This window comes from Streptomyces sp. x-80, from assembly GCF_046549095.1.
Lineage (GTDB): Bacteria > Actinomycetota > Actinomycetes > Streptomycetales > Streptomycetaceae > Streptomyces > Streptomyces celluloflavus.
Window position 1 is genome coordinate 112572 of record NZ_JAJPWM010000020.1, and the last position, 56131, is coordinate 168702.

A 56131-nucleotide genomic window follows, 5' to 3' on the forward strand; every position below is an offset into this window, starting at 1 on the left:
GGTGCGGACAGCTGCCCCTGTCGCGGCCTTCGCGACTGCCCTTGCCCGTCCGCCGCGGACCCCCGCACCGCGTTCCCGGCCGTGTTCCCGGCCGTGCTGTCGACCCGGTGCCCGGCCTCGCTCCCGGCCCGGTGTCCGGCCTCGCCCCCGGCCCGGTGTCCGGCCTGGCTTCCGGCCTCGTTCGGACCCATCCGTGGATTCAGACCCATCCGTGGACCTCCGACGGCGTCAAGGAGCGTTCCAGCTTCAGGTATTCGGTGCGGGCGGCGGCCAGCATGTGGCGCATCTGGAGGTGGTCGCCCTCTTCGGCGGCGAGGAAGGCCCCGGAGAGGGCGATATTGCGGATCGAGCCGCCGGCGACGGTGAGCTGGGCGAGCAGCGCCGGGTCGATGCCCTTCATGGGGGCCCGCGCGGGCAGCACCCGGCGCCAGATTTCCGACCGTTCCCGCTCGCCCGGGAAGGGGAAGTCGACGACGAAGCGGATCCGGCGCATGAAGGCGGAGTCCAGGGCCTTCTTCATGTTGGTGGTGAGGACGGCCAGGCCGCGATACGCCTCCATCCGCATCAGGAGGTAGCTGACCTCCAGGTTGGCGTAGCGGTCGTGGCTGTCCTTGACCTCGCTGCGCTTGCCGAAGAGGGCGTCCGCTTCGTCGAAGAGGAGTAGCGCGCCGCCCCGCTCGGCCGCGTCGAAGACCCTGCTGAGGTTCTTCTCGGTCTCGCCGATGTATTTGCTGACGACCTGCGAGAGATCGATGATGAAGAGATCCAGGCCCAGTTCCCTGGCCATGACTTCGGCGGCCAGCGTCTTGCCGGTGCCGGAACCACCGGCGAAGAGCGCGGTGACACCGAGGCCGCTGCGGAGGGTCTCGGCGAAGCCCCAGTCCTGGTAGACGGTGCTGCGCTGCCGTACGTGCGCGACGACCTCCTGGAGGATGCGCAGCTGGCGGTCGGCGAGTACGAGATCGTCCCAGCCCGCGCGCGGCTCGATCCGGCGGCCCAGCTCGTCCAGGCCCATCCGCGCCTCGGTGAGCCCCGCCTGCCAGGCGAGCCCGGCGGCGTCCGGGGCCCCGGCGGTCGGCAGGTCGCGGCGCACGGTGGCGGCGGCGGACCGTACGACATGCGGCGGGAGCTGGAACTGGGCCACCAGGGAGGAGAGTTGGCGGGTGGACAGGCCGGGGATACCGGCGAAGGCGGTCGTCCACAGCTCCAGCTGTTCCTCGTCGGAGAGTTTCGGCACGGTGACGCGCTCGCCGCGCGGCCGGCCCGTCCGGCGGGGTTCCGGGGCGGCGACGACCAGGGGGACGGCCGCGCCCGCGATGAAGGCGTCCGCGGCGGCGTGCTGCTCGCGGTCCAGCTCGCCGACCTCGATCAGCAGGGCGGCGGGGAGCAGGATCGCCTCGCGCTGCCAGAGGCGGGCGAGCCGGTCGCGGTCCGCGGCGTCGGCCGGTATGTCGTCGGCGGCCATGGAGTACAGGCCGAGCCCCGAACGGCGGGCGGCGGCCGCCGCGATATCGGCGCGGGAGCGGAGATCGCCGCCGACCAGCTCGACGCGTAACGGGGCGTCCGGACCGGCGCCCGCCCAGCCCGCCGCGACGCGGTGCGCGGCCACGTCGTACGACGGCGGGAGGGTCTCGGGGGCGGTGGTGCGGCGCAGCAGGCCGTGCAGCCTGGCGTCCAGGTACGGCGAGCCGACGAGGAAGTGCAGGATGCGCTCGTCGAGGCGTAGCCGGGTGGTGGTGAGCCGGGTCTCGTCCGCCAGCTCGATCAGCCGCCAACGGCGTAGCGGGGCGACCGGGGTGAGGGCGGTCCAGTGCGGTTCGCCGAGGGCGGCCAGGGCGAGGGAGAAGGTGGGGTACGCACGGGCGGGGTCCCCGGCGGCGGTGGCGCAGCGGGCGTCGGTGGTCGGGTCCAGCTCGGCGGCGGCGGTCAGCAGGATGATGTCGCGCTCGAAGGGGGTCAGGCCGAAGCAGGTGGTGAGGGTGTCGAGGGTGGGGGGTGTGCCGGGTGTGGCTGCCGGGGCCGGGGCCGGGGCCGGGGTCGTGGCGGTCGGGGGGCGGTCCGGCCGGTCCGCGCCCGTCGGCTCCTTCGCGCCCGTCGGCTCGTCCGTGCCCGTGGCCTCGTCGGTGCCCGTCGGCGCGTACCCATCGGCCGTCTCGCCCGCGCTCCCCGTCGGCTCGGCCGGGCCGGTCGGCGCCTTCCCGCGGGCGCGCGCGGCATGGGCGTCCAGGCGCGCCAGTACGGACCGTACGGCCGCCGCCAGCGCCGCGCCGTCCGGGTCGCCGCCCGCCCCGCCCGGCGGCCTGCCGTCGCCACTGTCCATGTCCTTCGCCGCCCCCGTTCCCCGCACCGGGCCTCAGCGCCCCTTGCCGTCGTCGGTACGGCCCGGGTCGGCCGAGCCGCCTGGACCGTCCGACCCCCGCGAACCCTCGTATCCGCCCGGCCCGCGCGAACCGCCCGCCCCGTCGGCACCGCCCGCGTCCCCGGCCGCTTTACGTGCCCGCGTACGGGGACGGGGGCGGGAACGGGCGCCGGAACCTTCGCCCGCAGGGCCGGACGCGGCGGGTTCACCGCCCGGGGCCACCTTCTTCACGGTCCGCTTCGCGACCCTCTTCGCGGCGCCCGCCGAAGCGTCCGTACCCGCCGGAGCCTCCGTAGCCACCGGAGCGTCCGCCGACGCCGCCGCCTCCGCGCCCACCGCGCCCCCCTCCGGCGGAGCCACGCGCGCCCCCACCGGCACCGGGGCAACCTCCGGCACCACCGGGACCTCTGGCACCTCCGGCACCACCGTCACCTCCGGCCGCTGCACCGGCCTGGCCGGCACCGGCTTCTGGTGGCCGTCGAGCAGCACCAGCGACGCCTGGTACACCACCGACAGCGCATACGGCGTGTTGTTGAGCATCCCCCAGAGCTTCGAGGTCTCGTCGACGTCCATCTGCGTCGGCGTGAAGCGCACCTTCTGGAGCGACTCGGCGAGATCGCTGCCCGCCAGATAGGGCCGCTGGGCCGCCTCCTCGATCAGGTCCTTCGGCAGCACCGGTATCTCGTGCAGCGTGCGGACCACGCTGCCGATCAGCCGCTGCCCGACCAGCTCCGTCTCCTCGCCGTACGCGCTGATCAGGAAGTTCAGGTCGACCGCCGCCGCGGCCCGCTTCAGCAGGGTGCCGTCCGAGGCCCGGGTGACCAGATCGTTGTTGCCCATCGAGGAGTTGTGCGTGACCTGGTAGAGGAAGACCGTGACCGTCGGGTCGGCCGGCGGGTCGGCCGGCGGTTTACGGGTCTCCACCGAGACGGCCATGTCGATCTCGGGGTGGAGGTTGTGCTCGATCAGCAGCGCAAGGGCCTGGGTGACCGTCGCGACGGCGAGTGCGTTGCTCATGACGTCAGTTCCTCATCTCGTCGCGGGACAGGTACTCCGCGAGGCTCAGCGACGGCCCCCGGCGTTCCGTACGCGTCGGCCGCCCGCCCGCCGCGGGCCGGTCCGGGCCCGCCGCGCTGACCTCCAGCCGCCCGATCTGGATGTGCACCACCCGCTCGGCCGGACGCTGCCCGCGCCGCCCGGCAGCCGTGGTCCGCGCGGCGCCGCGGGCTGCGCGCGCCTCGTCCGTGCGCGGCCGGAGCGCCGGGGTGACGACGCGTGGCCCCGCGTCCGGGCCGGGCCGGGCGGGCGCGGGTGCCGCCGTGGGCGCGGGCCCGTCCCCGTCGGCGGGCCGCGTCCGCCGTGGTGGACGGACGACGTCCCGCGCGGTGTGCGGCGGCCCGGCGGCAGGCGATACGGCGGGATGTAACAAGGGTTCGGCGGCCGGGAGTTGATGCGCGGCGGGTTCGGGTTCGCCGCGCCGTGATGCCTCGCCGCGCAGCACGGTCTCCCGTTCGCTCGTCCTGACCTCCCGCTCGTACCGCACCGGTGGACCGGCGGGCGGCGAGGTCCGCGCCGCCGCCCCCGGATACGGCGGCTCCGGTCCGTCCGGCTCCGCCGCCGCGCCCGGCAGCGTCGTCACCCGCTCGAACGGGCCCGGCAGCCGCGGCCGCACGAGCGTGCGCCGGCCCCCCGCGGCCCCCGGAAGTCCGTCCGGGGGCGCCGGGGCGTGCCGCGCCAGCAGGCGGCCGAAGTAGTCGTCGGGTTCGTCAGGCATCCGCGCACAGCTCCAGGTAGTAGCGGCGCCGCTGCGGGCTCAGGGCCAGGATCTGGGGCTCGCTCCAGCCGTAGGCCGAGGCGAGCAGATGGACGTCCAGGAGCACCTCGCGCGCCCATGCGTCCAGTTCGGTCCACAGGTACGCGGCGATGTCCAGCTCCGCCGAGGTGGCCGCGCCGCACTCCGGGCAGGCGATGGCCAGCGTCAGCTCGGCGCCGGGGTCGGCCGCTTCGGCCGCCTCGGCGAACCGCTTCAGCACCGGTTCCGGGAGCCGCCGGACCTCGGCCGCCGTCGCCGCCCGGCCGCCCCGCACCGCCGAGACCGCACACCGCGCCGCCAACAGCCGCCGGGTGTCCGTGGCATCCGTGGCATCCGTGACGTCCGTGACGGCTGTGGCTGCCGCGGCGACGGCCGCGAGATCCGCGGCGCCGGGCAGCCGGAACTCCACCACCCAGTCCCCTTCCGTCACCCGCAGCCCGCCCTCGGGCACCACCGGGCGTACGGCGCCCAGTTCCCCGGCGTCCAGGTCGAACTCCATCGCCGCCCCGCACTCCGCGTCCGCGCAGTCGAGCGTGACCTGCATCCGGTCGCCGAACAGCGTTCGGCGCAGCGCGAAGAGATCGGCCGCCCGCTCCCCGAGCGGCACCGACAGCAGCGCGTCGGTGTCCGCCCCGGGGCGGGCCGCCCGGTGCAGCAGCAGGGCCCGGCCGCCGCCCTGCCGGGCCAGCCCGGCCTCCCAGGTGGCCAGCAGTTCCGCGGGCCCGGTGACCGTCATTCCTCACCTCTAGTGCCGTGACTTCACCTGCCGTACGGACCGGCTCAGGCCGGATTGGTGAACGACGGTTCCTGCGGTTCCGGCACCTCGTAGTCCCGCTCCCAGCCCTCGCACTCCAGCTTCAGGCTCTGGATGGCGACCGCGTTGGCGTTGGCGTCCAGCTCGCCCAGGACCTGGTACTCGCTCGGCCAGGCCCGGTAGATCTTGTGCGAGACGGCGACCTGCCCGGCCTCGTTGAGGACCTGGATGACGAGGTCCTTGCGGAAGTCGGCGAGCGACACCTCGGAGCCGAGTCCGGCGCCGACCTGCCAGACCTTGTTGGCCCAGCGGTCGAACTCCGGGTCGTGGGTGACCCCGCGCTCCAGGGTGATGCCCTCGAACTCCGAACGGCCCGGTGATTTGCGCGGGGAACTGGGGTCGCCGCCGTTGCGGTGCTTGACGACCTCGGTGGTGCGCTTCAGCGGGCTGATCTTGCTGATGCCCGCGACCGTACGACCGTCCCACAGGACCAGGAACTTGAAGTTCTTGTACGGGTCGAAGCGATGGGCGTTGATCTGAAACTCAGCCATCGGATTCCTTCACGTCCTCTGCCGGCAGGTCCGCTGCCCGCCTGTCCGGCTGCCTGCACGTCCTCTGTCCGCACGTCCGGTCGGCCGTACGTCGTTCCGCCGCACGTCCGGTCCGCCGTCCGGACGTCCGGCCCGTGCCCTTGCCCGCCGCGCTTCCCTAGCCGTCGAACTGCCCGGCCAGCTGCTGGATCGTGACGACCACGAACTCCGCGGGCCGGACCGGCGCGATGCCGACCACGACGTTGACGACACCGCGCTCGATGTCCGCGGCGGTCGTGGTGTCCTTGTCGCATTTGACGAAGTACGCCTGGCGCGGGGTGCCGCCCTGGAACGCGCCCTTCTCGAACAGCGAGTGCAGATAGCCCGAGACGTTCAGCCGGATCTGCTGCCACAGCTGCTCGTCGTTGGGCTCGAAGACCACCCACCGCAGGCCGCGCAGCAGGCTCTCCTCTATATGCAGCGCGAGCCGCCGCACCGGTACGTACTTCCACTCGCTCTCCAGCGCGTCCGCGCCCGCCAGGGTGCGCGCGCCCCAGATCAGCGGGCCGGCCATCGGGAAGGTGCGCAGACAGTTCACGCCGAGCGGGTTGAGCAGCCCGTTGTCCCGGTCGGTGAGCTTGACGGTGAGCGAGTGCACCCCGGCCAGCCGCGCCGCGGTGCCGGCCGGCGCCTTCCACACCCCGCGCTCGCTGTCCGTACGGGCGATGACCCCCGCGACGGCGCCGGACGGAGGGAAGGAGCGCAGCCGCCCGGTGAGCGGGTCGGTGAGCTGGAGGTGCGGGAAGTACAGACCGGCGTGGTCGCTGCGGACCGGTGCGAACGCGGCGATCCCGGCACGGGCGGCGTCCACCCCGCCCCAGCCGGCGGGCGCGTCGACGAGCAGGAAGATCCGCCGTTCCTGGCAGAGCCGTTCGGCCGCCGAGAGCACGGTGAGCATGTCCTCGGTGGACTCGTACGACGCCAGCTCCGGCAGCGCGAGCAGGTTGACGTCGGGCACCTCGCGCAGCGCCTGGAGGCCGCTCTTGCGGGCCTCGCTGCCGATGAGGTCGCGCGGCCCCGGCGGCTCGCCGTCCGCGCCGCCGTGGAGCGGGAAGACCGGCGGGTTGACGGACGCCTCCAGGCCGAGGTCGTTGGCGCATTCGCCGAGGAAGCGCACCACGTCGCGGGGGTCGGTGGACCCGGCGACCACCTGGATACGGCGCCCGAAGGCGATGACCTCGGCGCCCGCGAAGGCGTGCTTGCCGGGGGCGTCGGGCAGCGCGCGCAGCTTGTGTTCGAGCAGCAGCGCCAGCTCGGCGACATCGCAGGGCGGCGCGCCGTCGCAGTCCGGGTCGTAGAGCGTGAACTCGCGCTCCACCTCCCCGATCTTCACGGTCAACTCGACGTTCAGGTCGGGGAGTTCGTGGTGGAACGCCTTCGAGACCGTACCGGAGGGGTCGGGCCGGTCCTCGCCGACGGCCTCGACGCGGATCAGCGCCGAGTCCGCGTTGATCACGGTCTCGGCGTACCGGCCGTGGCCGGGATCCATGGACAGGCCGGAGAAGGTCTCGTGGGTGGTGCCGTGCGCGTCCAGGATCCGGAGGTCGAAGGTCTCGTGGGGGTGCGGGGTGTCGTGGTCCACGGCCAGCCGGAGGCCCGAGCCCCAGCTGCCCGGCTCCTTGGCGTGCACCTCCAGCACCGGGCACCGGCTGTGGCCCTCGGTGGACTCCAGGGTGGCGCAGGCTTCCTTGCCGGTGCCGGCCTTGGTGACCCGGACGATCACCGCGACGGTGCCGCCGTTGCCGAAGAACTGGTGGACGGCGTAGCCGACCGGACTCCGTGCGGTCAGACCGCCGAAGCGGCGCTCGAATTCGGCGAAGCTGGTGACCCGCACCGGCCGGTTGAGCGGGCCGCGCCGGGTGTGGCCGATGAAGGCGGTCACGGATGTCGTGACGGTGGTGATGCTGTGGACGCTGCTGGGAAGCTCTTCGACATAGACGCCGGGATAGGTCGTTTGTGTCGGCTGTGTCGGCATTCCCTCTCCAATCCCTTCAGGCACCGAGTGTGCGGACACCAAGAAATCGGGAAAGGCCGAGAAAAGGGGAGAGCGGTGGGCGCGGACGAGTCCGCGGTCACCCCCTGCCGACCGCGCCGCCCCCGGCACCCATCAAGTTCCCCCGTCTGTATCCGGCGCGGATCGATCTGCCGACCGGTCTGCACGGGACCAAGCCCGAAGCTTGTGACTCTTGATGCGTAAGTGATGCGCAATTTCTCAACGCAGTCTGGGCTGTGGGGAGTTGGGCGGTCAAGGAGTCATTCGGACACCCTGTGCGGAGGTGTTGTGAGGGTGCGTCGCACGTTCTTCTCCAAGGGTTCGCCGCGCCACCCGAAGCGGAACCGCGGGTGTGCGGTACGGGAGCCGTACGGGACATGCCGCACCGGATGCGGCGTACGGCGTACGGCGCTCACCGGCGCGGGTGGCGCGGACGAGAGCGGACGGGAGCGGGGCGCGGCCGGGCCGCCATCGAAAGCCGGCCGGGGGCCCCTCCGCGACCGGCCCATGGCAGGTCCGGGGCGGGCCCGGCCAAAGGATCTGTGACTGTTATCACCGCTGGAGTGTGATCTGCGATTTAGGGACCTAGGTCCTGCGGCGATAACCTGCAAGACGGACATGCCGCGTATCCGGTCACCGTGTACGCCTCCCCTGTGACAGCGCCGTCACGTTGCCCTTCGCGGCACGCCCATGCAGACAACGAACCGCGATCACTACGGCGATTCAGAGTAGACAAGGGACGGACGCGCGTGGACCTGTTCGAGTACCAGGCGAGGGACCTCTTCGCCAAGCACGGTGTACCGGTGCTGGCCGGTGAAGTCATCGACACGCCTGAGGCGGCGCGCGAGGTGACCGAGCGGCTGGGCGGCAAGGCCGTCGTCAAGGCGCAGGTCAAGGTCGGCGGCCGCGGCAAGGCCGGCGGTGTGAAGCTGGCCACCGACGCGGCCGACGCGGTCGCCAAGGCGGACCAGATCCTGGGCATGGACATCAAGGGCCACACGGTCCACAAGGTGATGCTGGCCCAGACCGCGGACATCGCGGAGGAGTACTACGTCTCCTTCCTGCTGGACCGCACCAACCGCACCTTCCTCGCCATGGCGTCCGTCGAGGGCGGCGTGGAGATCGAGGTCGTCGCGGAGGAGAACCCCGAAGCGCTGGCCAAGATCCCGGTCGACGCCAACGAGGGCTGCACCCCGGAGAAGGCCGCCGAGATCGTCGCTGCCGCGAAGTTCCCGGCCGAGATCGCCGACCAGGTCGCCGAGGTCCTCCAGCAGCTGTGGACCGTCTTCATCAAGGAGGACGCCCTCCTTGTCGAGGTCAACCCGCTGATCAAGTCGGGCGACGGCAAGATCATCGCCCTGGACGGCAAGGTCTCCCTCGACGAGAACGCCGACTTCCGCCAGCCCGAGCACGACGCGCTGGAGGACAAGGCAGCGGCCAACCCGCTCGAAGCCGCGGCCAAGGCCAAGGGCCTGAACTACGTCAAGCTCGACGGCGAGGTCGGCATCATCGGCAACGGCGCCGGGCTCGTCATGAGCACCCTGGACGTCGTCGCGTACGCCGGTGAGAACCACGGCAACGTCAAGCCCGCCAACTTCCTCGACATCGGTGGCGGCGCCTCCGCCGAGGTCATGGCGAACGGCCTGGAGATCATCCTCGGCGACCCGGACGTCAAGTCCGTCTTCGTCAACGTCTTCGGTGGCATCACCGCCTGCGACGAGGTCGCCAACGGCATCGTCCAGGCCCTGGAGCTGCTCAAGTCCAAGGGTGAGGACGTCAGCAAGCCGCTGGTCGTGCGCCTCGACGGCAACAACGCGGAGCTGGGTCGCAAGATCCTGTCCGACGCCAACCACCCGCTCGTTCAGCGCGTGGACACCATGGACGGCGCGGCCGACAAGGCCGCCGAGCTCGCGGCTGCGAAGTAAGGGACCAGGACTCCACACCATGGCTATCTTCCTCACCAAGGACAGCAAGGTCATCGTCCAGGGGATGACCGGTGCCACCGGCATGAAGCACACCAAGCTGATGCTCGGTGACGGCACCAACATCGTCGGCGGCGTGAACCCGCGCAAGGCCGGCACCTCCGTCGACTTCGACGGCACCGAGGTACCCGTCTTCGGCAGCGTCAAGGAAGCGATGGAGAAGACGGGCGCCGATGTGTCCGTCCTCTTCGTGCCGCCGGCCTTCGCCAAGGCCGCCGTCGTCGAGGCCATCGACGCCGAGATCCCGCTGGCCGTCGTCATCACCGAGGGCATCGCGGTGCACGACTCCGCCGCCTTCTGGGCGTACGCCGGCGCCAAGGGCAACAAGACCCGGATCATCGGCCCGAACTGCCCCGGCCTGATCACCCCCGGCCAGTCCAACGCCGGCATCATCCCGGGCGACATCACCAAGCCCGGCCGCATCGGTCTCGTGTCCAAGTCCGGCACGCTGACCTACCAGATGATGTACGAGCTGCGTGACATCGGCTTCTCGTCCGCCGTCGGCATCGGTGGCGACCCGGTCATCGGCACCACGCACATCGACGCCCTCAAGGCGTTCGAGGCCGACCCCGACACCGACCTGATCGTGATGATCGGCGAGATCGGCGGCGACGCCGAGGAGCGTGCGGCCGACTTCATCAAGGCCAACGTCACCAAGCCGGTCGTCGGCTACGTCGCGGGCTTCACCGCGCCCGAGGGCAAGACCATGGGCCACGCCGGCGCCATCGTCTCCGGCTCCTCCGGCACCGCCCAGGCGAAGAAGGAGGCCCTGGAGGCCGCCGGCGTCAAGGTCGGCAAGACCCCGTCGGAGACCGCCCGCCTGGCGCGCGAGATCCTCGTCGGCTGACGCGCCCTCCCGGCGCTGCCGGACCTGTCCGGCGCTCACGGCCGCGGGCCCGTACCCCTCAGGGGTACGGGCCCGCGGCCGTTCCGCCTACCGGAACTCCGGGGTGAGGCGGGCGCCCGGCGGCAGGTTCTGGACCACCGCCTCCTCCGGGGAGCCCGGTCCGCCCGGCCGCGGCCCGCCGTCGTGCCCGGCCCACTCGCCGGGGGTGGCGTCCGCGTCCGGCACGGTGGTGGGCAGGGTCGCGACGGGCACCTCGGGCGGCGGGGTGTAACCGTCCGGCGCGATGATCAGCACCAGCCCGGTCACGGCGGCGAGCAGCCCGGTCACCCCGAACGCGCCACGGGTGACGCGCCGGGTGCCGCGCTCGCTGTCGGCCCGTACCGTCCGCGGGGCCGTCGGCGTCACCCGCTGCGCGACGGCCAGCTGGGTGAACCGGGTGTGCAGGATCTCGCCCTGCCGCACCGGCGGCAGCTCGTAGAGCTCCAGCTCCGGCCGCCGCAGCGCGACCCAGGTGCGCGCATGGGTCAGCCGCCCGGCCGCCGCGGGGGTACTCGCCTCGACCTCGGCGGCCATCTCGTACAGCCCGAGCCCCACGCCGTCGTGCAGCACCAGCGCGCGGCGGTACGGGGCGGGCAGGCGCAGCAGCGCGTTCAGCAGCGCGCGGTCGTCGGGCCGGTCGGGCGGCGTCTCGGGCGCCTCGCGTGCCGGCCTCTCGGGGACCCGGTGCCCGGGGCGCAGCCGGTGCCACGGCGACAGCGCGTAGTCGTACGCCGCCACCCGCACCCACCCCGCCGGGTCCGGGTCCACCGCCACCTCCGGCCATCGCTGCCACGCCAGCCGGAACGCCCACTCGACCGCCTCCCGCGCGAACCGGGGCCGCCCGGTGAGCAGATAGACCTGCCGTATCAGCGTGACGGCGTGCCGGGTGTAGAGGGCGTCGAACGCGGCACCGGCCCGGTCGGAGCCGGGGGGAGCGGAAGCGGCGACGGGAGACGGTGCCGCCGTCGGCTCCGGTCGCCGCCGCCGCTTCGCACGGGCCTCGGCGGCCGCGGCCGCCCTGCGCTCCCGGCCCCTCTCCCGCGTCTCCTTCCGCTCCCTCTTCTCTCTCTTTTCTCTCTTTTCTCTCTTTTCTTTCCTCTCCCACCGCTCGCTGTTCTCGGCCGGATGCTGCTCCGGGGCCGGGCACGCAGCGGCGCGCGGTGGCGACTGATGGGCCTGTTGGGCCTGTCGCGACCGCTGCTGGGTCCGCTGCTTGCGCTGAGTCATGCCTGTCTCTCCACACAGATGCCCGACAAAATGCGTATAAACATATATTGAGCGACACATCGGGCATTTGCTCATTGCGTGGATGAAACGGGTGTTCTTGGCAGCATGGCGCTGTGAGCGATGTGAGTCCGTTGACCGATCGTGGCCCGACGCTGTCCTCGCAGGGCCGAACCGCCGCGCAGCGCTCCTCCGCCATCGGCGCCGCCCTCATCGGCGGGGTGCTGGCGGCCGGCCTCGGGCTGGGCGCGCTCGCCGTCGCCGTACTGCTGGTCTGGATCGTGGCGCCCTACCCCGACGGCGACCCGTCCGCCGCGCTGCACATCGCCGCCGACCTGTGGCTGCTCGCCCACGGCGGCGATCTCGTGCGGCCCGGAACGCACGCGGGCACGGCCGTTCCGGTCGCGCTGACGCCGCTGCTGCTGACCGTGCTGCCGGTCTGGCTGCTGCACCGCGCGGCCCGCCACACCCTGGCGACGGCTGACGAGGACCGCACCGCCGCGGCCGCCGGGCGGACCGGTGCGCTCGCCCGGCTCGGCGGGCTGCTGGCCGGCTATCTGCTGGTCGCGGCCGGTGCGGTGCTGTACGCCTCGACCGGCCCGCTGCGCGTCGTACCGCTCAGCGCCCTGCTGTGCGTACCGGGCACCGCGCTCGTCACCTTCGCCGGCACCGCCTGGCGCGTCCTGGGGGGTGCCGGGGTCGGCCTGCGGCTCCTCGCGGTACGGCGTATCCCAGCCGGTCTGCGGGACGGTGTTCGGGCCGTCGTCGCGGCCCCCTGGCTCGCCACGGCGTGCCGGGCCGCCACCGCCGCCACCGTCGCGCTGCTGATCGCCGGTGCGCTGCTCACCCTCCTCTCCCTCGGCCTGCACGCGGGCGAGGTCCGCCACGGTCTGCTGCGGCTGGCGACGGACTGGGCGGGACGCTGCACGGTGCTGCTGCTCTGCCTCGCGCTGTTCCCGAACGCGGCCGTCTGGGGCGCCGCCTACGGACTGGGGCCGGGCTTCACGGTCGGCGCGGGCAGCCTGGTCGGGCCGCTGGGCACGGCCGGGTATCCGCGGCTGCCGTACTTCCCGCTGCTCGGCGCGCTGCCGGACGCGGGCGCGGGCCGCCCGCTGACCTGGGCGGTCGCCGTGGTGCCGGTGGCCGCCGGGGTGCTGCTCGCCCGGCGGGTGGCACATTCCGCATCGGGGCCCGGCACCGCGGCCGGGCCGGACGCCCGGACCGGGCGCGCTCCGGGGGACGGGTCCGGCGCGACGGGCGGTGCCGGGGCCGGGCCGGGTGGCACGTACCGGCCCTGGGCGTGGTGGACGACCGCGGCCGCGGCGGCGGTCGGGGCCGTCGGCTGCGGAGCGGCGATGGCGGTGCTCGCGGCGGTGTCCGGCGGGGCGCTAGGTACCAGGGCGCTCGCCGCTTTCGGCCCGGACTGGTGGTTCACGGGCCTCGCGGCGGCGGCCTGGACGGCGCTGATCGGCATCCCGGGCGCCCTGGTGCTCCGCGCGTCCGGCCTGCGCTCGGCCGGCCGGGCGGCCGGAGGGGCCGGGAAGGCCGAGCGGCCTGGGAAAGCCGAGCGGGCCGGGAAAGCCGAGCGCGACAGGGAGGCCGAAGAGGCCGAAGAGGCTGGGGAGAGCGGGGAGAACCGGAAGGCGGGGGAGACCGGGAAGGCGGGGAAGGCTGGGAAGGCTGGGAGGGCTGGGAAGGCCAACGGGAGCGCGGGGGCCAAGGGGGGCGTGAGGGCTCAGCGGGCCAAGGTGGTCGAGCGGGCCAAGGCGGTCGGGAAGGCCGGGGGCGCGGTGCGGGCCGCCGGAGCCCGGAAGGCGGCGGGCCGGTTCCGGCGCCTCTCCCGGTCCCTGGTCCCGTTCCGGCGGCGCCACCGGAAACCGGCCGCCGAGGCGGTGTCGGGCGCCGCGACCGCGCGGGCCGTGCCTGCCACCGGGACTGCGCGGGCCGTGCCTGCCACCGGGACTGCGCGGGCCGTGCCTGCCACCGGGACTGCGCGGGCCGTGCCTGCCACCGGGACTGCGCGGGCCGTGCCTGCCACCGGGACCGTGCGGGCCGTGCCTGCCACCGGGACCGTGCGGGCCGTGCCTGCCACCGGGACCGTGCGGGCCGTACCCGCCACCGCGACCGTGCGGGCCGTGCCTGCCACCGGGACTGCGCGGGCCGTACCTGCCACCGGGACTGCGCGGGCCGTGCCTGCCACCGGGACCGCGCGGGCCGTACCCGCCACCGGGACCGTGCGGGCCGTACCGCCCGTACCGCTCATCCCCGCCCCGCCCACCGGCCCCAAGAAGGACGAGGCCACGGAAGCCAAGCCCGCGGAAGCCAAGCCCGCGGAAGCCAAGCCCGCGGAAGCCAAGGCCACGGGAGCCGAGATCAAGAAGGGTGCGATCAAGAAGGGGGCGATCAAGAAGGCCACAGTGAAGGCGGCCGCGGCCGAGAAAGGCTCGGCCAAGAAGGCCGAGCCCGGGAAAAAGAAGCGCGAGAAGGACGGGACCGCTGGGGGACGGAAGCGGAAGAAGGCCGAGCCCGCGGGAGCGGAGCGCGAGACGAACGAGCCCCCGGCCGCGACCGGCACCCATCACCGGCCCCGCCGCCTCCGTGACCCCCGTACCTGGCGGCCGGTCCGCCCGGCCTTCCGTCGCCGCGCGGCCGCCGCCGCGGCACCGGCCGGCGCGACGCCCGCCGCGGTCCCGCCCGCATCCGTACCCGAGGCCACGCCCCAGGTCCCGGGCCGGCCCCCGGGCGCGACCGGCGAACGCCCGGCCGGCGCTTCCCGGAGCTGAAGCCGGAGCCGGAGCTGAAGCCGAAGCTGGAGTCGGAGTCGGAGTCGGAGTCGGGGCCGGAGCTGGAGCCGAAGCCGAAGCTGGAGTCGGAGTCGGGGCCGAAGCCGGAGCTGAAGCCGAAGCCGAAGCCGGAGCCGGAGCCGGAGCTGAAGCCGGAGCCGGAGCTGACCGGCCCCCGGCCTACTCCTGCGGGGTCAGCAGCGGGCGCAGCTCCTTGGGGAGGAGGTTCTCGCAGGACTTGCTCGCCGACTGGGTCAGGGAGTCGTGCACGCAGGTGAAGTAGTCGCGGTAGACCAGCTGCACGGTGAAGGTCGCGGCCACCATCACCAGCGCCACCGAGGCGACCACCACACCGGCGATGGCCGCGGTCCGCTGCGGCCGGGCGGTGGCCGGTGCGGACGGCGTACCGCCGGACTGCTCCGGGGTGGCCGTGGGCGCGGGGCGGCCCTCCATCGCGGCGGTGGTCGCCGCCGCGGCCGACTTCTCGGGGTTCGGCTTGGCGCGCAGGGAGCTGATGCCCCAGTAGATCGCCAGCGCGCCCAGCAGCAGGGACACCTCCGGCAGGCTGAAGAGCACGAAGAAGAACGCCCACATACCGGCGAGCAGGGCGTAGCGCGCGCGGCGCTGGGCCGGGTCGGTGGGATCCCAGCGCAGGCCGCCGCCGGGCCCGCCCTGTCCGGGGCCGCCCTGGCCGCCGCCCTGCGATCCGTTGCGGGAACCGGGCCGGGACCCGAATCCGCCGCCCTGCCGGCCCGGCTGCCGGCTGCTCCACTGGCTGCCCCAGGTCGGGGTCGGTTCGTCCGACGGCGGCTGCTCTTTGTCGCCGTCGCCGTCGCCGTCGCCGCCCTGGCCGTGCGAGGCGGCGCGGCGTGGCCGCCATTCCTGGTCGGGGGTGCCGGCCGGCGGCGCGGCGAAGGGGTTGTCCCGGTCGGGAGCGGAGGGGGCGGGACGCGTGGAGGAATCCGGGTCGCCCGGGGCGCCGGTGGTGTCCGGGGCGACCGGTGAGTCGGGGGCGGGCGAGTCCGGGGAGGACGACGACTTGCGCTCACGTGGCAGCAGAACCACCCCGGGCGCGATGGCGGGCTGGGGGTACCACCCGGCGGTAGCGGGGGGAGGGAGGAGGGCCGCGCGGCGGCGTCGGTCCGGCATCTGGAGTGTGTCTTCCCCTTGTCTTGGCCGACCGCCCGGCGGGTGGGCCGGGCGGACGATTACCACGAACTGCATGCGTTCTCACGCCCGACGCTACCTCCCGCGCCCGCCCCCGTCCCGTGGGGGCCGTCCGGAGTGCCGGTATCGTTGCTGACGGTCGGCGCCTTCGTAGGGTTCCCCGTATTTACGCGACCCATGGCTTCGTACGACCATACAAATCTCCCGGGCGGGCGCAGGTCATCCGCAGGGCAGCATCCGGCAGTGACCGTCCGCAAGAGCTCCATCCGCAACCGCAGTCATCCGCAAGGCAGCAGCACCGCGCGAGAAAGACCCCCATCGTGGCTCCCGCTTTCCCCCCGCCCCACCCGGACTCTCCCGCCTCCCCGGCCCGGCTCGTCGTGCTCGTCTCCGGTTCCGGGACGAACCTCCAGGCGCTGCTCGACGCCATCGCCGACGAGGGGGCGGCGGGCTACGGGGCCGAGATCGTGGCCGTGGGCGCCGACCGGGCCGGTATCGCGGGGCTGGAGCGCGCCGAGCGGGCCGGGCTGCCGACGTTCGTCTGCCGGGTCAAGGACTACGCCGACCGGGCAGCCTGGGACCGGGCGCTCGCCGAGGCGACCGCCCGGTACGCGCCCGACCTGGTGATCTCGGCCGGTTTCATGAAGATCGTGGGCGCGGAGTTCCTCGCCCGCTTCGGCGGTCGCACCGTCAACACCCACCCGGCGCTGCTGCCGAGTTTTCCCGGTGCCCACGGCGTGCGCGACGCGCTCGCGTACGGCGCGAAGGTCACCGGGTGCACCGTCCACTTCGTCGACGACGGCGTCGACACCGGCCCGATCATCGCCCAGGGGGTGGTCGAGATCCGGGACGAGGACGACGAATCCGCGCTGCATGAGCGCATCAAGGAAGTCGAGCGATCGCTGCTCGTCGAGGTCGTGGGGCGTCTGGCCCGGCACGGCTACCGCATTGAGGGACGAAAGGTACGTATCTCGTGACCGCCACCGAAGGTACGAAGCGGCCCATCCGCCGCGCGCTGGTCAGCGTCTATGACAAGTCCGGTCTGGAGGAGCTGGCACGGGGGCTGCACGCGGCGGGCGTCCAGCTCGTCTCGACGGGCTCGACGGCCGCGAAGATCGCCGCCGCCGGGGTGCCGGTCACCAGGGTCGAGGAGGTCACCGGCTTCCCGGAGTGCCTCGACGGCCGGGTCAAGACCCTGCACCCCAAGGTCCACGCCGGCATCCTCGCCGATCTGCGGCTGCCCGACCACCAGCGCCAGCTGGCCGACCTCGGTGTCGAGCCGTTCGACCTGGTGATCGTCAACCTCTACCCGTTCCGGGAGACCGTCGCCTCCGGCGCCACCCCCGACGAGTGTGTGGAGCAGATCGACATCGGCGGCCCCTCGATGGTCCGCGCCGCCGCCAAGAACCACCCGTCGGTCTCCGTCGTCGTCAACCCCGCCCGCTACGACGACGTCCTCAAGGCGCTCGCCGACGGCGGCTTCGACCTCGCCGCCCGTAAGCGGCTGGCCGCCGAGGCGTTCGCGCACACCGCCGCGTACGACGTCGCGGTCGCTTCCTGGTTCGCGGACGGCTACGCCGGCTCCGACGACTCGGGCTTCCCCGAGTTCCTCGGCGCCGCCTACGAGCGCAAGAACGTCCTGCGCTACGGCGAGAACCCGCACCAGGGCGCCGCGCTGTACGTCGACGGCACCGGCGGGCTCGCCGACGCCGAGCAGCTGCACGGCAAGGAGATGTCCTACAACAACTACACGGACACCGACGCCGCCCGCCGCGCCGCCTTCGACCACGCCGAACCCTGTGTCGCGATCATCAAGCACGCCAACCCCTGCGGTATCGCGGTCGCCGCGGACGTCGCCGAAGCGCACCGCAAGGCGCACGCCTGTGACCCGCTGTCCGCGTTCGGCGGCGTGATCGCCGTCAACCGCCCGGTCTCGCTGGCCATGGCCGAGCAGGTCGCGGAGATCTTCACCGAGGTCATCGTCGCGCCCGGCTACGAGGACGGCGCGGTCGAGGCGCTCGCCCGCAAGAAGAACATCCGGGTGCTGCGCTGCGCGGCCGCGCCGTCGGCCGCCGTCGAGGTCAAGGCCATCGACGGCGGGGCGCTCCTCCAGGTCGCCGACCGGCTCCAGGCGCCCGGTGACGACCCGTCGACCTGGACGCTGGCCGCCGGGCAGGCGCTGTCCGCCGAGGAACTGGCCGAGCTGTCCTTCGCCTGGCGGGCGGGCCGCGCGGTGAAGTCCAACGCGATCCTGCTGGCCAAGGACGGCGCCACGGTCGGCGTCGGCATGGGCCAGGTCAACCGCGTCGACTCGGCGAAGCTGGCCGTCCAGCGCGCCGGTGCGGACCGCGCGCGTGGCGCGTACGCCGCCTCCGACGCGTTCTTCCCCTTCCCCGACGGCTTCGAGGTCCTCGCCGAAGCCGGCGTCAAGGCCGTGGCCCAGCCCGGCGGTTCGGTCCGCGACGAGCTCGTCGTCGAGGCCGCGCGGAAGGCGGGCGTGACGATGTACTTCACGGGGACGCGGCACTTCTTCCACTGAGCGGGACCGGGCGGGGGAGGGACGGCACCGGCCGTCCCTCCCCCGCCCGCATGCCGTACCCCCGTCACCTTCCACCGGCACGGCGAAGGCCCCCGGTCCGCCGTGCGGTGGTGGGGGCCTTCCGCCGGACGGGCCGGCTGCTGTGGTGCGGCGGCGTCAGTGACGCGGCCGGCTGAACCAGGCGTTGCCGTCGTCCTTGGACACGAAGACGATGACCAGAATGCCGAGGGCGGTGTGGATCAGGCCGATGGGGAACAAGAGGAAGCTCGCCAGGGTGTTGGCGACGCCGAAGATGATGGCGGCGATGCGGACGCCGCTGCCCCCGTTGGCGAACTGGAGGCCGAGCGTGACCGCGGCCACCGAGAAGATCACGATGAGCACGATGGCCACGATCAGCAGGCCCTTGCCGAAGTTCAGCGCGTCCGCGGTATCGGTGCCGTACGACGAGACGTCGCGCGACGCCTTGCTGATGCCGCTCAGCCCGATGACGGCGACGACGAGGCCGATCAGGTTCAGGCCGGTGAGGACGAACAGCATCACGCGGGCGGCCTTCACCCCGCCCGGCATCTCGGTGGGGTACGGCATCTGAGGCATCCCGCCGCCCGGGTAGGCGCCGTACGGCGCGGGCTGCTGCTGCGGATAGCCGTAGCCGGGCTGCTGGCCCTGCGGCTGCTGGCCCTGCGGCGGACCGTAGGGGTTCTGGTTCGGGTAACTCACGAGCGGTGTCCTTCGGGCAACTTGAGTGGATGGCGCGGAGTGGCTTGCGCCGATATCAGCAAAGTAAGGGGACGGTAAGAACAAGTCCCGCCATGATCCGCGGGGCGCCTCCCGGCTGTCCACCCAAGATCCGTGGCGGGCCCGCGTTCGTGACCGGGTTCATACGGCGAAGGCCCCCGCTCGCCGGTGGACGGACGAGCGGGGGCCTCGGTGCGCGGGCGGGGCCGGCTCACTTGGAGCTGACGACCACCGAGCCGACGATCTTGTCCGCGAAGGTCTGCGACTTCTCGTCCCAGAGCGGCCACCAGAAGCCGAGACCGCAGAGCGGGCCGTCCAGGAAGTGGCACAGCTTGCGGAGGAACGCCATACCGAAGCCGAGCGGCTGACCGGTCGTCTCGCGCACCACCCGGATGTTCATGGCCTTCTTGCCCGGCGTCTGGCCGGTGGCGCCCTCCTTGACGATCAGGAAGATCCCGCCGGCCAGTGCGAGCAGCGCGCCGAGGGATATCAGCAGGAGCGCGCCGACCGGGGTACTCGTGCTGGCCGAGGCCGAGTTGTAGGCGTCCGTGACGCACTGCGTGTCCTGGCAGTGCGAGGTGTCCGGGAGCGAGGCCACGGCCGAGGCGCCCGTCATGAAGATCCCGACGATGTAGATGATCGTCGGCAGCAGACCCACGATCAGATAGTCGAGGAGCGTGGCGCCGACCCGCGCGCCCCAGCTCGCGTACCCCTGCGGCATGCCCATCCCCATGCCCATCCCCATGCCCGGCATGCCCTGCTGCGGGTAGCCCTGCTGCGGGTAACCGTAAGGCTGCGCGGGCTGCTGCTGCGGGTAGCCGTAAGGCTGGCCGGGCTGCTGCTGCGGAGCGCCGTACGGCTGCTGCTGCGGTGCCTGCTGCGGATAGCCGTAGCCCGGCTGCGGCTGCTGCTGCGGGGGCTGCTGGCCGTACGGGCCCGGCGGCACCTGCGGGGGCTGCTGGGGCTGCTGGCCGTACGGGTTGTTGGGGTCGCCGAAACTCATGTGGTGATTTCCTCCGTTGGGTCAGTGGGGGACGGCGCGGCGCGTCTCGGAGGAAAAACAGATTTCACTGGCCCGCCCCCGATTGATGCCTGCGGCACTGACCGGCAATCCTTCTAGTCGCGGATTAATGTTGTCCAGTCAAGAGGGTCACAAGAAGGTCAGCTGTTGTGTAAGTGCAATGATCAATTCCGCTTCCGTGCCCTGATTGGAACGGGACCGCCCTCATCCGGGAGGATGGGGGGATGAGCGCCCAGATTCTCGATGGCAAAGCCACCGCCGCAGCGATCAAGTCCGAACTCGTCGCCCGTGTGGAGGCGCTGAAGGCCAAGGGCGTGCAGCCCGGTCTCGGCACGGTCCTGGTCGGTGACGACCCCGGCAGCCGCTGGTACGTCAACGGCAAGCACCGCGACTGTGCCCAGGTCGGTATCGCCTCCCTCCAGCGCGAACTGCCGGACACGGCCACCCAGGAGGAGATCGAGGCGGTCGTCCGGGAACTCAACGAGAACCCCGAGTGCACCGGTTACATCGTCCAGCTGCCGCTCCCCAAGGGCATCGACACCCACCGCATCCTGGAGCTGATGGACCCGGCCAAGGATGCCGACGGTCTGCACCCGACGAACCTGGGCCGGCTGGTGCTGGGCACGCCGGGCCCGCTGCCCTGCACCCCGTACGGCATCGTCCAGCTGCTGCGGCGGCACGGCGTCGAGATCAACGGCGCGCATGTGGTCGTCGTCGGCCGCGGGATCACCATCGGCCGGCCGATGCCGCTGGTGCTCACCCGCAAGTCCGAGAACGCCACGGTGACCCAGTGCCACACCGGCACCCGCGATCTCTACCAGTACCTCCGGCAGGCCGACATCATCGTGGCCGCGGCCGGGGTGCCGCACATCATCAACCCGGAGGACGTCAAGCCGGGCGCGGCCGTCCTGGATGTCGGTGTCAGCCGCGACGAGCAGGGCAAGATCGTCGGCGATGTGCACCCGGGCGTCGCCGAGGTGGCCGGCTGGGTCGCGCCGAACCCGGGCGGCGTCGGCCCGATGACCCGCGCGCAGCTGCTGGTCAACGTCGTCGAGGCCGCCGAGCGTGCCGCCGGCTGAGCCGGGCGACGAACCCAGAGACGGACCAGGACACGGAGAGGGACTGCCAGCCATGGGTGCCGATGCGCATTCGGACGGAGCGTCCGAGCCACAGCGTTCCACGCGCCGTTTTCCGCAGCTGACGCGGGACACCGCGCGGCCGGAGGGCGGCGGGCGGGCCGCCCACGGCGGCTATCCCGCGCCCGCCCGGCAGTGGCCGCTGCTGACCGTCATGGGCGGGGTCGCGGTGGGACTGCTGATCGTGGCGTTCGACGCGTTCCGCGTCGGGACGATCCTGATCGGGCTGTCCCTGCTGGCCGGTGCGGTGCTGCGGTGGGCGCTGCCGTCGGTCGGGATGCTGGCCGTACGCTCCCGCTTCACCGATATGGCGACCTACGGCCTGCTCGGCTTCGCCATCGTCATGCTGGCGCTGATGGCGCAGCCGAAGCCGTGGGTGCACATCCCGTTCCTGGACGATCTGGTGCACTTCACCGTCCGGTAGCCGCGCCGTGTGGGAACTGTCCGGGAATCACGACGTCGAGTATCTTGATGGCGAGATAAATCGAGGCTGAAGAACACCACACCGGATGCCGCCGATCTCCCGCCGACGTCGTCCGGGGGGTGTCCCCACACGCGAGAGGGACGTGCCACCTCATGGCCAAGATCAAGGTAGCCAACCCCGTCGTCGAGCTCGACGGCGACGAGATGACCCGCATCATCTGGTCCGCCATCAAGAACAAGCTGATCCTCCCGTACCTCGACATCGACCTGAGGTACTTCGACCTCGGGATCGAGCACCGTGACGAGACCCGCGACCAGGTGACGGTCGACGCCGCCCACGCCATCAAGGAGCACGGCGTCGGCGTGAAGTGCGCCACCATCACGCCGGACGAGGCGCGGGTCGAGGAGTTCGGCCTCAAGGCGATGTACCGCTCGCCGAACGGCACCATCCGCAACATCCTCGGCGGCGTGATCTTCCGCGAGCCGATCATCATGGAGAACGTGCCGCGCCTGGTCCCGGGCTGGACCAAGCCGATCGTCGTCGGCCGGCACGCCTTCGGCGACCAGTACCGCGCCACCGACCTGACGATCCCCGGCGCGGGCACCCTCACTCTGACCTTCACGCCGAAGGACGGCACCGAGCCGATCGAGCTGGAGGTGCACGAGTTCCCGGACGCCGGTGTCGCCCTGGCCATGTACAACCACGACGAGTCGATCCGCGACTTCGCGCGCGCCTCGTTCCGGTACGGCCTGGCCCGCGAGTACCCGGTCTACCTCTCCACGAAGAACACGATCCTCAAGAAGTACGACGGCCGCTTCAAGGACCTCTTCCAGGAGGTCTTCGACGCCGAGTTCAAGGACGACTTCGACGCCAGGGGCCTGACCTACGAGCACCGCCTGATCGACGACATGGTCGCCTCGGCGCTCAAGTGGGACGGCGGCTACGTCTGGGCCTGCAAGAACTACGACGGTGACGTGCAGTCGGACACCGTCGCGCAGGGCTTCGGCTCGCTCGGCCTGATGACCTCGGTCCTCATGTCGCCCGACGGCCGGACCGTCGAGGCCGAGGCCGCACACGGCACGGTCACCCGCCACTACCGCCGGCACCAGCGGGGCGAGCAGACCTCGACCAACCCGCTCGCCTCGGTCTTCGCCTGGACCCGCGCCCTCGCGCACCGCGGCAAGCTGGACGGCACCCCCGAGGTCACCCGGTTCGCCCAGACCCTGGAGCGGGTCTGCGTCGAGACCGTCGAGAGCGGCCGGATGACCAAGGACCTGGCGCTGCTGATCTCCAAGCACGCCCCGTGGCTGACCACGGAGCAGTTCCTGGACGCGCTGGACGCCGGCCTGAGGAAGAAGATGGCCGCCTGATCCGCCGCCGGCCGACGGCGCGGTCCGCCCTCCGTCTGTGCGCGGTGCACGGGTGGGGGGCCGCTTCGCGAGCGGACGCCGGTCCGGGGTGTACGGCGGTCGTCGCGCCCCGGCGGGGGTGCCAGACTGCTGGGAACAGAGGTGCGCGGGCACCGGAGTGCGGGAGCGCGGGAGTGGCAAGGGTGGGCGGGCGACTGGTGTAGCGGCGAGGCAGGGCTGTTTCGGGCAGCGGAATCGAGCACGTCGGCGCAGGGCGCGGATGCATGGATACGGGGGGATTGGGGGAGGCAATGCCTCGCTGGAAGGAGCTACCGGAGGAACTCGACCCGCAGGTGCGGGAGTTCACCGGTCAGCTGCGCAGACTCGTGGAGCACAGTGGACTGAGCCCGGCCGCCGTGGCGGACCGTACGGGCTACAGCAAGACCTCGTGGGAGCGCTATCTCCACGGCCGCTTGCTGGCACCGCAGGGTGCCGTGCTCGCGCTGGCCGAGGTGACCGGCGCGGACGCCGGGCATCTGCTGACCCTGTGGGAGCTGGCCGAGCGCGCCTGGAGCCGGTCGGAGATGCGGCGCGACGCCACCATGGAGTCGATACAGGTGGCGCAGGCGCGGTTCGCGCTGGAGGAGTACGCCCCCGGCCCGGACCGGGCGCCCGCCGCCGACCCCGCCCCGTCCGAACCTTCGTCACCTCCTCCGTCCGTCTCGTCCGTCTCGCCCGTCCCGTCCGTCTCGCCCGCCGGCCGGACCGCGGACACGGGGGGCCGGCAGCTCCGCCGGCAGCTGCGGCGGGAGCGGATGACCGTATGGGTCGCCGGTGCGGCCGGGGTGCTGCTGGTCGCCGTCGGACTGCTGCTGCTGGCGCTGAACCCGAGCGGCGGCGGGGGCCGGAAGGCGGCGGCCGCGCCCGCGCCGGCGGCCTCGGCCCCCCAGTCGCCGCCGCCGAGCGTGCCGTCGGCGCCGCCCGCCGGAGTGCGGTGCACCGGCGCCGACTGCGCGGGCAAGGACCCGAACCAGATGGGGTGCAGCGGGCAGAACGCCGTCAGCCCGTCCCGGGGCGCGGTGGGCGGGATGCGGATCGAGGTCCGCTACAGCAAGGTCTGCGACGCGGCCTGGGCGCGGATCACCGGTGCGGCCCCGGGGGAGCGGATCACCGTCGGCGCGGACGGGCACAGCGCCACGGCCCGCACCGGGCAGGGCGGCGACGGCTACACCCCGATGGTCACGGTGTCGGGCGACCCGGCCAAGGTGACGGCCTGCCGCACGACGGCCGCGGGCCTGCGGCACTGTGCGCAGCCCGCCGCGGCGAAGGGCCCGGCGACCCCCTGAGAGTGGCTCGGTGTCCCCTCCGGGACGGCCGGTACGCCGGCGGCGCCCCGCCGGCGCGGGCCACGGCGGCCCCGCGGCGACGCGATCCGGCCGTCCGCCGCCCGTGAACCGGCCGCGCCATGGCCGGGATTCGCCGTACGGCGCGGGCCCGCGCAACCCGGGGGGATTGCCCGTGCGGATCCCGGGCATGCGCACGTTGACCCCCCACGGGTGCGACACAAGTCGGCGGCCGTCCGCGCTCCCCCCTCCATGAGCGGACGGCCGCCGCACATGTTTGTGTGGATTTGTCCGGGGCGTACGCCGGACCGTCGACGGGCCCCGGGCGGACCGCCGCCGGACCGCCGGTGAGGCGTGCCACACCGGCCCGTCGTCGGCGCCGGGCAGGGGTCCGATAGCCTGACGGCCGGGTCTCTCGATACCAAGAGACCTCGATAAATGGGCAGGGACACCCACCGCCACCCATGGTGGTCCGGGGGCTTGCCCCCAGAAAACGTCGCGCAGGAGATCGCCATGACCCGCACTCCCGTCAATGTCACCGTCACCGGCGCCGCCGGCCAGATCGGTTACGCACTCCTCTTCCGCATCGCTTCCGGTCATCTGCTCGGCGCGGACGTGCCGGTCAAGCTGCGCCTCCTGGAGATCCCGCAGGGCCTGAAGGCCGCCGAGGGCACCGCCATGGAGCTCGACGACTGCGCCTTCCCGCTGCTCCGGGGCATCGACATCTCGGACGACCCGAACGTGGCCTTCGACGGCGCGAACGTCGCCCTGCTCGTCGGCGCCCGCCCCCGTACGAAGGGCATGGAGCGCGGCGATCTGCTGGAGGCCAACGGCGGCATCTTCAAGCCGCAGGGCGCCGCCATCAACGCGCACGCCGCGGACGACATCAAGGTCCTGGTCGTCGGCAACCCCGCCAACACCAACGCGCTGATCGCGCAGGCCGCCGCGCCGGACGTACCGGCCGAGCGCTTCACCGCGATGACCCGCCTGGACCACAACCGCGCCGTCTCGCAGCTCGCGCAGAAGACCGGCACCCCGGTCTCCGAGATCCGCAAGCTGACGATCTGGGGCAACCACTCGGCGACGCAGTACCCCGACATCTTCCACGCCGAGGTCGCCGGCAAGAACGCCGCCGAGGCCGTGGGCGACCAGGCGTGGCTGGCCGACACCTTCATTCCGACCGTCGCCAAGCGCGGCGCGGCGATCATCGAGGCCCGCGGCGCGTCCTCGGCCGCCTCGGCCGCCAACGCCGCCATCGACCACGTCCACACCTGGGTCAACGGCACCGCCGCCGGCGACTGGACCTCGATGGGTATCCCCTCGGACGGCTCCTACGGCGTCCCGGAGGGCCTGATCTCCTCCTTCCCCGTCACCACCAAGGACGGCACGTACGAGATCGTCCAGGGCCTGGAGATCAACGACTTCTCGCGCGAGCGCATCGACGCGTCGGTGCGCGAGCTCTCCGAGGAGCGCGAGGCCGTCCGCGGTCTCGGCCTCCTCTGAGCCGTCCGAGCCATGTGAGCCGGCTACCGGATCTCTGACCGGGTCTCCGCCCGGCTCCAGCCACCGAGCCCGCGCGGTCCACCACCACGGACCGCGTGGGCTCGGCTGTGCCACCGTCCGTACCGGGGCGCCGGCATCGCTTTTCTTATGAAGCTGACATGTCACGGTGCTCTCCCCTATGCTGCGGCTTCGCACCGCGGCCGTCCGTCGGCGGCTCGCCCGCAACGGGACTGCCACGGTGGCCGGTTGGGGTCCTGGGGGAGACTGGTGACAGAGCAGAACGTGCCGTGGCGGCCCGACGGAGCCGGTGGCCCCGGCGGAACCGGTCTGCCGGACGGAGCCGGCGGGCCGCGGCGACCGCCCCACCAGCCGGCCGACCCGGCGCCCCCGCCCCCGCCCCCGCCTCCGCCCGGCCCGCCCCCGACTCCGGGGCAGCAGGCCATGACACCGCCCTCGGCCAGTGAGACCACCCGGCTGCTGTGCGCCGGCACCTACCTGGACGACGGGTTCCGCGATGCGGTCATCGACGAGCTGTATGTGCACGCCGAACGGTTCGCCGCGCCGTCCCTGGGCATCGACGCGGCCCGGGTGCTGGCGCACGCCCTGCGCGCCCGGCGGATCCAACTGGGCTGGGCGGCGGCCATGTTGGCGCTGTGCGCCGTGAGCGTCCCGCTGTCCTCGGGCTTCACGCTGGGCTACGTGCCCTCCGTCGTGCTGATCGGACTCGCCCGCGTCGTCCGCCGGGCGCCGATCCCGCTGTGGGCCGCCGGCACCCTCGCCTTCGTCCTGCGCTGGTACGGGCGGCTGATGCTGCTCGCGTTCGTGGTGCTGCTGATGGCCGGCACCGGCACCGGCAGCGGCCCGGGGCTGTTCACGCTGCTGCCGGGCGTCCCGTCGGTGGGCGGCCTGGGCGGCGGTGCGGACTTCGGGTACCTGGACGGCGTCGGCCGGGGCTCCGCCCTGGCGGCCGTCTGGGTCACCTTGCTGCTGTTGCCGGCGATGGCGGTGCTGGTCGGCCTGCAACGCGGCCAGTTCGCCCGGGTGTTGGCGGGTGAACTGGCCAAGAAGCGGTTCCCCGATATGGCGGCCGACCCCGCGGAGCGGGCCGAGGGGCTCCGCTTCCGGCGGCTGCGGGACCGGGTGCGGACCGAGCAGCACGGGCCGCTGGTGATGTACCGGGCCGCCGATCCGTTCTGCGGTGCCGGTACCCCGTACCGGACCTGGTCCCTGCCGGTGGAGCTGGTGCCCAGGGCCGGCCGGGAGGCCGAGCCGCTGGACAACGGCGCCATCCTCCGGCGCATCGTCCCGCTGGTGGCCGCGCTGCGTGAACCGGCACCGCACGGTTCACCGCAGGCCGCGGACGCGGTACGGGACCGGCTGCGCGGTCTGGAGATCGACGAATGCGTCTTCCTCCCGGCCGACGGGCTGCTGTCCCGCGAGGCGGCCCCGTACGCGCCGGCCGACTTCGAGGCGCACCGGGCCGCCGCGGTGGAGGAGGGCGGCGAGACCCGGCGGCACTTCCTGCGCATCCGGGTCGGCGGCTGGCAGGAGGGGATCGTGACCACGGTCTTCGTCCGGGTGCACACCCAGGGCGGGATGCTCATGCTGGAGGTCGCCCCGCATGTGCTGTGGCCGCTGCGGCAGCTCTTCCAGGACGCCGACCGGCTCGCCCACGAGTACCGGCACCACCATGTGTTCGGCAAGACCGTATGGGCGCTGGTCCGTACGCCCGGTGCCCTGGGGCGCGCGGTGGCCACCTTGGTGCGGGGCCTGCGGTCGGTGTGGCGGCTGGCCGACGGCGGGTACGGAACGGCACTGCCCGACGGCCCCGGCGGCTCCGTACGCGAACTGGGCTCCGCCGGGGCGGGCTCGCTCTTCCAGGAAATGGATGTCGCGCGCTACCTGCGGACCGTCCAGCATCGCGTGGCGGCAGGGGTGATGACGGCCCTCCAGGAGGCGGGCTACCGCACCGAGGAGTTCGAGCAGCGGATCGTCAACGTCGCCGACGGCGGGGTCTACGTCGAATCCGCACAGGGGGCCGTCGGCATCGGCGACCACAACACCATCACCCACAACGACCGGCGCGGCACCGGATCGCCGGGGCCGAAGGGGAGGACCAGCCGTGGCGACAGCTGACGGACGGGGCGACGGCATCCACATCGGCAGTGTGCACGGTGCCTTCGCCATCGGCGACCACAACACCGTGACGCACCACGAGGGCGGCGGCGCGCCCGTACCGGACCCGGCACAGGAGGAACTGCTCCGCGCGGTGCGCGAACTGCGCGACGATCTGGCCCGGGTGGTGCAGAGCCCGCAGGTCGCCGCGTTGAGCACCGAACTGGCCGGTACCGAGACGGAGATCGCCGACACCGGCGCGGCCGGCCCCGGCCGGCTGGCCCGGCTGCGCACGGCGCTGGCCGACGCCGGTTCCGTCGCGGGCCTGCTGGCGTCCGGCGCGGCGGTCGGCCAGGCGGTCGCCGCGCTGGTGGGAGGCTGACGATGACGGGCGGCGGGGCGCACTGGAACGACGAGACGCAGAGCTGGGAGGCCGGCCCGCCGCGGCCCGCCCGCCCCGGCGCACCGCCGCCCCGCCCCCCGTTCGCGCCCGGCGCGGCCGGTGGCGGGCGGACCGACGGCCCGCCACCGGCGGATACCGGCTTTCCGCCCGGGGCCGCCGGGCCGCCGGCCGCGGCCCGGCCGACGACACCCCGGCGGACGGCGGCGCTGGCCGCGGGAGGGGCGGTGGCCGTGCTCGCGGCGGGTTTCGGCGGCTGGCTGCTCTGGGGACACGGCGGTGCCGCGCCCGTCGTCGCCCGCCCGCCGGTCGCCTCCGCACCGGCCGCCCCGAGCGGCGACGGCACGTCCCCGGGCGTCAGCAGCCCTACCGGGTCCGCCGCCCCCTCGTACCCCGACGGCTCCGCGGACCCGTCCGCCACCGGGGTGCCGGACGGCTACCAACTCGTCCACGACGACAAGGGGTTCACCACGGCGGTGCCGACGGGCTGGCAGCGTAGCGTCCGCAAGGACGGCGTCTTCTACACCGCGCCGGACGACCACGGCCTGGTGCAGATCTTCGAGATCACCGAACCGGCCATCACCCCGCGGCAGGCCCTGTCCCAGGCGTCGGCATCGCTCTCCGGCAGCCCCGGCTACGCACAGATCAGCCTCGAACCGCTCGGCCATCCGGCCCCGGACGCCTACCAGTTGGTGTACGCGTACGACAGCGACCGGCTGGGCCGGCGCGTCCAGGTGGCCGACTGCGCCTTCACGGCCGCCGACGGCCGCCAGTTCGCCCTGCTCGTCCTCGGCCCGGCCACCGAATGGCCGCAGCAGGTGGAGACCCAGCGGATCGCCCTGAGGTCCTTCGCCCCGACGGGGTGAGACGGACAGGGCCGCGGAGCGGGCGGGCCGCTGCCGACGGCAGCCGCCCGCCCGGGTGTCCGCGCCGCTGCGGGAAAGGTCAGCTCAGGACCAGCGCGAAGTAGCTGACGGCGCCTCCGGCCAGGACCAGGAAGACCAGCGGGAAGGCGATGTTGTGGAGGACACCCGTCCGTATGTGGGCCACGACCGCGCCGAGGTAGAACGCGACCAGTCCCACGGCCGCCGCCAGCCCGAGGAGGGGCAGTCCGGCGAACCCGGCCACCAGACCCACCGCACCGGCGCCCTTGAGGGCCGCGAGGCAGGGCAGCGCGGCGGGCCGCAGGCCGACTTCGGCGGAGTTCGCCAGGACGAACCGCGCCCGTGACAGGTCGGCGACCACGATGAACACGTTGGCCACGACGCACACCACGGTGACGACGGCCAGGGCCCCCTGCACCATGCCGGTCATCCGGTGTACCGCCCGGTCACGTGCAGCGGCGCGGGCGGGACGGGCCCGCCGGCCCATCCGGCGGCGCGGGTGCGGAAGGCACCGGCCTCCGGGATGTCCAGGAGCGGGTTCGGGGCGCCCTCGGGGAGCTGGCGGGTGAGCAGGAACTCCGGGCTGTCCCCGACCCGGGCGGCGGTGTACTCGATGCCCGCGGGCGCCGCGTCCCGTACCGCCGCGAAGAGCCTGCCCACTGCCTCCTCGACTTCGGGAACGCGTTCCGGTTCGGTGCGGAATCGGACGATATGTACGCTCATGGCGGATGCTCCTCCGTGCACAACTGCGTCGTTCTGCTGTGGTTGACCGCCCCTCCTGACGTCCCGCGCACCCGGAAGGTGACCACCCACGTGGAACTGATCGAAGATTTTCAGGCCGCGCGACCGCGGCTGCTCTCCCTCGCCCACCGCCTCCTGGGATCCCTGCACGACGCGGAGGACGCGGTGCAGACGACCTGGCTCCGCGCCCGGACGGCCGACTGGGCAGCGGTCGGCAACCCCGAGGCATGGTTCACCACCGTGACCGCGCGGCTCTGCCTGGACCAGCTGCGCGCCCGGGACCGCCGCGGTGAGCTCCCGCTGCTCGCCGACAGCATCCCGGACGTACAGCTCGCCGCCGACGAGGAGTTCCTGCGCCGTGCGGACGTCTCGCGCGCGCTCCTGGTGCTGCTGGGCCGGCTCACACCGGCCCAGCGCGTGGCCTATGTGCTGCACGACCTGTTCGCCGTGCCGTTCGACCGGATCGCCACCGTGCTGGACACCGCACCGGCGAACGCGAAGAAACTGGCCAGCCGCGCGCGGCTGCGCCTCCGGGAGCCCGCCGCGGAGTCCCGCGAGACCGCCGGCCACGCGAGGATCGTGGACGCCTTCCTCGCGGCGGCCCGGGGCGGCGACATCGACCGCCTCATCGAGCTGATGGCACCGGAGGTGGTGCGGACGGTCGATCTCGGCCTGCTGCCCGAAGGGGCGGCCTCCGAGGTGCGGGGCGCGCGGCCGGTGGCCGAGGAGACCAGGTACTTCGCCGACCGGGTCCGGGCGAGCGTCCCGCTGCTCGTCAACGGCGGTCCCGGGGCGGTGATCGCGCCGGGCGGCCACCCCCTGGCCTGCCTCCGTTTCGAGATCGCGGACGGCCGGATCACCAGAATCGCGATCACCCGTTTCCGGCCGTCCGACAGCGTGCGGCGGGTTCCCGTCCGGCCCTGACCGGGCGCGGCGGATACGCGGGGGAGGGGCGGCGGGCCGCGGCTCTCCGCCCGCCGCGCTCTCAGGTGCTCTGCAGCTGCTCGTTCAGCGCCGAGATGTCGAGGGTGACGCCGGGCGCCGGGATCTTGACCGGGACCGGCCGGCCGAAGTCGCTCAGCAGGATGGTGCCGGTCTCGTGGTCGGAGGTGGCGGTGAGTTTACGGGGGTAGTGCGGGCCGTCGACGGCGACGTAGAGGGTCTGCGTGGCGCCGTCGTTCTTCCTGGTCAGGGGCAGGACCCGGGTGCCGTCCTGGACGGTCGGCGCGCCCTTGGTGAGGGCGGGGGCGGGGGTGGCGCCGGGGGCGGGCGAGTGCTGGGGGACCGCGGCCTGCTGCTGGAACCCGGCCAGATCGCAGGCGCGGGAGAGCTGCTGGAGGAACGGGTCGTCGGTGGTGCCGTGCAGATAGCGGCCCTTGAACGTGTCGGCGGCGGCGGTGCCCCGGCTGCCGGGCAGCTGGCTCTTCCAGAAGGCGGCGTCCGGCTTCATCCACACCTGGTCGCCGCGTTTGACGAGGTCGATCCGGCCGAGCGTTCCCCGGCTGATGGTGCCCGCGCAGTTGCCGGCCTGGTCGAGGGTGAGGTCGAGCTTGGTGGGGTCGGCGGTGTTCTCGGTGCGCAGCCGCAGGGAGTGCGCGTTCACCAGCTCGTGGAGCGCGTTGTCGGAGATCTGCTGGGCCGACTCGCCCGCGAGGTCACCCTCGCCGCCGGGGCCGGCCGCCGTGGCCAGGCCCGTGCAGGCGACCACCCCGAGAAGGGCTGCGCCGCAGGTCAGGGCGGTGACCGCGGTTGCGGAACGGTGTCTGCTGGTCATCTCGGCACCTCCGGCCCCGAGTGGACGTACAGCTCTCCACGGTACGGTCCAGCGGTTTTACGCGCATATTGGGTGTGTTTTGTGTGAGTCAGGTCACTTTCTATGAGTGGGTGGACATAGGTATGGGGCTTTCGGGGAGGGGCCCCGGTGCTGGTGGGAACCGGCGTGAGCACACAGGTAAGCGGAAGGCAGAACAGAAGTGTCGGCAACCGAGACCATTCACGTAGACGGGGTGTGGCTCCCCGCCGCATCCGGCGACACGCGGGAGGTCCTCGACCCCGCCGACGCGACGACCCTCCAGCTGGTGGCCGAGGGCGGTGCGCGGGACGCCGACGCGGCGGTCGCGGCCGCCCGCCGCGCCTTCGACGGCGGCGCCGGCGTCTGGCCCCGTACCCCCGTCGCCGAGCGCGCCGCCCTGCTGCGCCGGGTCGCCGACCTGCTCCAGCGCGACCGCGAGGAGATCGCCCTCATCGAGAGCCGGGACACCGGCAAGACCCTGGAGGAGGGCCGGGCCGACGTCGATGACGTCACCAACGCCTTCCGGTACTTCGCCGATGTGGTGACGAACGAGAGCGGCGGGCGGGTCGTCGACGCCGGGTCGGCGGATGTGCACAGCGTCGTCGTGCACGAGCCGGTCGGCGTCTGCGCACTCATCACGCCCTGGAACTACCCGCTGCTGCAAGCCAGTTGGAAGATCGCCCCGGCCCTCGCCGCGGGCAACACCTTTGTGATCAAGCCCAGCGAGGTCACCCCGCTGTCGACCGTGCACCTCATCAGGCTGCTGGTGGCGGCCGGGCTGCCGGCCGGGGTCGCGAACCTCGTCACGGGCGCGGGCGTACCGGTCGGCGCGCGGCTCGCCGAACACCCCGACGTCGACCTGTTCTCCTTCACCGGCGGCCTGGCCAGCGGCACCAAGGCCGGACAGGCCGCGGTGGCCGGCGCCAAGAAGATCGCGCTGGAGCTCGGCGGCAAGAACCCCAATGTGGTGTTCGCCGACGCCTGCGCGACCGAGGAGGGCTTCGACACCGCCGTCGACCAGGCGCTGAACGCGGCGTTCATCCACAGCGGGCAGGTCTGCTCGGCCGGCGCCCGGCTGATCATCGAGGAATCGGTGCGCGACCGCTTCGTCGCCGAACTCGCCCGCCGCGCCGAGCGGATCAAGCTCGGCCGCGGCACCGAGGACGGCGTCGAGTGCGGCCCGCTCGTCTCGCAGCAGCAGCTCGACAAGGTCGAGGCGTACGTCGCCACCGCGCTCGCCGAGGGCGCCCGGCTGCGCTGCGGCGGCGCCCGCCCCGAGCCCTCCGAAGTGCGGCCCGCCACCGGCTACTTCTACGCGCCGACCGTGCTGGACGGCTGCCACCGCGAGATGACCGTCGTCCGGGAGGAGACCTTCGGGCCGATCCTGACGGTGGAGACCTTCACCACCGAGGACGAGGCCGTCGCGCTCGCCAACGACACCGAATACGGCCTGGCCGGCGCCGTCTTCTCGGCCGACACCGCCCGCGCCCGGCGGATCGCCGCCCGGCTGCGGCACGGCACCATCTGGATCAACGACTACCACCCCTACCTCCCGCAGGCGGAGTGGGGCGGCTTCGGCAAGTCGGGCATCGGCCGGGAACTGGGCCCCACGGGTCTGGACGAGTACCGCGAGAGCAAGCACATCTACGAGAACCTCCGGCCCGCGCCCGTGCGGTGGTTCGCCGGCTGACCCAGCCGGTGGCGGCGGGCCGGACCGCCCGCCGCCGCACCACCGGACCCTCTCCGGCCCCGTCCGCCCCGACCGTGCGCGGCGACCGCCACCCCCCGGCCGTCGCGCCACCGCCGCCGTACCGCGGCGGCTCGTGGCAGCTCACGCAGCCCACGCACCGTGCAGAAGGAGTACCCCGCATGTCCCCCTCTTCGTCCGCACCCGCGCCCGCGCCCCGTCCGACCCGGCAGGTCCGGGCCGACTACGTCATCGTCGGCGGCGGCACCGCCGGTTCCGTCATCGCCTCCCGGCTCACCGAGGACCCCGCCGTCAGCGTCGTCGTCATCGAGGGCGGCCCCACCGACATCGACCGCGACGACGTGCTGACGCTGCGCCGCTGGCTCGGCCTGCTCGGCGGCGACCTCGACTACGGCTACACCACCACCGAGCAGCCGCGCGGCAACTCCCACATCCTGCACAGCCGCGCGAAGGTGCTCGGCGGCTGCTCCTCGCACAACACCCTGATCTCCTTCAAGCCGCTGCCCGGCGACTGGGACGAGTGGGCCGAGGCGGGCGCCGCCGGCTGGGACGCCAAGGCCATGGACCCGTACTTCGGCAAGCTGCGCAACCACATCGTCGCGGTGGACGAGAAGGACCGGAACGCCATCGCCCGCGACTTCGTCGAGGCCGCGCAGCACGCCCTGGACGTACCGCGCGTGGAGGGCTTCAACAAGAAGCCCTTCCACGAGGGCGTCGGCTTCTTCGACCTCGCCTACCACCCGGAGAACAACAAGCGCTCCTCCGCGTCGGTGGCCTACCTCCACCCCCACATCGAGGCCGGGGACCGGCCCAACCTCCGCCTGATGCTGGAGACCTGGGCGTACAAGCTGGAGCTGACGGGCGACCGGGCGACCGGTGTGCGGGTGCGTACCAAGGACGGCGAGGAGATCCTGGTCGAGGCCGGCCGTGAGGTGCTGGTCTGCGCGGGCGCGGTGGACACCCCGCGGCTGCTGCTGCACTCCGGCATCGGCCCCCGCAAGGACCTGGAAGCGCTCGGTATCCCCGTCGCACTCGACCTGCCGGGCGTCGGCGAGAACCTCCTCGACCACCCCGAGTCGGTCATCGTCTGGGAGACCGACGGGCCGATCCCCGACAACTCCGCGATGGACTCGGACGCCGGGCTGTTCGTGCGCCGCGACCCCGAGTCGCGCGGCCCGGACCTGATGTTCCACTTCTACCAGATCCCGTTCACCGACAACCCGGAGCGGCTCGGCTACGAAAAGCCCCCGCACGGTGTGTCGATGACGCCGAACATCCCCAAGCCCAAGAGCCGCGGCCGGGTCTACCTCACCAGCGCCGACCCCGAGGTCAAGCCGGCGCTGGACTTCCGCTACTTCACGGACGAGGCGGACTACGACGGCCGGACCCTGGTCGACGGCATCAAGATCGCCCGGGAGATCGCCAAGGCCGAGCCGCTGGCCGGCTGGCTCAAGCGCGAGGTCTGCCCCGGCCCCGAGGTCACCTCCGACGAGGACATCAGCGAGTACGCCCGCAAGGTCGCGCACACCGTCTACCACCCGGCCGGCACCTGCAAGATGGGCGCCGCCGACGACGAACTGGCCGTGGTCGACCCGGAGTTGAAGATCCGCGGACTGACGGGCATCCGCATCGCCGACGCCTCCGTCTTCCCGACCATGCCGGCCGTCAACCCGATGATCGGGGTGCTGATGGTGGGGGAGAAGTGCGCCGAACTGCTCCACCGGGCACCGGAGAAGGGCGGTGATGCGTGATGGCGAACCTCACCGCCGACGCCTCCGACGTACCCAAAACCCGTACGGAGCAGGGCAGTTCCGACCGGTCAAGCGCCGCGGACCCGGCCGGACAGGGCGACCGTGACGTCGTCTTCTCCGTCCGCCACCTGTGGAAGGTCTTCGGCCCCGGCGCCGACCGCATCCCCGACGACACCTCGGTCGCCGCCCTCTCCGCGCAGGAGCTGCGCGAGCGGACCGGCTGCACGGCCGCCGTCCGCGATGTCTCCTTCGACGTCCACAAGGGCGAGGTCTTCGTCGTCATGGGGCTCTCCGGCTCCGGCAAGTCCACCCTGGTGCGCTGTCTGACCCGGCTCATCGAGCCGACCAGCGGCGGCCTGGAGATGGACGGCGAGGACGTCCGCGCCATGGACCGCGGCACCCTGCGCGAACTGCGCCGCCGCCGCGCCTCGATGGTCTTCCAGCACTTCGGCCTGCTGCCGCACCGCACCGTCCTCGACAACGTCGGCTACGGCCTGGAGATCCAGGGCATGGGCCGGGCCGAACGCCGGGAGCGGGCCACCGAGATGGTGGCGAAGGTCGGCCTGGCCGGACTGGAGCGGCGCCGCCCCGGGCAGCTCTCCGGCGGTCAGCAGCAGCGTGTCGGGCTGGCCCGCGCGCTCGCCGTGGACCCCGAAGTCCTGCTGTTCGACGAGCCGTTCAGCGCCCTCGACCCGCTCATCCGGCGCGATATGCAGGAGGAGGTCGTCCGCCTGCACCGCGAGGAGGGGCGGACCATGGTCTTCATCACCCACGACCTCGCCGAGGCGCTGCGGGTCGGCGACCGGATCGCCCTGATGCGCGACGGCAAGATCGTCCAGCTCGGCACCCCCGAGGAGATCGTCGGCTCGCCGGCCGACGACTACGTCCGCGACTTCGTCCGGGACGTACCGCGCGAACAGGTGCTGACCGTGCGCCGCGCGATGCGCCCGGCCACGGACGGCGAGGCGGACGAGGGGCCGGCGCTGACCCCGGACACCCTCATCTGCGACGCCATCGAGGCGGTCGCCCGCTCCGGCGGCGCGGCCCGCGTCATGGACGGCGCCCGCTGCCTGGGCATCGTCGACCACGCCTGCCTGCTGAACGTGGTCGCCCGCATCGACCGCCCCGTCCGCGGCGAGGTGGCCGCCTGATGTACGCCGCAGCCCCCCGTCGCGGCGCCGTCCGCGCCACCGCGCCCCGCGCGCCCGCGGCCGGCGCCACGTCACACACCGCGGCCGGTGCCACCGCCCGGCTGCGCACCGCACTGCTGCGCCACTGGCGCGAGGCCCAGCGGGCCGCCGCGCGGAACGTACCGGCCGGCACCGTGAAGCGGGGTCGCGCATGAGCACCGCCGCGCCCCCCGCCACATCCGGCCCGCTGACCGCCGCCGACGGCGGCCCCCTCCGGACGGCACTGCGCCACCGCGGCCTCGGCAAGCTCCTGCTGCTCGCCGTCGCCGCGGCGGTCCTGGTCCCGCTCGTCCGCGCCGCCTGGCCCGGCGCCGCCTGGCCCACCGGCCTGACCGTCGACCTGTCCGGCCCGCTCGGCCGGACCAGCGACTGGATCATCGACAACCGCGACAGCCACCCGCTGTTCGTCTACGTCCTCGGCCACCTCAGCAACGCCGTCGTGCTCTCCGTACGCGCCGTCTACCTGCTGCTGCTCGCGCTCGGCTGGACCGGCGTGACGGCCGGCGTCACGCTGCTCGCCTGGCGCGTCGCGGGCCTGCGCATCGCCGCGACCGCACTGGTCTCCTTCGCGGTCAGCGGCCTGCTGGGCATGTGGGTGCCGACCATGCAGACGCTCGCCCTGATGGTCGTCGCGGTGCTCGTCTCGGTCGTCGTCGGCGCGCTGCTCGGCCTGGCCGCCGGGCTCTCGGACCGGGTGTTCCGCCTGCTGCGGCCCGTCCTGGACACCATGCAGGTGCTGCCCGCCTTCGCCTATCTGCTGCCCGTCGTGCTGGTCTTCGGCATCGGCGTACCGGCCGCGCTGCTGGCCACCGTCGTCTACGCGGCCCCGCCGATGGCGCGGCTGACCGCGCTCGGCCTGCGCGGCGCGGACGCCGGTGTCCTGGAGGCCGTCTCCTCGCTCGGCGCCACCGGCCGGCAGCGGCTGCTGACCGCCCGGCTCCCGCTGGCCCGCAAGGAGCTGCTGCTCGGCCTCAACCAGACGATCATGATGGCGCTCTCCATGGTCGTGATCGCCTCGATGATCGGCGCGGCCGGTCTCGGCGACCGCGTCTACCAGGCACTGGCCTCGGTGGACGTCGGCGCCGCGCTCGCCGCCGCGATCCCCATCGTGCTGCTCGCCATCGTCATGGACCGCACCACCGCGGCGGCCGGCGCACGGCTCGGCTCCCCGGCGGACGCCACCGGGCCGAAGCTGCTGCGCACCCCGCTCGCCTGGGCCGGTATCGCCGTCCTCACCGCCGTCTTCGCCGTCGCCGGCCGGCTCGCCGGCTCGCCGGTCTGGCCGGCCGGCTGGACGGTGGCCATCGCCCGCCCCGTCAACGACGTCAAGGAGTGGATGGTCGACCACCTCTACTCCGGCGTCCCCGTCGTCGGCGGCACCGCGGACTGGGCCGCGCACTTCACCGACTGGGTGCTCAACCCGCTCCGCGACGGCCTGACCGCGCTGCCCTGGTACGGCGTACTGCTCGTCGTCGCCGCGCTGGCCTGGCTCATCGGCACCTGGCGCACCGCCCTGACCGCCGTCCTCGCCATGGCCGGCATCGGCGTCCTCGGCGTCTGGAAGCCCGCCATGAACACCCTCTCCCAGGTGCTCGCCGCCCTCGCGGTGACCCTGGTGATCGGCTTCGCCGTGGGCATCGCGGCCGCCGGCAGCCGGCGCCTGGAGGCGGTGCTGCGGCCCGTCCTGGACGTCATGCAGACGATGCCGCAGTTCGTGTACCTGATCCCGGTCGTCGCGCTGTTCGCCGTGGGCCGCGCCCCGGCCGCCGCCGCGGCCGTCGTCTACGCGCTGCCCGCCGTCATCCGCATCACCACCCAGGGCCTGCGCCAGGTCGACCCCGGGGCCATGGAGTCGGCCCGCTCGCTCGGCGCCACCCGCTGGCAGCTGCTGCGCCAGGTCCAGCTCCCGCTGGCCCGGCCCGCGCTGCTGCTGGCCGTCAACCAGGGCGTGGTGCTCGTCCTCGCCGTCGTCATCATCGGCGGCCTGGTGGGCGGCGGCGCGCTCGGCTACGACGTCGTCACCGGCCTGGCCACCGGCGATCTGGCCCTCGGTCTGGTCGCGGGCGTCGCCATCGTCTGCCTGGGGCTGATGCTCGACCGGGTCACCCAGCCGACGGCCCGCCGCACGGCGAAGGGAGCCTGAACATGTCCACGACCCCCTCCGCGATATCCGCCGGGCCCGTCGCCCGGCGCGTCCGCCGGGGCCGCCGCCGCACCACCGCCGGCAGCGCACTGCTCGCCGGGGCGGTGCTGCTGTCGCTCGCCGGCTGCGGCAAGGCCGATATGACCAAGCAGGCATCGCCGTTCGCGGCCGCCCAGGGTGCCAAGTCCGTCACCCTCTCCGTACAGACCTGGATCGGCGCCCAGGCCAATGTCGCGGTGGCGAAGTACCTCCTCGAACACGAGCTGGACTACCACGTGGACACCGTCCAGGTGGACGAGATCCCCGCCTGGGACGCGCTCAGCCAGGGCCGGGTCGACGCGATCCTGGAGGACTGGGGCCACCCCGACCAGGAGCGGCGCTACGTCCAGGACAAGAAGACGATCACCGCGGGCGGCGGCAACGGCGTCACCGGCCACATCGGCTGGTTCGTCCCCAAGTACTGGGCCGACGCCCACCCCGAGGTCACCGACTGGAAGAACCTCAACAAGTTCGCCGCGCAGCTCCGCACGCCGGAGAGCGGCAACAAGGGCCAGCTGATGGACGGTTCACCGTCCTACGTCACCAATGACAAGGCGCTGGTGAAGAACCTCCACCTCGACTACGAGGTCGTCTTCGCGGGTTCCGAGGCGGCGCAGATCACCCAGATCCAGCAGTTCGCCAAGGAGAAGAAGCCCTTCCTGACGTACTGGTACCAGCCGCAGTGGCTCTTCAACCAGGTGCCGATGGTGGAGGTGAAACTCCCCGCGTACACCGACGCCTGCGCGGAAAAGGGCGCGAAGGACCCCACGACCGTCGACTGCGCCTATCCGACCACCCCGCTCCAGAAGTACTTCAACACCGACTTCGCCCGGAGCGGCGGCGCGGCCGCGGCCTTCCTGAAGTCCTTCACCTGGACCAAGGAGAACCAGAACGACGTCTCGGAGATGATCGCCTCGGACGGTCTCTCCGCGGACGAGGCGGCCAAGCGCTGGGTCGAGAAGAACCCGGACGTCTGGAAGCGCTGGCTCCCCGGGAAATAGCCGGGCGGGCCGTGTGACGGAGGGGGCCACAGGTGCTAGAGGTGGCCGCAGTGCTGTAGGGATTCCCACCGCGGCCTCCGTCTCCCGCAGGAACGCGCGGCCGACCACGGTGGGCACCGGTCCGGTCGGCGTGCGGGCGAACAGTCTCACGCCGAGTTCCCGCTCCAGGCCGCGGATCTGCCGGGACACCGACGGCTGAGCGACGTGCAGCAGCTCATCGCTGCGACGGGGGAGGCGGCGCCTACTCCGTGCCCGTCACCGGCCGTACGGAGGCGGCGTCGCCCGAGGCGGGTACGCGGGGGCGTGGCCGCACGGCGTACGGCATACGGCGTACCGCCACGCCTCCCGGGCGCGGGCCGTATTCCTTTGGTCATACGGCCCGCGCCCCGGCTCCTTCTCAGGGTGCACGGCGGGCGCCGTGCACGTGCCGATAATCGAGAGCATGTCCTTTCTGCCGCCGCCCGGTCCGCACCGCGCATCCCGGGAAACTCCCACGTGGCGACGCCGCTGGCTGCCGCTCACCGCGGAAGCGGGCGCGGCCGTGCTCTACCTCGTGGCCATCTCCAGTGGCGCCTTCGGATTCTTCGACGCGCTGCCGGCGCTGCTGAAGGCGTTCCTGGGCTGCGCCGCGGTCGCCCTGCTGCTGCTCCGCCGCAAGCTCCCCCTCATGGCGCTGCTCGGCCTCGGCGTCCTGGCCGGGGTGCTGCCGACCGTCGGACTGCTGACGGCCGCGGCCGCCTTCACCGCGGCGCGGCGCACCGACGACCCGCGCTACCGCGGCGGCGTCCTGCTCGCCGCGGCCGGCCTCCCGGTGGTCATCAGCACGGTCGGCACCCTCGTCCTCGGCCACGGCGGCTGGCCGGCCGGTTTCGCGCTCGGCGCGGTGGTCGGCGGCGCGGGCGTGCTCATCCCCGGTCTGGTCGGCAGCTCCGTCGGCCAGCAGGAACGCCTGCTGCTGGCGCTGCACGACCGCGCCGCGGCCGCCGAGGAGGCCCGCCGGCTCGCCGACAGCGCCTCCCGGGTCGAGGAGCGCTCCCGGATCGCCGCCGAGATGCACGATCTGGTCGGCCACCGGCTCAGCCTGATCTCGCTGCACACCGGCGGTCTGGAGCTGGCACTCGCGGCCAGGGCCCCCGAACTCACGGAGGACGCCGCGCAGATCCGGCTGGCGACCCGGGACGCGATGCGCGAACTACGGGAAGTGCTGGGCGTGCTCGGCCCGTTGGGGCGCGACACCGGAACCGAGGCGCTGACGGACGCCACCGGCACCCGCTCCGACATCGACGCGCTGGCCGAGGAGTCCCGGGCCGCCGGTATCCCCGTCACCTTCACCTGGCGCGGCGCCGACCTGGACACCCTGGAGCCGAGGGTCCGGCGTGCCGTGCACCGCGTGGTCCGTGAGTCGCTCACCAACGTCCACCGCTACGCGGCCGGCGCGGCCGTCGAACTGACCGTCACCCGCACCGACGACCGCGTCGGCGTACGGATCCGCAACGGCGCCCCGCCCGCCCCGCCCGAGGCCACCACCGGCCTGGGCACCGGCCGCGGTCTGACCGGTCTGCGCGAGCGGGTCCGGCTCCTCGGCGGCGAACTCCACACCGGGCCGACGCCGGTCGGCGGCTTCCTCATCGAGGCGGTGCTGCCCACCCGCCCGGACGCCGCCGCCCCGGCCGACGGCGACGGCACCGGCCCGCCGCCCGGCGGCGACCCGGCCGCCGAGGCGTCCCTGCCCGGCACGGCGCGCCAACTCCCGGGCGTACTACGCCAGGTGCCCGGACTCGTGCGTCATCTGCCGGGCCTGGCGGCCGGGGCACTGGGGCTCGCCGGGGTGGGGGCGATGCTGTTCTTCGGCCTGATGCTGGTGCAGAACTCCCGGCCGCTCCCGGAGAGAGTGCCCGACCGTACGGTGCGTACGGGCATGACCGTGGCCGAGGTCCGGGCGGTGACCGGCACGGACAACGACCTGGTCCGCGCGGCCGCGGCGGGCCGCGAACCGGCCCGTTCGCCCGGGACGAGCTGCCTGTTCCCGTACCGGACGGACGTGGGGCAGGACGGCCGGCTCCCGATCACCCGATACTGTTTCCGCGACGGCATTCTGGTGGAGATCACCAAATTCACCGTCCCGCTGGCCCCGGAAGGCCCCCCTGCCACCGGACGCCCCACCCCGGCACCCGACACCCGCCACGACGGCAGCGGACGGACCTGACGGCACCTGTCGCGGACACCTCGCGCGCCCGCCCTTCGCCGCCCGTCCCCCGCGCCCGCATCGCCCGACCACGCTGCCCACCCGCATCGCCCACCCGCATCGCCCACCCGCATCGTTCGACCGCCCCACCGCCGACGGAGAGCCCGATGAACACGACGCCGCCCGCGTACACCCCGGACCCCCACGACAAGGCCAGGATCCGCGTCCTCCTCGCCGACGACGAGGAGATGATCCGGCACGGCGTCCGGCTGATCCTCCGGCACGCCGAGGACATCGAGGTGGTCGCCGAGGCCGCCAACGGCGCGGAGGCGGTCGAGATGGCCGGGCGGCAACCGGTGGATGTCGCGCTGGTCGACATCCGGATGCCGGTGCTGGACGGGCTCGCGGCCATCGAGCGACTGGTGCTGCTCGACCCCGGACCGCAGGTCGTCATGCTCACCACCTTCGGCGACGAGGAGAACGTCACCCGCGCCCTGCACGCCGGCGCCAGCGGCTTCCTGCTCAAGGACGAGGGGCCGCAGGAACTGATCAACGCCGTACGGGCCGCGGCGGCCGGCGACGCGGTGCTCTCGCCCGGCGTCACCGGTCACGTCGTCAAGCGGATGCTCCAGGGCGGCGGCCGGATCGGCGCGGCCACCACCGGCACCCCCGACCAGCGGCTGGCCGCCCTCACCGACCGCGAACGCGAGGTGCTGACGCTGCTCGGCGCCGGGCTGCCGAACCTGGAGATCGGCCGCCGCCTCGACATCGGCCTCGGCACCGTCAAGACCCACGTCGGCCGCATCCTGGAGAAGACCGGCACCGGCAGCCGGGTACAGGCCGCCCTCCTCGCCCACCAGGCGGGGCTGACGGCGTAACGGGCCGGTACGGCGTTACGGGCCGCTACGGCGTTATGGGCGGGGCTCCGGAACGGGGGCGCGCCGGTGGCGTGGTCATGCGGCGTCATGCGGCTGCTCGGGGGCGGTCGCCACGCCGGATGCCGTCAGCACATGCCGAAGCCGGTCAGACGCTGAGCACCGGGCAGCGGCAGGGCGGGGAGCGGCGCGGACCCGCGTCGCCGGGGCCCGGGGCCGCGGCGGGTGTCGCGGCGCACCTGCCGGAAGCCCTGTCCTCGGCGGAGGTCATGGCGCTGCAACGCTCCGTGGGCAACGCCGTGGTCGCCCGCCAACTGGCAGTACAGCGGCCCGCCCACGGGTCCGTCCCGGGCACCGGGCACGGCGACGGGCTGCACGTCCCCGGCCCGTCCGCCCCGTACGCCGCGCTACCGGTCCAGCGGGCAGCCGCACCGCGCGCGACGGCGGCGGGGCGAGAGGTTCCCCCCCCGCCCCTCGCCCCGCCGCCGCAAGCCCCCGCGCGGCCGCCGCCGTCGGGCCTTCACCCCCGGTCTAAGGCCCCGTGTCCCGACCGGCCCGTCAGCCCGCGTCCGGCTGCCGGATCCCGTCCCGCAGCCGCTCCGCCAGGCCCGTCACGGCCGCCATCGCCTGGCGGTGCAGGCCGGGGCCGAAGGTGACCCGGGACGCGCCCAGGGCGCCGAGTTCGCCGGGGGTGGGGCCGCCCGGTGTCGCCAGGGCGTTGACGGGAAGGCCGATACCGGCGGCCAGTTCGGCCAGCAGCGGCGGCGGGGCGAGGATCGGATAGACGCAGTCGGCGCCCGCCTCGGCATAGAGCCGGCCGCGCCGTACCGCCTCCTCGGTGCCCTCGACCCCGCACACGAACGTGTCGATCCGGGCGTTGATCACCAGGGAGTCGCCCGCCTCGGCCCGTACCTGCGCCAGCCACTCCGCCTGCCGCTCCGGGTCCGTCAGGACGCGGGACGCGTGGTCGCTGTCCTCCAGGTTGCAGCCCACCGCGCCGGCGTCCGCGAGGCGGCCCACCAGTTCCTTCGCGGAGAGCCCGTAGCCGGCCTCCACGTCCGCCGTGACGGGGATGTCCACGGCCCGCACGATGCGGGCGATCGCGGCGAACATCTCGTCCGGCGGCGTCTGCCCGTCCTCGTGACCGAGGGTGGCCGCGATGCCCGCACTGGGCGTGGCGAGCGCCGGGAATCCGGCGTCGGCGAAGACCTTGGCGCTGGCCGCGTCCCACGGGCCCGGGAGGACCAGGGGCAGGTGGGGGGCGCGGTGCAGGTCGCGGAGTGCGGCAGCCGTCATGAAGGACCTCCTGGGGTCGTCCGGACCGCGGCGCTCCCGCGGTGCCGGGCGTGGGTGGGGGTGAGCGGAGAGATACGGGCGATACGGCCGGTGAGCTGCGCCGGTACGGCGTCCCCGAGGTGTCCGGCGACGCGCTGATACCCGGCGCCGGGGACGGAGCCGTCGGCGCGGCGGGCGCTGGTTTCGGCGCGGGTGGGGGTGGCTGTGGGGGCGTGGGGGAGGGCGGCCGGGGACGGGCCGAGGCCCCTCCCGTCAGCCGCGGTCGGCGTCGTTGTCGTCATCGACGCGGGGACCGTGCGGCGGGCCGGTAACGGGATCAGGTCGGACAGCACCTCACTCCTGTCCCGGGGCCCGCCGGGTGGTCACGCCGAAGCGGTTCCAGGCGTTGATGGTGGTGATGAGGGCGATGAGCTGGGCCAGTTCGGGGTCCTCGAAGTGCTCGGCGGCGCGCTGGTACACGGCGTCCGGGACGAAACCGTCGGTGAGCACGGTGACGGCTTCGGTGAGGGCGAGGGCGGCCTGTTCCTTGGGGGTGTAGTAGGCGCCGGCCTCCTCCCAGGCGTTGAGCAGGTAGATGCGCTCGTCGGTCTCACCGGCCTTGCGGGCGTCCTTGGTGTGCAGGTCGAGGCAGTACCCGCAGCGGTTGAGCTGCGAGGCGCGGATCTTGACCAGCTCGACCAGCACCGGGTCGAGACCCTTCCGCGCCGCCGCGTCCAGTGCGTACATGGCCTTGAAGACCTCGGGTGCGAGCTTCCCCCACTGCATCCGGGGGCCGTGCGCTCCGTGCGCCGCGCGTGTCGTCGATGCCGTCGATGAAGGGGAGTGTGCGTGTGCAGGTGCGTACGCAGGTGCTGATGAAGCTGATGCTGCCGGTGTGATCTGCGCCGCCGGCGCCGCCTGCCCTTCCTGCCTGGCGAGTGTCGTCATGGTCACCACGCTACGGTGCCAGTGGCGCAGCGATATGGTCCACTTCCATGGACAATTCGTGGGCCACTTTCGGACATGACCTGCACCTGGACCTCACCGGTCCCGGTGGGCCCCGGGCCGCCCTGATGCGCGCCCTGCGCGAGGCCGTCCGCACCGGGCGGCTCGCCCCCGGCGCCCGCCTGCCGTCCTCCCGTTCGCTCGCCGCCGACCTCGGCATCGCCCGCAACACCGTCGCGGACGCATACGCCGAGCTGGTCGCCGAGGGCTGGCTCAGCGCCCGGCAGGGCTCCGGTACCCGCGTCGCCGAGCGCACCGTGTCGCGCGGCGCGCCCCCGGCCCGGCGCGCCACCGGCCCGGCTCCGCGCCCCGGCCGGCCGCGCTGCGACCTCACCGTCGGCACCCCCGACGTCTCCTCCTTCCCGCGCACCGCCTGGCTGGCCGCCGCCCGCCGCGCCCTGACCGCCGCCCCCAACGAGGCGTTCGGCTACGGCTCCGGGCCCGGCCGCCCCGAACTGCGCACCGTCCTCGCCGACTACCTCGCCCGCGCCCGCGGCGTCCGCGCCGACCCGGACCGGATCGTCGTCTGCGCCGGATTCATGCAGGGGCTCGGACTGCTCAGCAGGGTGCTGCGCGCGGCGGGCGGCAGCGGCCACGGCCCGGCGCGGCGTACGGGCACGGGGCGGCGGAGCGCCGCGCGGCACCCCGGCACCGCGGACGAGAGCTGGCGGCCGGGCGACGGCCAACTGGCCGTCGAGTCGTACGGCCTCCACTTCCACCGCGATGTCATCACCCGCGCCGGCCTGCGTACTGTCCCCCTCCCGGTGGACGAACACGGCGCCAGGACAGGCGAGTTGGCGGCGCTGGACGATGTCCGGGCGGCACTGCTCACACCGGCTCACCAGTTCCCGACCGGCGCGTCACTCCACCCCGACCGGCGCGCCGCCGCCGTCAACTGGGCGCGCGCCACCGGGGGACTGATCCTGGAGGACGACTACGACGGCGAATTCCGCTATGACAGGCAGCCGGTTGGCGCCCTTCAGGGGCTCGACCCCGACCATGTCGTCTATATGGGCACCGCCAGCAAGAGCCTGTCGCCCGCGCTGCGGCTGTCCTGGATGGTGCTGCCGGACCGTCTGGTGGATCCGGTACTGGCGCTCAAGGACACCGGTGAATGGCCGGTCGGCCGGCTGGATCAGCTCACCCTCGCCGAGTTCCTCGCCGCGGGCGCGTACGACCGGCATCTGCGCGGGATGCGGCTGCGCTACCGGCGGCGGCGCGATCAGCTGGTGGCGGCACTGGCCGACCACGCGCCGCACATCGGGGTGACCGGTATCGCCGCCGGGCTCCATGTGGTGCTCCGCCTGCCGCCGGGCACCGAGCGGGACATCCTCCGGGCGGCGGAGCGGGAGGGGCTGGCACTGGAGGGGCTGAGCCAGTTCCGGTACGCCGGAGCGGAGGAGCGGAAACCGGAGTTCGACGGGCTGATCGTCGCCTACGGGAGGCCACCGGACCACGCGTTCACGGGAGCGCTGGGGGCGCTGCTGCGGGTGCTCTCCTGAATCCGGGGACGAGAGGGCCGCGGGCGCCCCGGCCCGGACCCGGCCGGCCGCCCACGTTCGGCAGGGCACGCCGCTTGCGGCCGTCGCGGGCTCGGCCGGAGCTCGTCGTGGCCGGTCCCCGCACAGCTCGCCCAGCCCGGCTGTGAGGTCCGCATCGCGCATACCGGGCAAGGCACAGCCCTCGTCCTCGTCCCAGGGGACATCGACGTCATCGAAGCGGTCTTCATGTGCTCCGGCAGGACGGGCAGTTCGAGGGCCATGCACAGGTCCCGGGCCCGCCTCGACCGTCGATGCCGGCGAAGCCTTGAGAGGTACCGGCAACGCACCGCAGCCGGCCCCCACCCCGGCCGGGCGTCGTGCCTGTGGCCGTCGCGGAACGCTGCTGACGCAGCGGGCGGCAGCGGTGAGAGAAAAGTTTCGCCGCCCGCACGACATCCTGACGCCTCACGTAGTCATGAGGGGTATGCACGGGGATCACCGAACAAGGGAACAGGCGGGAACCGAGTGAAATCAGCACAGGAGGATGAGTATCTGGAGTTCGTGGCCACGAGAGCGAAGGCGCTGTACCGCTCGGCATACGTCCTCGCGGCCGGCGACACGCATCTTGCCGAGGACCTGGTCCAGGAAACCCTCAGCCGGGTGTACGTGCACTGGAAGCGGGTGGCCGGTGCGGACAGCCCGGCGGCCTACGCCCAGACGGTTCTGGTCCGCACCTTCCTCAGCTTGCGGCGTCGGCGAAGCACCGGCGAGCGACCCATCGGGAACCTGCCCGACGGTGCGGCGTCCGGCCCGGACACCGCGCTGCGGCTCACCCTGCTGGACGCGCTCGGCCAACTTCCGCCCCGCGACCGGGCGGTGCTGCTGCTGCGCTACTGGGAGGACCGCAGCATCGAGGAGACCGCCCGGATGCTCAGGCTGAGCAGCAGCGCGGTCCGCTCCCAGGGCACCCGAGCGCTCGGCAGGGTGCGTGCGTTGCTCGGCGACAGCCTGTCCGACCTCGTTCCGCACTGAGTACTGAGCGCCGTGCACGCAGGTCAAAACCACCACAAAGCCCTCATCAGCGATAGAAAAGGTGACGCCAGCATGCCGTTCGAAGCAGACCTCGCACAGGCCCTGGACCGCACGACCGACTCCCTCGAACCCGATCTCACCACGCTCCTGAGCGGAGCCGTCGAGCGCGGGCGGAGCCGTCGGCGTCGGCGCAGCGCCGCTGTCATCGCCGGGGTCGGCGCCTGCGCCGCGATCGCGACAGCCGGCCTGGTGATCCCCGGCGCGCTCACCGCGACCCACTCCGCGGGATCCGGTATGGAGATGGTGGCGCTGGCGCTGCCCCGTTCCGCGATCACCGGCACCCAGATGATCAAGACCCTGGAGAAGACGTTCCCCGGGGGCCGGTTCAGCCAGGCGACCGGGCAGAGCAACAACCCCTCGGATCCGTCCGGCGGATACGTCGCCAACGGCGAACTGGTCGTCGACGACGGGCACGGCGCCGCCGCCGTCGGCGTCTCGGCCTTGCGGCTCAAACTGCCGCTCAGGGACGGAGGCGGGCTGAGCTGCGAGCAGACGCCCGCGCGTGCCGCAGGAGACACCTGCACCCTGCGCGAGCTGCCGAGCAGTGCCGCGCTTCCCGGCGGGGCCTGGGTGATGTCGGAGCAGAACGCGGCCAAGGAAGCGGCTCCTGCCGACGCCGCCCGCCGCTGGACGGTGACGGTGACGGTGAAGTCGACCGGCGCGCAGTTGCAGATGGTGCAGTGGAACAGCACCGGCGGCGGCACTGGCGCCGAGGTGCCCAAGGCGACCCGTGCCGCTCCGCCGCTCTCCGAGCAGCAGGCGGTGGCCGCACTCACCGGTGCCACCTGGGCGCCGGTCCTCGGTGCCGTCGGCTGACCTGTAGCTGCCGGCGCGGCAGGTCAGGGACGGTCCGGTCGGTACCGTCGTCCCGCCACAGGCCGAAGCGGCAGTGCACCGCGCCGCTGGGCGGCAGGTCGCCCGGCAGGCGGGCCCACTGACGGCCTGGCCGGGACTGATACGGGATCGCGTTGACGTTCTCACGTATCTCGTTCCTGCCCTCGTGGCCCGTGGCCGAGGGACGCCCGGCCCGCCGAGCGGTCGGCACGGGCTCGATCAACACCCACCGCTCATCGGACACGTCGCTCGGGTACGGCTCGCGCTCACTCACCGCGCCACCCCGGCATGGCCAGGCCCACCGGCCGGCGGAATCACTCCAGGCTCACTCCATCAGGCGGCCACAGACCGCATATCGAGCCTCGGCACGCCCTCTTGGAACCGAGCTCTACCGCAGGGGCTGGGGCTTGGCCTTCGAGCGCAATTCCGCCGGCCGTCCCGCGCGTTCCCCCCGCACGCCACGCCACGGGAATTCCGCGGACAAGCGAGATCGGACAGGTAGCCGACCGGGGACCCTCGTGCGAGAAGCTCATCTCTTTTCTTCTGCTGCGCGACGAGGGCTCCGGTTGGCCTAAGTTCCGTTCTCTATCGGGAGAGTTGTCGCGGCAGGTTGTTGAACGGCATCCCCGACGGCCCAAAACTGTCCGATGCCGGGGTGGCCCTTGACAGCGGAAGAGGCGCGATGATCAACGATCTGACGGAGACCTCGATCACCGAAGCGGTGCAGAGGACTTTCGACGGCGCGGACGATGAGCGCGTCAAGAAGCTGTTCGTCTTCCTCGTTCAGCATCTGCACGACTTCGCGCGGGAAGTCCGGCTGACCGGCGACGAGTGGTTCATGGCCATGGATTTCCTCAAGCGGGTGGGCGATATCAGCACTCCGACCCGGCAGGAGTTCGCCCTGCTGTCCGACATTCTGGGCCTGAGTGTTCTGGTGGACCTGATCAACAGCGAGGGCGGGACGTCGACGACGGAATCGACGCTGCTGGGCCCCTTCTACGTGGACGGCCGGCCGACGGCGAAGAACGGATCGGACATCTCCGGTGGGGTCGCGGGGGTTCCGCTGTTCTTCAACGGCACGGTGCTCGACGCGGACGGCAATCCGGTGGCCGGTGCCCGGGTGGACACCTGGCACAGCGACGGAGAAGGCTTCTACGACGTGCAGATGCCGGAGAAGCTGCACGGTCAGCTGGCCATGCGTGCCTTGCTGACCACCGACGACCAAGGGCGGTTCTGGTACCGCTCGGTGGCTCCGCGCTACTACCCGGTCCCCACCGACGGGCCGTGCGGAGAGATCCTGCGTGCCGCGAACCGTTCGCCGATGCGCCCTGAGCACCTGCACTTCTGGTTCCATGCCGAGGGCTTCGAACCGCTGATCACCATGCTGTTCCGCAGTGACGACCCCTACCTGGAACGTGACGCGGTCTTCGGGCTCAGACGGTCCCTCGTGGTGGATTTCGTCCCCCACGAAGCGGGCGAGAACGCTCCGGACGGCACGCGCATGACCGAACCGTTCCAGACGGTGGAGTGGACGTTCACGCTGGCCCGCAAGGAGAGCTGAGGGGTGTCCCGCATCCCGCTGACCCCCGTCGAATCCGTCACTCCCACCGCCCGCGACTTCATGCGCCGCCGCGGTGAACTGAACGTCTTCCGCCTCCTGGCGGGCGCCCCGAAGGTGTTCGACGGCTGGACCACGATGGTCGACGCGCAACTCGACAGCCGCACCTTCAGCCCTCGGCTCCGCGAACTGGTGATCTTGCGGATCGCCCATCTGCACCGCTGCGCCTACCAGATCGCCCAGCACACCGACGTGGGCCGCGCGGCGGGAATCAGCGATGCGGAGATCAGCGCGCTGAGCGCCGAGGGGCATGTGCCCGGCTTCACCGAGCCGGAGAACACCGTGCTGATCTTCGTCGGTGAGCTGTGCACGACCCGCACCGTGACCCAGGAGACCTTCGCCGCGGCCCGAGCCGTGCTCGACGAGGCCCGGCTGGCCGAACTGCTGCTGCTGACCGGCCTGTACTACGGACTCGCACTCGTGCTGAACGCGGCCCAGCCCGGCATCGATGACCAGGCCCGCCTGGAGACCTCCCCATGACCCGGATCGGGTACTGCGCCAACATGCCCGACCAGGTCCGCGAGTTGGTCGACGAGCGCGGGAACCTGAACGTCTACCGGGCGCTGGCCCACGCCGGCCCGCCCTTCGCCGGGTGGATGCTCGCCGGCCGCGCCGCCCTGACCAGCAACGTCGTCCCCGCACGGCTGCGTGAGCTGGTCATCTTGCGCACCGGACACCTGATGAAGTGCCCCTACGAGATCGCGCAGCACACCCCCATGGCCGAAGGCGCGGGCATCGGATCCCGGCAACTCCGCGCCCTCGCCGCCGACGGCCGCCTCGCCGACGGCGGGTTCACCCCGGCCGAGCTGACCGTGCTGGAGATGACCACCGAACTGCTCACCACCGCATCGCTGACGCCCGCCCTGCTGGACCGCGCGCGCGAGTCGCTCGGGGACGAGCGACTGCTGGAAGTGCTGATGATCATCAACCGGTGGAGCGGTCTGGCCTTGATGATCAACGCGCTCGATGTGGACATCGACACCGACACGCACTTCGCCATGCCCCACTGACCAACCCCACCGACCAACCCCACCGACCAACTCCACCGACCAACTCCACCGACCAACCCACTGACCAACCCACTGACCGTCCCCCCTGACGCGGTGAGCGAAAGGACGGCGAGCATGCGCGCGCTACGTTTCGAGCGGTTCGGCGGCCCCGAGGTGCTGTCCGTCACCGAGGTCGTGGATCCGGTCGCCGGTGACGGCCTCGCGGTCGTCGCCGTCAGGGCGGGCTCGGTCAACGCCTCGGACGTGAAGAACATCGCCGGCGCCATGGAGGGCACCGTCCTCCCCCGCGTTCCCGGCCGTGACTTCGCCGGCGTCGTCCTGGAAGGACCCGGCGAGTGGCTCGGTGCCGAGGTATGGGGCACCGGGGGCGACCTCGGATTCACCCTCGACGGCTCGCACGCGGAACGCCTCGCCCTGCCCGTCAGCGCCCTGGCCCGTAAACCCGAAACCCTCGACTTCGCCGAGGCGGCGACGGTCGGCGTGAACTTCGTGGTCGGCTGGCTCGGTGCGATCGAGGCCGCCGCACTCACCGCGGGCGAGACCGTCGCCGTCTTCGGCGTCTCGGGCGGCGTGGGCACGGCTGTCGCGCAGATCGCCCGCGCCGTCGGAGCCCATCGCGTACTGGGCGTCGACCGCCATGCTCCGGCCGACAGCACCTCCGCGGCCGAGATCATCGACGAGTTCGTGCCCTTCGACGCCGACACCGATGTCGCCGCCGAGATCCGGCGCATCACCGGCGGCCGGGGCGCCGATGTCGTCTACGACGCCGTCGGCGGCGTCACCACATCCTCCGCGGTGGCGTCCCTCGCCCACCGCGGGCGTCTGGTCGTCATCAGCGCCGTCGGCACCTCCACCGTCGAGATCGACCTCACCGACTTCTACCACCGCGAGGCGCGGATGCTGGGCGTGGACAGCCGCAAACTGGACGTCACCGCCTCTGCCGAGCGCCTCAAACGGATCAGCCCCCTCTTCGAGCGCGGCGAGTTCACACCACTGCCGATCGCGCGGACCTTCGACCTCGGCCACGGCCCGGACGCCTACGACGCCGTGGCGCAACGGAAGGTACGCGGCCGGGTCGTCATCCAGCCCTGAGCCCGAATCCACCGGTCGTCGTGGACCCCGGTCCGGCTGAACACCACGCTTCGCTCCGTGGCACAGCCCGAGCCCGGGAGACGATCCAGATCCAGATCCAGATCCGGACCCGGCCGATGCGCCGGTTACGGCATATCGCTGGCCGGGTCGACGATCAATTCCAGGGGATAGTGCCCGTTGTAAACCAGTCCGTGCTGGTTCCATACGACATCCTCGGGGCGCGGCTGGATATTGCCGGCAGTGTCCTTGGCGCGCGTCATGATCCGGTAATACCCCGGCTGTACGTTCCGCCAGGGCAGCTCGAAACGTACCCACATATGGGGCTCGGGCGTGGTGAGGAGCTTCGCCTCGTGCCACGGAATCACCGTGGTCCACTCCCCGGGTCTGACGAGTTTCTCCACGGTGACGTCGACGCGATCGATGGCCCCGGAGCCGGACCAGGCGCGGCCGTACAGCGTGTGATCGCCTGGCGTGAGAGTGCGTTCGGGGTCGTGCTCGACGGCGCTGCGCACGGGGCCGACGGTGGGGCGGACCGGGGTGGGATAGCCGGGTCCGGTCAGCACCTGGTTCCGCGCCGGCCCCGTTACCGGAATGCTCCGCTTCGACACCTGGATCTCACCCAGCCATTTGACCATGTGGTTGGCGGACCAGCCGGAGAACAGGACGCGCAGCGGATAACCGTGGTCGACGGGCAGAGTGGTCCCATTCATGCGATACACCAGCAGCGTGTCGTCCTTGAGCGCCTCCTCGGCGCGGACGACCTGTGAGTAGGGGGCCGTGCCGCCCGGATAGCCGGGACCGGAGATTCGGTCGAGGCCGATGAACTTCACCTCCACCGCACCGTGGACCCCGGCCGCGGCCAGCACATCCTTGGCCCGCACCCCCGCCCACTCAGCCGCGGTCACGGCGCCGAAGTGCCACTGGGTGAACCCTTCCGGCAGCCACCGACCGCCGCTCCCGGAGGGCGGGAGCTTGGGAAAGAAAGACGCGCAGTTGGCACCGCAGTCGAGGGTGCGGCGCAAGGCCACCCGCGGCATCGCCAACAAGTCGGCGTAGCTGAACGACCGGGGACGGGTGAGCGCGTCCCCGGTGAGTTTCAGCCGCCACGTATCGATGTCGATGGCGGGCGGCTTCGCCCGATTGTGGATATAGGACCGGTCATTCGGGATCGTATCCCCGTACGGCTGAGCCGGACCGCCGAAGACTGCGGCCCCGGCCGGACCCCACTTCATCTCATACGAGCCATTTTCGCGGCGGACGAAATATCGCGATGGCGTCGACTGGTTTACGAATTCATCTTTCTCGGACGAGGGTGGTGCGAGTTCCCTGGAAGGCTTCGATGCGCCGAGTTTGACGTAGGGCACCGCACTGACCGCGGCAGCTCCCGCCGCCCAGAACTCCAGGACCTTGCGGCGGGAATGCCGGAGCGCGGGCGGTAATTCCATCGCACCGTCGTCATTCCTGTCCGGCCGGTCATTCGCTGTCATAGGTCTGCCCTCACGCGCAGAATGGCTGCGGATTTCTTGCAGTGATTCCTATTGGCCTGGCGGTAGAACGGAGTGTATGTCGGCAACTGTGTACACGCATGTCGTGCGCCGCGTCCGGCCTGGCCGAGGTCCTGTGCGGAAAGTCCGCTGCCCCGGTGTGTCGCACCGGGGCAGCGGACTCTCCTGGCGCGGCGTCGGCGGGACGAGTCGGCGCCGGGGCGGTCAGCCGGACACGCCGCGGCGGACCGGCCGCGCCCGGCGGGCTTCAGTGACGGGTTGCGGTGTGTCAGGTGTGGCTGCGGGCCAGTTCCGGCCCGTGCTGTGGTGTGTGGTCGCGCCGGGGGAGCAGCAGCGGGGTCGCCAGCAGGAACACCCCGGCCAGGCCGATGGCCGTACGCGGGCCGAGCAGGCCGCCCAGCACGCCCCAGCCGGCCGTCAGCAGCGCGGTCGTGGCCTTGGTCGTCACCGCCCAGGCGGACAGGGTGCGGGTGACCCGGTCGGTCGCGGTGCGCTCCAGGCGGTAGGTGGTGTAGACGGGGTTGAAGACCCCGCAGCAGAAGATGAGCCCGAGTTCGACACCCATCACCAGCAGCAGCCCGCCGGTGCCCGGCCCCAGGAAGGCCAGGCCGACGGGCCAGATCGCGCGCAGCGTCCCGGACCCGACCAGGACCCGGTGCTGCCCGAACCGGGTGACGAGCGGTCGGGCCAGCCGCGAGCCGAGCAGCCCGCCGACCGAGGGGACGGCGAAGGCGAGGCCGTACTGCCACGGGGCGAATCCGAAGCGGTCGAGCATCAGGACGGCCAGCAGCGGCTGGGCGGCCATCACCAGGCCGTTGAACAAGGCGGTGTTGAAGAACAGCGGCCGCAGCGCCGCGTCGGCGAGGAGGTGGCGCCAGCCGTCGAGCAGGTCCCGGGCCCGCATGCGCGGGGCCTCCCGGGGCTCGGGCCGCGGCTCGGGCCCGCCCGTCGCGCGGATGCCCAGGGCCGAGAGCAGGTAGCTGACCGCGTCGGCCACCACCGTCGCCACCGGGCCGAGGAGCCCGATCGCGGCGCCGCCCAGCGGCGGTCCGATGATCGTGGTCGTCCAGGCGGTGGACTCGAACCGGGCGTTGGCGACGAGCAGGTCCCCGCCCGGCAGCAGCGTCTTCAGGTACGCGCCGGAAGCGGCGCGGAAGGTGATGTCGGCCGCCGCGACGACGACCGAGACCAGCAGGAGCTGAAGGAAGGTGAGCACGCCGAGCGCGAACGCGGCGGGGATCGTCAGCAGCGCCACGCACCGCACCAGGTCCATCGCGATCAGCACCGGCCGCTTGCGGCGGAACTCCACCCACGGGCCGAGCGGCACCGCCACGGCCGCGCCCACCGCGGCCCCCACCGAGGAGAGCGCGGCGACCTCGGCCGGTCCGGAGTGCAGCACCCGGATGGCGATCAGCGGGAGCGCGCCGAAGGCGAGCCAGGTGCCGAGCGCGCTGGTCCCGTACGCCCCCCACAGCCACCCGAACCGCCACCCCAGCCGCTGCCCGAGCAGCTGTCCCAGCCGGTGCCCGCTCTTCATGCCCGCCGCCCCCTCGCCACTCACCCGCACAACCGATCCGCGATCGGAAGCATCAAAGCGAGCGCCGCACCCGGGGATCAAACAACCGCGGGACCGCCTCGCCACAACCAATCGTTGTACGCGTAGGGTGCCGGCATGGACCTCGACACCGTCCGGACCTTCGTCGCCGCCGCCGACGCGGGACAGTTCCAGGAGGCCGCCGCCGAGCTGGCCGTCACCCAGCAGGCCGTCTCCAAGCGCATCGCCGCACTGGAGCGCAGCCTCGGGGTGCGGCTGTTCACCCGCACCCCGCGCGGCGCCGAGCTCACCATCGACGGGCAGGCACTGCTGCCCCACGCGCGCGAGCTGCTGCGCGTCGCCGAGCGCGCGGTCGCGTCCGTGCGCACCGGCCGCCGTCCGCTACGCGTCGACGTGATCGCCTCGCGCACCGCGCAGTCGGGCCTGATGCGCGGCTTCCACCGCGCACACCCCGACATCGACCTCGACGTGGTGATGCTGTTCGACGTCGAGACGGCCGTCGCCGCCATCCGCTCCGGTGAGATCGACGCGTCCTTCCGCGCCGTCGCCGCGCCCGGCCGGCCCCTTCCCGAGGACATCGAGTCCGTCCGGGTGCTCGACGAGCCGCTCCAGCTCCTCACCGGCCCCGCCCACGCGCTGGCGGGCGCCCGGTCGGTGCCCCTCGCCCAGCTCGCCGGGCACCGGATCTGGATGCCCGGCGTCGTCCCGGGCACCGAGTGGGCCGCCTACTACGACGACCTCGTCGCCGAGTTCGGCCTCACCATCGAGGCGACCGGCCCCAACTTCGGCTCCGACGCACTCCTCGACACCGTCGCCGACACCCCGGCCCTGGCCACCTTCATGGGCGAGCACTCCCGCCTCGTCTGGCCCGCCGGCCACGGTCTGCGCCGCATCCCGGTGACCGGTCCGACGCCCGTCTACCCGCACTCACTCCTCTGGCACCGCGACAACCCCCACCCGGCGCTGGCCACCCTCCGCGCCCACCTCGCCGCCACGGCGCCCGGCCACAACGCCCCCGGGACCTGGGTGCCGCGCTGGGTGATCCCGCGCTGAACGCCACCGCGTCCGCGAGCACCGTGGCCGGGCCGACGGACGGTGGCCCGGGGACCGACGTGGCCATCGGCCCACGTCGGCGAACTCCGGGGCGGGGTCACCGAGGAAACGCCGCCCGGAGATTCTCCGGCTCCGCGCCGTCCGGGCCCGCGCCTCGACCGTCGTGACCACGAGGTCTCCGACGCG

General features: G+C 72.9%; 50 protein-coding genes and 1 pseudogene (1 of these 51 running past the window's edge). 30 read left to right on the top strand and 21 right to left on the bottom strand.

Annotated features, from left to right (window positions below):
- The 7 genes from ACLJWH_RS32630 to ACLJWH_RS32660 form a co-directional block, all read right to left on the bottom strand.
- Positions 1-191: the start of a hypothetical protein gene (locus ACLJWH_RS32630; RefSeq protein WP_411145378.1), read on the bottom strand. Its footprint begins 271 nt before the window's first position; the window shows 191 of its 462 coding nt (coding positions 1-191); its start codon is at positions 189-191; its stop codon lies off the left edge, out of view.
- Positions 192-199: 8 nt separating this feature from the next.
- Positions 200-2320: an ATP-binding protein gene (locus ACLJWH_RS32635; RefSeq protein WP_411145379.1), complete on the bottom strand. Its 2121-nt coding sequence runs from the start codon at positions 2318-2320 to the stop codon at positions 200-202.
- A gap of 33 nt (positions 2321-2353) precedes the next feature.
- Entirely contained in the window at positions 2354-3376 is a 1023-nt protein-coding gene (locus ACLJWH_RS32640) for a DUF4255 domain-containing protein (protein WP_411145380.1), read from the bottom strand.
- A 4-nt stretch (positions 3377-3380) separates the two neighbouring features.
- Complete coding sequence (locus ACLJWH_RS32645; RefSeq protein WP_411145381.1) at positions 3381-4133, bottom strand: hypothetical protein; 753 nt, start codon at positions 4131-4133, stop codon at positions 3381-3383.
- Positions 4126-4908, bottom strand: a complete 783-nt coding sequence (locus ACLJWH_RS32650) for a hypothetical protein (protein WP_411145382.1) — start codon at positions 4906-4908, stop codon at positions 4126-4128. Before ACLJWH_RS32650 ends, ACLJWH_RS32645 begins: the two co-directional genes overlap by 8 nt.
- Before the next feature lie 44 nt (positions 4909-4952).
- Positions 4953-5477, bottom strand: coding sequence for a phage tail protein (locus ACLJWH_RS32655; RefSeq protein ID WP_411145383.1), 525 nt, complete (start codon positions 5475-5477; stop codon positions 4953-4955).
- A gap of 157 nt (positions 5478-5634) precedes the next feature.
- A complete protein-coding gene (locus tag ACLJWH_RS32660) occupies positions 5635-7491 on the bottom strand; it encodes a phage tail sheath family protein (RefSeq protein ID WP_411145384.1) in 1857 nt (618 codons plus the stop codon).
- A gap of 767 nt (positions 7492-8258) precedes the next feature.
- Here ACLJWH_RS32660 and sucC point away from each other — a divergent pair.
- Positions 8259-9434: an ADP-forming succinate--CoA ligase subunit beta gene (gene sucC / locus ACLJWH_RS32665; RefSeq protein ID WP_411145385.1), complete on the top strand. Its 1176-nt coding sequence runs from the start codon at positions 8259-8261 to the stop codon at positions 9432-9434.
- A 19-nt stretch (positions 9435-9453) separates the two neighbouring features.
- The gene (sucD, locus tag ACLJWH_RS32670; protein ID WP_052859554.1) at positions 9454-10338 is read left to right on the top strand and encodes a succinate--CoA ligase subunit alpha; all 885 of its coding nucleotides are present in this window, start codon (positions 9454-9456) and stop codon (positions 10336-10338) included.
- Positions 10339-10425: 87 nt separating this feature from the next.
- On the opposite strand, the gene ACLJWH_RS32675 is transcribed toward sucD, so the two are convergent.
- The gene (locus ACLJWH_RS32675; RefSeq protein WP_411145386.1) at positions 10426-11604 is read right to left on the bottom strand and encodes a hypothetical protein; all 1179 of its coding nucleotides are present in this window, start codon (positions 11602-11604) and stop codon (positions 10426-10428) included.
- Positions 11605-11717: 113 nt separating this feature from the next.
- On the opposite strand from ACLJWH_RS32675, the gene ACLJWH_RS32680 reads away from it, so the two are divergent.
- Positions 11718-14384 (top strand): DUF6350 family protein, encoded by a 2667-nt coding sequence (locus ACLJWH_RS32680; RefSeq protein WP_411145387.1) that lies wholly within the window; start codon positions 11718-11720, stop codon positions 14382-14384.
- 180 nt (positions 14385-14564) lie between these two features.
- On the opposite strand, the gene ACLJWH_RS32685 is transcribed toward ACLJWH_RS32680, so the two are convergent.
- Positions 14565-15533: a hypothetical protein gene (locus ACLJWH_RS32685; protein ID WP_411145388.1), complete on the bottom strand. Its 969-nt coding sequence runs from the start codon at positions 15531-15533 to the stop codon at positions 14565-14567.
- 338 nt (positions 15534-15871) lie between these two features.
- On the opposite strand from ACLJWH_RS32685, the gene purN reads away from it, so the two are divergent.
- On the top strand, positions 15872-16528 hold the full coding sequence (purN, locus tag ACLJWH_RS32690; RefSeq protein ID WP_411145389.1) for a phosphoribosylglycinamide formyltransferase: 657 nt from the start codon (positions 15872-15874) through the stop codon (positions 16526-16528).
- Positions 16525-18090, top strand: coding sequence for a bifunctional phosphoribosylaminoimidazolecarboxamide formyltransferase/IMP cyclohydrolase (purH, locus tag ACLJWH_RS32695; protein ID WP_411145390.1), 1566 nt, complete (start codon positions 16525-16527; stop codon positions 18088-18090). The genes purN and purH overlap by 4 nt, the downstream gene beginning before the upstream one ends.
- A gap of 156 nt (positions 18091-18246) precedes the next feature.
- Here purH and ACLJWH_RS32700 read toward each other — a convergent pair whose 3' ends face one another.
- Positions 18247-18807, bottom strand: a complete 561-nt coding sequence (locus ACLJWH_RS32700) for a hypothetical protein (protein WP_411145391.1) — start codon at positions 18805-18807, stop codon at positions 18247-18249.
- A 229-nt stretch (positions 18808-19036) separates the two neighbouring features.
- On the bottom strand, positions 19037-19828 hold the full coding sequence (locus tag ACLJWH_RS32705; RefSeq protein WP_411145392.1) for an RDD family protein: 792 nt from the start codon (positions 19826-19828) through the stop codon (positions 19037-19039).
- A gap of 242 nt (positions 19829-20070) precedes the next feature.
- Here ACLJWH_RS32705 and ACLJWH_RS32710 point away from each other — a divergent pair, with 242 nt between their 5' ends.
- The 8 genes from ACLJWH_RS32710 (at position 20071) to ACLJWH_RS32745 (ending at position 28982) form a co-directional block, all read left to right on the top strand.
- Entirely contained in the window at positions 20071-20925 is an 855-nt protein-coding gene (locus ACLJWH_RS32710; RefSeq protein WP_411145393.1) for a bifunctional methylenetetrahydrofolate dehydrogenase/methenyltetrahydrofolate cyclohydrolase, read from the top strand.
- Between the two features lie 52 nt (positions 20926-20977).
- On the top strand, positions 20978-21406 hold the full coding sequence (locus ACLJWH_RS32715) for a DUF3017 domain-containing protein (protein ID WP_411145394.1): 429 nt from the start codon (positions 20978-20980) through the stop codon (positions 21404-21406).
- A gap of 152 nt (positions 21407-21558) precedes the next feature.
- Positions 21559-22776, top strand: a complete 1218-nt coding sequence (locus ACLJWH_RS32720; protein WP_411145395.1) for an NADP-dependent isocitrate dehydrogenase — start codon at positions 21559-21561, stop codon at positions 22774-22776.
- A 290-nt stretch (positions 22777-23066) separates the two neighbouring features.
- Positions 23067-24101, top strand: coding sequence for a helix-turn-helix domain-containing protein (locus tag ACLJWH_RS32725; RefSeq protein ID WP_411145396.1), 1035 nt, complete (start codon positions 23067-23069; stop codon positions 24099-24101).
- 510 nt (positions 24102-24611) lie between these two features.
- Positions 24612-25601 (top strand): malate dehydrogenase, encoded by a 990-nt coding sequence (locus tag ACLJWH_RS32730; RefSeq protein WP_411145397.1) that lies wholly within the window; start codon positions 24612-24614, stop codon positions 25599-25601.
- Positions 25602-26042: 441 nt separating this feature from the next.
- Positions 26043-27737, top strand: coding sequence for a hypothetical protein (locus ACLJWH_RS32735; protein ID WP_411145398.1), 1695 nt, complete (start codon positions 26043-26045; stop codon positions 27735-27737).
- A complete protein-coding gene (locus ACLJWH_RS32740; protein WP_052859540.1) occupies positions 27724-28098 on the top strand; it encodes a hypothetical protein in 375 nt (124 codons plus the stop codon). The genes ACLJWH_RS32735 and ACLJWH_RS32740 overlap by 14 nt, the downstream gene beginning before the upstream one ends.
- Before the next feature lie 2 nt (positions 28099-28100).
- Positions 28101-28982: a hypothetical protein gene (locus tag ACLJWH_RS32745; protein WP_411145399.1), complete on the top strand. Its 882-nt coding sequence runs from the start codon at positions 28101-28103 to the stop codon at positions 28980-28982.
- 79 nt (positions 28983-29061) lie between these two features.
- Here the strand turns inward: ACLJWH_RS32745 and ACLJWH_RS32750 are convergent, their stop codons facing one another.
- Together ACLJWH_RS32750 and ACLJWH_RS32755 are read right to left on the bottom strand one after the other, a co-directional pair.
- Positions 29062-29430 carry a DoxX family protein gene (locus ACLJWH_RS32750; RefSeq protein WP_411145400.1) on the bottom strand — a complete coding sequence of 123 codons (369 nt, stop codon included), beginning with the start codon at positions 29428-29430 and terminating at the stop codon, positions 29062-29064.
- On the bottom strand, positions 29427-29723 hold the full coding sequence (locus tag ACLJWH_RS32755) for a hypothetical protein (RefSeq protein ID WP_411145401.1): 297 nt from the start codon (positions 29721-29723) through the stop codon (positions 29427-29429). The genes ACLJWH_RS32750 and ACLJWH_RS32755 overlap by 4 nt, the downstream gene beginning before the upstream one ends.
- Positions 29724-29813: 90 nt before the next feature.
- Here ACLJWH_RS32755 and ACLJWH_RS32760 point away from each other — a divergent pair, with 90 nt between their 5' ends.
- Positions 29814-30665: a sigma-70 family RNA polymerase sigma factor gene (locus ACLJWH_RS32760; RefSeq protein ID WP_411145402.1), complete on the top strand. Its 852-nt coding sequence runs from the start codon at positions 29814-29816 to the stop codon at positions 30663-30665.
- A gap of 61 nt (positions 30666-30726) precedes the next feature.
- Here ACLJWH_RS32760 and ACLJWH_RS32765 read toward each other — a convergent pair whose 3' ends face one another.
- Entirely contained in the window at positions 30727-31515 is a 789-nt protein-coding gene (locus tag ACLJWH_RS32765; RefSeq protein ID WP_411145403.1) for a hypothetical protein, read from the bottom strand.
- A gap of 199 nt (positions 31516-31714) precedes the next feature.
- Here ACLJWH_RS32765 and ACLJWH_RS32770 point away from each other — a divergent pair, with 199 nt between their 5' ends.
- The 6 genes from ACLJWH_RS32770 to ACLJWH_RS32795 all read left to right on the top strand — a co-directional run bounded on the left by ACLJWH_RS32770 (position 31715) and on the right by ACLJWH_RS32795 (position 39365).
- Complete coding sequence (locus ACLJWH_RS32770; protein WP_411145404.1) at positions 31715-33223, top strand: aldehyde dehydrogenase family protein; 1509 nt, start codon at positions 31715-31717, stop codon at positions 33221-33223.
- Positions 33224-33402: 179 nt separating this feature from the next.
- Positions 33403-34992 (top strand): GMC family oxidoreductase, encoded by a 1590-nt coding sequence (locus ACLJWH_RS32775; protein WP_411145405.1) that lies wholly within the window; start codon positions 33403-33405, stop codon positions 34990-34992.
- Positions 34992-36143, top strand: coding sequence for a quaternary amine ABC transporter ATP-binding protein (locus tag ACLJWH_RS32780; protein ID WP_411145406.1), 1152 nt, complete (start codon positions 34992-34994; stop codon positions 36141-36143). The genes ACLJWH_RS32775 and ACLJWH_RS32780 overlap by 1 nt, the downstream gene beginning before the upstream one ends.
- A complete protein-coding gene (locus ACLJWH_RS32785; RefSeq protein WP_411145407.1) occupies positions 36143-36337 on the top strand; it encodes a hypothetical protein in 195 nt (64 codons plus the stop codon). The genes ACLJWH_RS32780 and ACLJWH_RS32785 overlap by 1 nt, the downstream gene beginning before the upstream one ends.
- A complete protein-coding gene (locus tag ACLJWH_RS32790; protein WP_411145408.1) occupies positions 36334-38325 on the top strand; it encodes an ABC transporter permease in 1992 nt (663 codons plus the stop codon). The genes ACLJWH_RS32785 and ACLJWH_RS32790 overlap by 4 nt, the downstream gene beginning before the upstream one ends.
- Positions 38326-38327: 2 nt before the next feature.
- Positions 38328-39365 (top strand): ABC transporter substrate-binding protein, encoded by a 1038-nt coding sequence (locus ACLJWH_RS32795; RefSeq protein WP_411145409.1) that lies wholly within the window; start codon positions 38328-38330, stop codon positions 39363-39365.
- 66 nt (positions 39366-39431) lie between these two features.
- On the opposite strand, the pseudogene ACLJWH_RS32800 reads toward ACLJWH_RS32795, so the two are convergent.
- A pseudogene (locus tag ACLJWH_RS32800) lies at positions 39432-39581 on the bottom strand (LysR family transcriptional regulator); the annotation flags it as partial.
- Positions 39582-39807: 226 nt separating this feature from the next.
- On the opposite strand from ACLJWH_RS32800, the gene ACLJWH_RS32805 reads away from it, so the two are divergent.
- Together ACLJWH_RS32805 and ACLJWH_RS32810 are read left to right on the top strand one after the other, a co-directional pair.
- A complete protein-coding gene (locus tag ACLJWH_RS32805; protein WP_411145410.1) occupies positions 39808-41571 on the top strand; it encodes a sensor histidine kinase in 1764 nt (587 codons plus the stop codon).
- A 146-nt stretch (positions 41572-41717) separates the two neighbouring features.
- Positions 41718-42428, top strand: a complete 711-nt coding sequence (locus ACLJWH_RS32810) for a response regulator (RefSeq protein WP_411145411.1) — start codon at positions 41718-41720, stop codon at positions 42426-42428.
- A 555-nt stretch (positions 42429-42983) separates the two neighbouring features.
- Here ACLJWH_RS32810 and ACLJWH_RS32815 read toward each other — a convergent pair.
- From ACLJWH_RS32815 to ACLJWH_RS32825, 3 genes are read right to left on the bottom strand one after another with little or no spacing between them, the layout of a single operon-like run.
- Entirely contained in the window at positions 42984-43721 is a 738-nt protein-coding gene (locus ACLJWH_RS32815) for an isocitrate lyase/phosphoenolpyruvate mutase family protein (RefSeq protein WP_411145412.1), read from the bottom strand.
- Positions 43718-44053: a hypothetical protein gene (locus tag ACLJWH_RS32820; protein ID WP_411145413.1), complete on the bottom strand. Its 336-nt coding sequence runs from the start codon at positions 44051-44053 to the stop codon at positions 43718-43720. The genes ACLJWH_RS32815 and ACLJWH_RS32820 overlap by 4 nt, the downstream gene beginning before the upstream one ends.
- Before the next feature lies 1 nt (position 44054).
- Positions 44055-44486 (bottom strand): carboxymuconolactone decarboxylase family protein, encoded by a 432-nt coding sequence (locus ACLJWH_RS32825; protein WP_411145414.1) that lies wholly within the window; start codon positions 44484-44486, stop codon positions 44055-44057.
- A 209-nt stretch (positions 44487-44695) separates the two neighbouring features.
- On the opposite strand from ACLJWH_RS32825, the gene ACLJWH_RS32830 reads away from it, so the two are divergent.
- From ACLJWH_RS32830 to ACLJWH_RS32840, 3 genes are all read left to right on the top strand, one after another.
- On the top strand, positions 44696-46207 hold the full coding sequence (locus tag ACLJWH_RS32830) for a PLP-dependent aminotransferase family protein (protein ID WP_411145415.1): 1512 nt from the start codon (positions 44696-44698) through the stop codon (positions 46205-46207).
- Between the two features lie 504 nt (positions 46208-46711).
- Positions 46712-47218, top strand: a complete 507-nt coding sequence (locus ACLJWH_RS32835; protein WP_411145416.1) for a SigE family RNA polymerase sigma factor — start codon at positions 46712-46714, stop codon at positions 47216-47218.
- A gap of 72 nt (positions 47219-47290) precedes the next feature.
- On the top strand, positions 47291-48094 hold the full coding sequence (locus tag ACLJWH_RS32840) for a hypothetical protein (protein WP_411145417.1): 804 nt from the start codon (positions 47291-47293) through the stop codon (positions 48092-48094).
- Here the strand turns inward: ACLJWH_RS32840 and ACLJWH_RS32845 are convergent.
- Positions 48051-48386, bottom strand: a complete 336-nt coding sequence (locus tag ACLJWH_RS32845; RefSeq protein ID WP_411145418.1) for a transposase — start codon at positions 48384-48386, stop codon at positions 48051-48053. The genes ACLJWH_RS32840 and ACLJWH_RS32845 overlap by 44 nt on opposite strands.
- A gap of 408 nt (positions 48387-48794) precedes the next feature.
- Between ACLJWH_RS32845 and ACLJWH_RS32850 the strand changes: the two genes are divergently transcribed.
- The 4 genes from ACLJWH_RS32850 to ACLJWH_RS32865 all read left to right on the top strand — a co-directional run bounded on the left by ACLJWH_RS32850 (position 48795) and on the right by ACLJWH_RS32865 (position 51832).
- Positions 48795-49673, top strand: a complete 879-nt coding sequence (locus ACLJWH_RS32850) for a dioxygenase (protein ID WP_411145419.1) — start codon at positions 48795-48797, stop codon at positions 49671-49673.
- A 3-nt stretch (positions 49674-49676) separates the two neighbouring features.
- Positions 49677-50210 (top strand): carboxymuconolactone decarboxylase family protein, encoded by a 534-nt coding sequence (locus ACLJWH_RS32855; RefSeq protein ID WP_411145420.1) that lies wholly within the window; start codon positions 49677-49679, stop codon positions 50208-50210.
- Positions 50207-50740, top strand: coding sequence for a carboxymuconolactone decarboxylase family protein (locus ACLJWH_RS32860; protein WP_411145421.1), 534 nt, complete (start codon positions 50207-50209; stop codon positions 50738-50740). The genes ACLJWH_RS32855 and ACLJWH_RS32860 overlap by 4 nt, the downstream gene beginning before the upstream one ends.
- Positions 50741-50854: 114 nt before the next feature.
- On the top strand, positions 50855-51832 hold the full coding sequence (locus tag ACLJWH_RS32865; RefSeq protein WP_411145422.1) for a quinone oxidoreductase family protein: 978 nt from the start codon (positions 50855-50857) through the stop codon (positions 51830-51832).
- Positions 51833-51957: 125 nt separating this feature from the next.
- On the opposite strand, the gene ACLJWH_RS32870 is transcribed toward ACLJWH_RS32865, so the two are convergent.
- Together ACLJWH_RS32870 and ACLJWH_RS32875 are read right to left on the bottom strand one after the other, a co-directional pair.
- Positions 51958-53319, bottom strand: coding sequence for a molybdopterin-dependent oxidoreductase (locus ACLJWH_RS32870; protein WP_411145423.1), 1362 nt, complete (start codon positions 53317-53319; stop codon positions 51958-51960).
- Between the two features lie 286 nt (positions 53320-53605).
- Positions 53606-54874: an MFS transporter gene (locus ACLJWH_RS32875; protein ID WP_411145424.1), complete on the bottom strand. Its 1269-nt coding sequence runs from the start codon at positions 54872-54874 to the stop codon at positions 53606-53608.
- A 135-nt stretch (positions 54875-55009) separates the two neighbouring features.
- Between ACLJWH_RS32875 and ACLJWH_RS32880 the strand changes: the two genes are divergently transcribed.
- On the top strand, positions 55010-55945 hold the full coding sequence (locus ACLJWH_RS32880; RefSeq protein WP_411145425.1) for a LysR family transcriptional regulator: 936 nt from the start codon (positions 55010-55012) through the stop codon (positions 55943-55945).
- The last annotated feature ends 186 nt before the right edge of the window (positions 55946-56131 follow it).

What these genes read in the sequence shown, in the direction of transcription:
- ACLJWH_RS32725 (WP_411145396.1), top strand. Translation starts at nt 23,067, where the DNA reads ATGCCTCGCTGGAAGGAGCTACCGGAGGAACTCGACCCGCAGGTGCGG.
- ACLJWH_RS32650 (WP_411145382.1), bottom strand. Translation starts at nt 4,908, where the DNA reads ATGACGGTCACCGGGCCCGCGGAACTGCTGGCCACCTGGGAGGCCGGG.
- ACLJWH_RS32805 (WP_411145410.1), top strand. Translation starts at nt 39,808, where the DNA reads ATGTCCTTTCTGCCGCCGCCCGGTCCGCACCGCGCATCCCGGGAAACT.
- ACLJWH_RS32710 (WP_411145393.1), top strand. Translation starts at nt 20,071, where the DNA reads ATGAGCGCCCAGATTCTCGATGGCAAAGCCACCGCCGCAGCGATCAAG.
- ACLJWH_RS32795 (WP_411145409.1), top strand. Translation starts at nt 38,328, where the DNA reads ATGTCCACGACCCCCTCCGCGATATCCGCCGGGCCCGTCGCCCGGCGC.
- ACLJWH_RS32675 (WP_411145386.1), bottom strand. Translation starts at nt 11,604, where the DNA reads ATGACTCAGCGCAAGCAGCGGACCCAGCAGCGGTCGCGACAGGCCCAA.
- ACLJWH_RS32815 (WP_411145412.1), bottom strand. Translation starts at nt 43,721, where the DNA reads ATGACGGCTGCCGCACTCCGCGACCTGCACCGCGCCCCCCACCTGCCC.
- ACLJWH_RS32640 (WP_411145380.1), bottom strand. Translation starts at nt 3,376, where the DNA reads ATGAGCAACGCACTCGCCGTCGCGACGGTCACCCAGGCCCTTGCGCTG.
- ACLJWH_RS32730 (WP_411145397.1), top strand. Translation starts at nt 24,612, where the DNA reads ATGACCCGCACTCCCGTCAATGTCACCGTCACCGGCGCCGCCGGCCAG.
- ACLJWH_RS32635 (WP_411145379.1), bottom strand. Translation starts at nt 2,320, where the DNA reads ATGGACAGTGGCGACGGCAGGCCGCCGGGCGGGGCGGGCGGCGACCCG.
- ACLJWH_RS32655 (WP_411145383.1), bottom strand. Translation starts at nt 5,477, where the DNA reads ATGGCTGAGTTTCAGATCAACGCCCATCGCTTCGACCCGTACAAGAAC.
- ACLJWH_RS32860 (WP_411145421.1), top strand. Translation starts at nt 50,207, where the DNA reads ATGACCCGGATCGGGTACTGCGCCAACATGCCCGACCAGGTCCGCGAG.
- ACLJWH_RS32830 (WP_411145415.1), top strand. Translation starts at nt 44,696, where the DNA reads ATGGACAATTCGTGGGCCACTTTCGGACATGACCTGCACCTGGACCTC.
- ACLJWH_RS32850 (WP_411145419.1), top strand. Translation starts at nt 48,795, where the DNA reads ATGATCAACGATCTGACGGAGACCTCGATCACCGAAGCGGTGCAGAGG.
- ACLJWH_RS32865 (WP_411145422.1), top strand. Translation starts at nt 50,855, where the DNA reads ATGCGCGCGCTACGTTTCGAGCGGTTCGGCGGCCCCGAGGTGCTGTCC.
- ACLJWH_RS32750 (WP_411145400.1), bottom strand. Translation starts at nt 29,430, where the DNA reads ATGACCGGCATGGTGCAGGGGGCCCTGGCCGTCGTCACCGTGGTGTGC.
- ACLJWH_RS32780 (WP_411145406.1), top strand. Translation starts at nt 34,992, where the DNA reads ATGGCGAACCTCACCGCCGACGCCTCCGACGTACCCAAAACCCGTACG.
- ACLJWH_RS32825 (WP_411145414.1), bottom strand. Translation starts at nt 44,486, where the DNA reads ATGCAGTGGGGGAAGCTCGCACCCGAGGTCTTCAAGGCCATGTACGCA.
- ACLJWH_RS32790 (WP_411145408.1), top strand. Translation starts at nt 36,334, where the DNA reads ATGAGCACCGCCGCGCCCCCCGCCACATCCGGCCCGCTGACCGCCGCC.
- ACLJWH_RS32745 (WP_411145399.1), top strand. Translation starts at nt 28,101, where the DNA reads ATGACGGGCGGCGGGGCGCACTGGAACGACGAGACGCAGAGCTGGGAG.
- sucD (WP_052859554.1), top strand. Translation starts at nt 9,454, where the DNA reads ATGGCTATCTTCCTCACCAAGGACAGCAAGGTCATCGTCCAGGGGATG.
- ACLJWH_RS32775 (WP_411145405.1), top strand. Translation starts at nt 33,403, where the DNA reads ATGTCCCCCTCTTCGTCCGCACCCGCGCCCGCGCCCCGTCCGACCCGG.
- ACLJWH_RS32875 (WP_411145424.1), bottom strand. Translation starts at nt 54,874, where the DNA reads ATGAAGAGCGGGCACCGGCTGGGACAGCTGCTCGGGCAGCGGCTGGGG.
- ACLJWH_RS32735 (WP_411145398.1), top strand. Translation starts at nt 26,043, where the DNA reads ATGACACCGCCCTCGGCCAGTGAGACCACCCGGCTGCTGTGCGCCGGC.
- ACLJWH_RS32840 (WP_411145417.1), top strand. Translation starts at nt 47,291, where the DNA reads ATGCCGTTCGAAGCAGACCTCGCACAGGCCCTGGACCGCACGACCGAC.
- ACLJWH_RS32720 (WP_411145395.1), top strand. Translation starts at nt 21,559, where the DNA reads ATGGCCAAGATCAAGGTAGCCAACCCCGTCGTCGAGCTCGACGGCGAC.
- ACLJWH_RS32645 (WP_411145381.1), bottom strand. Translation starts at nt 4,133, where the DNA reads ATGCCTGACGAACCCGACGACTACTTCGGCCGCCTGCTGGCGCGGCAC.
- ACLJWH_RS32705 (WP_411145392.1), bottom strand. Translation starts at nt 19,828, where the DNA reads ATGAGTTTCGGCGACCCCAACAACCCGTACGGCCAGCAGCCCCAGCAG.
- ACLJWH_RS32765 (WP_411145403.1), bottom strand. Translation starts at nt 31,515, where the DNA reads ATGACCAGCAGACACCGTTCCGCAACCGCGGTCACCGCCCTGACCTGC.
- ACLJWH_RS32685 (WP_411145388.1), bottom strand. Translation starts at nt 15,533, where the DNA reads ATGCCGGACCGACGCCGCCGCGCGGCCCTCCTCCCTCCCCCCGCTACC.
- ACLJWH_RS32755 (WP_411145401.1), bottom strand. Translation starts at nt 29,723, where the DNA reads ATGAGCGTACATATCGTCCGATTCCGCACCGAACCGGAACGCGTTCCC.
- ACLJWH_RS32785 (WP_411145407.1), top strand. Translation starts at nt 36,143, where the DNA reads ATGTACGCCGCAGCCCCCCGTCGCGGCGCCGTCCGCGCCACCGCGCCC.
- ACLJWH_RS32810 (WP_411145411.1), top strand. Translation starts at nt 41,718, where the DNA reads ATGAACACGACGCCGCCCGCGTACACCCCGGACCCCCACGACAAGGCC.
- ACLJWH_RS32870 (WP_411145423.1), bottom strand. Translation starts at nt 53,319, where the DNA reads ATGACAGCGAATGACCGGCCGGACAGGAATGACGACGGTGCGATGGAA.
- ACLJWH_RS32880 (WP_411145425.1), top strand. Translation starts at nt 55,010, where the DNA reads ATGGACCTCGACACCGTCCGGACCTTCGTCGCCGCCGCCGACGCGGGA.
- ACLJWH_RS32660 (WP_411145384.1), bottom strand. Translation starts at nt 7,491, where the DNA reads ATGCCGACACAGCCGACACAAACGACCTATCCCGGCGTCTATGTCGAA.
- ACLJWH_RS32715 (WP_411145394.1), top strand. Translation starts at nt 20,978, where the DNA reads ATGGGTGCCGATGCGCATTCGGACGGAGCGTCCGAGCCACAGCGTTCC.